This window comes from Paracoccus maritimus (assembly GCF_025195095.1).
Taxonomy (GTDB): domain Bacteria; phylum Pseudomonadota; class Alphaproteobacteria; order Rhodobacterales; family Rhodobacteraceae; genus Paracoccus; species Paracoccus maritimus.
The window spans coordinates 1-48877 of the sequence record NZ_JANAVZ010000014.1 but is presented as its reverse complement, the minus strand read 5'-3'; the positions used below and the strand labels follow the sequence as shown (position 1 = coordinate 48877).

The following is a 48877-nucleotide window of genomic DNA, read 5'->3' as shown; positions in this document are numbered from 1 at the left end:
CACCGGCGATTTTGTATTGGAGGATTTGGGCTTCATCTTCGTTCCTTCGTCACTACGACGAAGCCCAAATCCTCCTTAAATCACAACCTCAAATCTGTGCCATAGGCGCTGATGGGGGACAGGTGGATGACCGGCCAGACAATCCTTGTCAACGGTGGCTACACGACCAAGTAATCACGAAGGCGGCGGAGCATCGGTTCCGCCGCCTTGCTGGATTTCGAAAGACCCATGCACAGAGAGGGGATCTCAAGTGACGGCTTCGGATATCGTCCTCAGGACCAGCCTGAGCGTGCGCAGGAGGCCGCGGCGCATTCTCTCCATCGTCTCGAACACCGCTGATCTGAAGGGGTTTCCCGTCGGCTTCCTCGCCGAGGAGATGACGCCGGTTTTCCTGATGTTTACCGAAGCAGGCCATCGCGTGGACCTCGTTTCTATGAACGGCGGCGAGGGCATGTTCGACACGCATAGCGATCCGCGCAACTCGGACGGCGGCTATACGGACAATCTGATCAGCCTCGGCTTTGTCCAGCATGCGCGATTTAGCGCGATGTTGAAGGATACCCTGCCGAACAGCTCGGTGTCGGCCGATGATTACGACGCCATCTGGGTCGCTGGTGGGGGCGGGCCATTGCTGACCTTCAAAGACGATACCGCGCTGCATGTGTTGATCGCGGCCTTCTACGATAAGGGCAAGATCGTCTCGCTCATTTGCCACGGCTCCTCCCTGCTACTCTGGGCAAGGCTGTCGAACGGAAAGCTGCTGGCCGAGGGCAAGAAATGGACCGGTTTCACCGATGCGGAGGAAGAGGCAGTCAATAGGGCCTTCGGAATGACCCTGAACGACTACACAATCGAGGCCAGCGCAAAGGACATTCCCGGAACGGAGTTTCTGTGCCGAGATGCCAATGAGCCATTCGCCATCCGCGACGGTTGCCTGATCACCGGACAGCAGCGGTACAGCAGAGGTTTGACGGCGGAGCTTATGTTCGAGGCGCTGGAAGAAGCCGCATGAACGACGGCGGCAGGTCCGAACATGGAAATGGCGATATGAGCAATTCGTTTCAGACGATCTTTGACCGCCAGAAGGCGGCCTTCCTCAGCGACCGCACGAGATCGCGCGGCTGGCGATTGGATCAACTCGCCAGAATGGAGCGAATTCTGCTCGACCATCGCGACCGCTGGTGCACGGCGCTGCATCAGGATTTCGGCAAGCCGCCCTTTGAGCAACAGTTCGAGATCACGGTGCCGTTGTCCTTCGGCGGCGGCTGCGTGAACCTGACCAATCTGCATTGCTGGGTCGGGTCGCTGCCCTTTGGCGGGGGTGGTCATTCTGGGATGGGCAAGTATTACGGCAAAGCGGGGTTCGATACGCTCAGCAATGCTAAGTCACTTCTGATCTTGCCCGCCGAGAGGACCGTCGATGTCTATCCGCCCTATGCGGAAAAGGACATCGACGTGATGCTTGCGCCATTTGCCTAACGCCCGGAGGTCTCACATGCATACTGTTCTCGTGATCCTTAGCGGTCTTGTCCTGATGGCAGTCGTCTATGGTGTTGCGCTCTGGCGCGGCACCTCCCTACGCCGCGCTTTTCCCCTTTTTGCCATCCTCTGGGCGGCAGCTGCTGCGATCAATCTCTGGGTCGGCGTGGCCCATGCGGGGTATAGTTTGGCCGAAGAATTGCCGATCTTCGCCGTGGTCTTCGGCGTCCCTTGTCTTGTCGCCTGGCTTCTGGCGCGGCGGTCGGCATGAGGGATCCCCGGATCGGCGAGGTGATCGTCTGGTGGCAAGACGCGGTCGAGGACTGGTTCTCCCAATCGCCCGCCTTCGACGCCGCTTTTCGCACAGGCTTCGCACCTCTACATGAGATGGCCATGGCAGGTGATCTTGCGGCATGGCGAGACACGCCGGAGGGCTGTCTGGCGCTGCTGATCCTGCTCGATCAATATCCACGCAATGCGTTCCGTGGCACCAAGGAGATGTATCGCGCAGACCTGCAAGCCCTGTCGTTGGCGCGTCACGCCCGGAGGCAGGGCTGCATCGACCGAGTGTCGCATGACCTCCGCCTGTTCATGCTCTTGCCTTTCGCACACTCCGAGGTGCTCGAAGATCAGGACCAATCGGTCGCGCTGCATCGCCGCTATCTGCCCTCGGGACTTCACCGGGCCGAGCACCATCGAGACATCGTCGCACGCTTCGGGCGCTTCCCCCACAGACAACCGATCTTCGAACGCGCGCTGACATCCGAGGAACGCCGGTATTTGAACGCAGGTGGGTTTCAAGGATAATCGCAAAAACTCAACAGGAAAAGTATTCATGTCTAACCTATTGCACCGCCTTGTTCCGACCAACGCCCTACGAGCGCTCCGCCCCGAGGACACGCCCCGCGTCACGACGATGGAGCTGTTCTTCGATCTCGTCTATGTCTTCACGATCATCCAGCTTTCCCATTACCTCCTGGAACATGCCAGTTGGCTTGGGGCGCTGGAATATGTGACGCTCTTCGCCGCTGTCTGGTGGGCCTGGAACTACACCGCCTGGGCGGCCAACTGGGTAAACCCCGACCACCCCAGCGGGCGTGGGTTGATGATCGTCCTGATGGGCTGCGCGCTTCTGATGGCCGTGGCGGCGCCGCAGGCTTTCGGCGAACGCGCGGCGCTGTTCGCTTTTGCCTATGTGGCCATGGCACTGATCCGGGCGGGCTACATGGCCTTTGTGTTTCGCGGTCAGGTGATGGGGCGCAACTATACCCAACTCGGTGCGTGGAGTGCGATTTCCGGTCTCTTCTGGATATTGGGGGCCTTCATCGCACCCGCGCGGCTGGAGTTTTGGATCGTCGCCGTTTTGATCGACTATGCTGCGCCCTACGTCGGTTTTTGGCTGCCCGGTAAAGGCGCGACGCCGATGTCGAGCTGGCCATTGAAAGGGCTGCATCTCTTCGAGCGCAACCAATTGATCTTTATCATCGCGCTCGGGGAATCCATCCTGTTGCTTGGGGGCTATCTGGTCAGCCATGAGATCCATCTGGACACGGGTGTCGCCGCACTGATCGGCTTCCTGTTGATCGTGACATTGTGGTGGATCTACTTCGTCGATCTTTCCGAGCCGGGCGAACATCGGTTCGAACATGCGACGGATCACACCAGCCTCGCGCGCGCGGGTCTGGCCTACGCACATGGCGTCGCAGTCTGTGGTGCCATCGTGACCGCCGTCGCCATTGAGATGATCGTGGCCCATCCCCATGACGCGATCCATGCCGAGACCGCGATCATCGCCTTCGCCGGGCCGTCGCTCTTCCTCCTTGGTTGCACGATCTTTCACCGCGTCACGGCGGAACGCCTGCGGGGGCTGTACCTTCTGGCCGTTGCAGCGCTTGCGGCCTGGGGCTGGCTGGCACTGAACCTGCACCTGAACGGGTTGTGGCTCGGGACGGGCGTTCTGTTAATCGTGATGGCCATGGCGGCGCTCGGGCATCGAAAGGCAGATTGAAATGCTGACACTGCCCACGGCCCAGAACAAGGTTGTCGCCAATGCCGGCTTTCTGGCGGCAATCCTGATCCACAACCTGACCTATCCGCTGTCGGCGGCTGGCGGGATTTGGCCCGCGCTGTTCTATTGCTTCTACGCAACGATCTTTGTGGTGGCGACCTGGGCTCTCACGGACAACCAGACCTTGCGTGCCCTTGTTGGAGGCGCAGGGCTTGCCGTGTTTATCGCGGGCCTCTTGAACTCCTATGCCCCTTCGGATGGGGCAGCGCTGGCCGTCTACCTAACCTCCATCGCCTATCACCTCGGCATGGTCGTCGTGTTGGCGCGCTACACCTTCGGGACCAAGACGGTGATGACCGACGTGCTGATCTCCGCGACCTCGCTCTACCTCGTGATCGGATCGGGCTTTGCCGCCGTACTGGCCTTCATCGAATGGTGCGTTCCGGGATCTTTCGTGGCAAGCTCCGGCGCGGCGATCGACTGGCAGCAGATGGTGTACTTCAGCTACGTGACGCTGACGACTCTGGGCTATGGCGACATCACACCGGTCGGCTTTTACGCCCAGTCCTTCGTCGCCTTCGAAGCTATTGGGGGGACGCTCTACACCGTGATGTTGCTGTCGCGCCTGGTCGGACTGCACGCCGGTAGCGGGTAGTTGGGTCGAGTGGCATGCTGATTCTGGCCCGTGCAGCAATGCTCGGCACAAAAAGGCTTGAGCAGTGTCATCAAGCCGCCAGAACAATCGCTCGCTTACTGGGCTGGCATAATGCTGCTGCTACTCGTTCGGCCCAGAGCCGACCTTCAGGCCTAGATCAGAATGCGGCAGCGCAGTCCGTCAAAGCTGCCGTTGGCCGCGCGTGCGAACCCTGGCGTGATCGTAAGGTCGGCTGAGCGGGCGGAGCGGACAATGCTACCCTAAGGCTCTGCACAGACAATCCACGTTGCCGCGCACGGTTGGCCCGATCTCATGTCCCCCTACGCCAAATGCCGAGGGCTGCGCCCAAGACCATGACGGAAGCCACCGTGATTACACCGACGAAGGCTTCGTCGAAGGCGCCACGGGCCAGCAACGTGAGTTGCGAGGCATCGCTGTCGTTCAGGCTCTCGGCAATCAGCAACGCCTGATCGATGCTGTCGGCCACGGTCATGCTGAGACCCGCGGGAACCGTCATGGCACGGGTATAAAGCGCGGTCATGACGCTGCCGAGAATGGCGATGCCGACCGCGCCGCCGAGTTCGAACGAGACCTCCTGCACGGAGGCCGCCATGCCAGCCTGTTCCTCAGGGGCGGACATCATGATCACGCTCGATGCGGCCGTCATCGTGGCCCCGACCCCGAAGCCCATCACCGCCAAGACCGAAAGCCAGACGGCGGTCGGCCCCTGATGCGTCAGCAGGAAGGCGACCAGGGCAAGGCCGGTCAGCGCCAGCGCCGAGGTCAGCACGCGCGCGCCCCCCAGACGCGGCATCGCGAGGCCCGTGACGGGGCCAGCGATGAAAGATGCGGCAGAGATGGGCAGGATCAGCAGGCCCGCCTCGAGTGGCGAGAGGCCGAGAACCAGCTGGAGGCGCTGACTGAACACCAGCTCGACGCCGACCAGGGCTCCGGCCGCCACCAGTCCCGCCACCACTCCCGAGGCAAAGCGCGCCTTGCCGAAGAGCGCGAAGTCGATCAAAGGGTGGGCGCTCGACCGCTGGCGGCGCACGAAGGCCCACATTGCGACGGCTCCGATGACGAGAGCTGTGCCCGCGGCGGCAAAGGACGGGTCTCTCTTGGCGACCTCCTTTATCGCGTAGACCAGACCGACGAGCCCGACCATCACCTGAGCCGAGCCCGCAAGGTCGAAGGGATGCGCCTGCTCGGGCCGCCGGTTGACCAGCATCAGCACGCCGCCGATGAGGGCTGCGAGGACGATCGGCACGTTGATGAGAAAGACCGACCCCCACCAGAACCACTCCAGCAGGAGGCCTCCAAGGACGGGCCCCGCGGCCGCGCCGCCTGAGGCGATAGCCGCCCAGACCCCGATGGCGAAGGCGCGCTCCTTCTCGTCGGTGAAGGTTAGGCGGATCAGCGACAGGGTCGCCGGCATCATCATCGCCGCCCCCACCGCCAGCAACACCCGTGCCGCGATGAGCGCCGCAGGCGTCGGGGAAAAGGCGGCCCCCAACGAGGCGAGGCCGAAGACCGCCAGCCCGGCGAGGAACATGCGCTTGTGGCCGACCCTGTCTCCCAAACCGCCCATGCCCGGCAGAAGGCCCGCCATGACCAGCGGATAGGCGTTCACGATCCACAGCTTCTCGGACGCCGTCGTGGCGAGTTCCTGCGTTAGGCGTGGTAGAGCAGTATAGAGCACCGTGACATCGATGACGATCAGAAACAGGGCGCTCGAAACGATGGCCAGCACGAGCCAACGGTTGCGGGGAAGCATCTGGGTCTCCTTGGGGAGTCGAATTAGGGTTGCATTACATGGCTGCGCGTATAGATACGTTCGTATCGTAATGAAAGGGAGAATATGGCCGGACGTCCTCGCTCAATCGATCGTGACAAGGTTCTGGATGCTGCCGAGGCACTGGTGATCGCCGAAGGCGCCTCCGCGCTCAGTTTCGACGCCGTGGCGAAAGCGGCCGGAATCACAAAGGGCGGTGTGCAATATGCCTTCGGGACGCGCGACAACCTGATCCGGTCAATGATCACCCGCTGGGAAGAGGCCTTCGACGCCGACGTGGCCCGGCGGACCGGGCCCGATCCTTCGACACAGGCGTTGATCCGGGGGCACCTCGCGGCAATGCGGGAAACGGAGGATGCAGACCATTCCCGCGCGGCCGTGGCCGTGACCGCGCTTCTTCAGCATCCTGACCGACTGGCAGAGACGCGCGATTGGTATGCCGCCCGCTTCGACGGACTTGATCTGACGAAGCAGGACGATCTTCGGTTGGCAACGACCTTCCTTGCCGCAGAAGGCGCATTCCTGCTCAAGGCCTTCGGTCTGCTGTCTTTGCCGGATGCGCAGTGGAAGGCGCTCTTCGACGATATGCTCTGCGCGACGGCGACGGGTCCCGGGGGGATGGAGCCAGACAAAGACTGAAGGATTGGACATGATCCTCAGGGCGAATTTAGGGCTCGAAGCTGCCTATTTCTGCACGCGCGCAGTGGTATAATGTTCCGTCGGCGCGGTGCCGAGGACGAGGCGGGCGAGGCGGAACGGAGGACCCGCCATGACCATCGAAAATCTGCCTGCAATACGCGCCTGCCGTCCAGCCTGGAACAAGGGGCGAATAGTAGGACAGAAGCGCCCCCTGCTGCCGAAGCATGTTTGGGCCATCCGCGTCCGCCTTGAAATCGCAAGCAATGTCCGTGACCTCGCACTGTTTAATCTGGCCATCGACAGCAAGTTGAGGGTGTGCGATCTGGTAAAGTTGAAATTCGCCGATGTCTACGCTGCCGGTCAGGTGAAAGAACGCGCCGCGAGTATCCAGAGCAAAACACGGAAGCCGGCTCGCTTCGAGATCACAGAGGGAACCCGGAAATCGATCACGGCGTGGCTCAATAACCCGCTGATGATTGGATCCGAGCATTTTTGGCCCGGTCGATTCCACGAAAGGCTACATATCTCGACCCGGCAATATGCCTGTCGGCTATCAGGAAGCACAAAAGAGGCACCATGTCGCCTTAGGCCAGCGTCCTTTGTGCCTCTGGATCGAAATCGAGGCGATCATAGCCCACAGCGCGCTCAGGAACTGCCTGTCCGAGGGATGTGTGGCAAGCCGTAAGTCGCTCGCCGACGCTAGCCGCACAAGAGTTCCTGATCTGTCGCCTGAAAAAGGTGAGGCTGGACGGGCGCGCGAAATTTCACATTGCGCAGATCCACTACACACTGCCCTGACCGACCAGATCGGTGGTCAGATCCAGCGCGGGGCAACGCATCTGTCGGCAACATCCCGGAACGAAACGGTTATCGTGGCCGTCCGATCAGCGGCACCTGAAGCTCAGAAATCAATCTTCACCTCTGCGGCATCCGGCACCCCCGCGATCGCCTCGTCGAACGCAAGGATCGCGGGCATGTCCAGCAGTTGCATGGCAAAGGACGCGGCGCCGTGATCTGCCGCGCTCTTGGCAGCATAATGCATCATCTGACCGCAGGGTGTTGCCTGTTCGGCATAATCGACGGGAAAGTCCTGAACCGCCTCGTCCCACGCCGCAGGCCGCTGGCTGATATCGAAGGCAGGGTCGCCGATCCCCTCAAGACGCTGCCACTGATTGATCCGCACTGGTGTCGATAACTGTGCCCGGCAGGCGGGCTGCCGGGCGCTCGGCTCGCCAGAATACCAGACCATCGGTGCCATCGCGGCCTCGGGCTGTCCTTCGAACTGCGGAGGGCCGTATTTTTCAAGCAGCGAGGTGCGGATATCGGCGAACGGCAGGTCGCCCCGCGGCAGAAGCATCCGCCGCATGACTGCAAGCACCGGACCATCGGGGGCGGGGCCGGCGATCGTGATCGCTTCGGTTCCATCGCCGAGGATGTAGAGACGCTGGAACTGCACGCTGCGCACCGTGGCGTCGTGAAGGTCGCCGCGCGGGCGCTGAAAGGCCGCAACAATACCGCCACGCTCAAGAACCGCTGCTTCGGCGTCGGCAACGGTCATGCCCGTCCGCAGACCCAGCATGTCCCAGGCACTCGGCATCACGGCGACATCCGGCATGGCAGGCCAATCCTTACCAGTCGCATCCGCGCCGGAACTGGGGGCAGCGGGTTGCGTATCCGCAGAGGTCCGGTCGGCTGTCACCTGGTCGGGCACCGGCGCTGCGGGCGCAGGCCTGTCAGGGGCCGGCAGCAGGATGGTGGCAAGTTCTTCCCCCGGCCGGAAGGATGCAGAAACCGGTATCCGCTGCGAGCGCGATCCGGCAGGGGGAAGCAGCGAAACCTCGCGCAGAAATGCCTGCGGGCTGAGGCCAGAGGCTGCGCGCGGCGGTGCGATGTCGATCCGCGCCCGGAATGGCAACTGTCGGCTGGACCCCCGGAACTTTTCGTTCAATCCCCGTGCATCAGCCTCGGACATCGGAAGAATCAGTCCCGTCCGCTCGATATCAGGCAGAACCCGGCGGGCAATCGCGCTTTCCACGTCGCCGCTGACCGGCAGTTCGATGCCAAGCGAATTGACCGGCCATCCGCCACGCTGCATGTCATAGGCGCCAAGGCTGATCCGCCCGACGATCCAGGGCTGTTCATCCTCTTGTCCGGCGGCTGCCCGCTCTGCCGCAGCAACGGCCTCCTTGACGGCGTCGATGCGGGCGAAGGTATCGCCGCTCATGAGGTTTGCGCGATCAAAGACCGCATTCATATGGGCCTCGATGTCGGTTCCGGTCAGTTCGGCGGCCTTCAGCGCATACCAATAGGCCGAGGGCACGAAGATCCTTTCCATCGGCTCGATTTCCGTTTCCGCCAGCAGCGGGCGCGCGGCAAGACGCATGGCATTGCCGATGCCCGGCTCATGAACCTCGAAGCCGGTCGGACGCACGACCGCGACCAGCGCTTCGCCCGCCATGCCGCTCATTGTCATCGGATGGGACAGCTTCGCCATCAAATATCGCGCACCATGCTTGATCGCGGCGGTTTCAGGATCAAGGGCAGTGCTGCGGATCTGGGAAAAGGGCTGGGGGAAGATCAGCACCAACTCGGTGTCAGGCACGCCCCGATCTTTTGACGGAAGCTGCGTCCAGACGACCTGCTCGGCCGGCAGGCCGGCCATCTGCGCGACCTGTCGCGAGGGGTCTTCGGGCATCGCGAAATCGCTGCTGTGCAGGAAATGCCGGCCCTGATCGTCCTTCCTGATCCGCGCGGGTATCCGAACCATTCTGCCCGATCCGTCCGGCTCGCCAAGTCGCGCCACCGCCTGTTCAAGCGCAGCCGGGTCAAGTTCGGGCGCGTCCCCGGCCAGATCATGAGCCACACGTGCGTTCCAAAGATCCAGCGCCTCCGTTGGCATGCTTTCCGGCGACGCCCCTTCGAAGGTGATGATGTTCTTCAGCGGTTCATGGCTCCAGCGCAGATTGATCGGCCCCGTACGGCTGAGCGTGAATTGTACGGGCGCCAAGCCCAAGGGGCTGTTACCGGCCTCTCCAGTGCGCGCAATCGAGATCTGGCCCTGGAAGACCAGCATCAGCGGCGCAAGACGGGTTTCCAGCCCCAGCCCGCTTGGATCATAGACATGCTGCCGGGCCAGCGCCTCGACCTGATCGGCCGGCATCGCCGTCGCCTCGGGCATGCCGCTTGCCAGATCCAGATCCTCGACCAGCGGGTCGTCGCTCATATAGCCAAATGGTGTGTTCGCGCCTCGACACGAGCCGCTGCCCATCATCTTGCCCCATTCCACCATCCCGTTGTTGAAATCATAGGCCTGATCGATTTGGCCAAGGGTGCAGAACACGGTCACGTCGAGAGGAAGCTCAAGGGCCGACGCTGCGGCATCTCGTGCAATGATCCCGGCCATGCCTTCGCGAAACCGACGACGGTCGAATTCGGTTTCGTGATGCTGCGTTGCGCAGGAAAATTGATCGCGAAGCGGCCGTCGCTGACAGTATTCACGGCTGTTCTGGGCGATGGTCCCCAGGCTCAGCCCAAGCTGCGTGACCTCTGCCTGAGAAGACTCGCGCAGCAGCTTGTAGAAGCTCTGCAGATGAGACCCGGACGGCGCCTGCCCAAGTGCGGCTTCCAGATCATCGGTTTTGGCCAGCCATGCGGCACGCACCAGCCGATGCGCCATTTCCTGCGCATGCGCACCAAGATCGCCGGCGCCCTCGGGCAGCCTGACATAATTCGAGAAATCTCCCCAGACGGGGTGCCCGTCGACGAGAACAAGGCCGTCACGACTGCCAACCTCGGCCGCGTCTGCTGTGCCTCCAGCGGCGGCAGCCGCAGTGTCATCCTGAGCAAGATCGGCAGCACCCATCAGCACCGCAAGTTGATCGCGGGTCAACTCGCCTGTGACAGGGGCGGCGATGCTGTTCTGAAATTCCTCGATTGCGCGACGGGTCCGACTACCCGGCTGGCCATCCTCGGGTCCGGCGTCGAAGCCGCGCGCGTTCAGCGCCGATTGGATGCGCCGCGCATCCTGTGTGATTTCGGCCTGGTTCAGCGGCGCGTCCGCAACCGAGGGATCAGGTGATCCGGCCACATCGACCGTGACATGGCTGGGCGTACCGCCATGCCCGAACACGCTGACCTGCAACGTGACCGGGGCGCCCGAGCGCAGCGCCTGCCGGGCCGACCCGCTGATCGCTCCGCGCGACAAAAGCTGCGGGAATGCGGCCCGCGCCCCACGATCCGAAAACACCCGGTCAACCGTATCCGCGGCCTGTCGGGTGCCGAAGCGGTGCACGTTCGCCCGGTCCTGCGCCAGAATCTGCGCTGGCCGCGACAGTGGCTGGCCCGAGGAATTGACCCGATCCGCGGCGCCGATCTCGGCAGTGTAGCTGTCGATCAAGGATTGCGCCCAGCCATTCCCAGCTATCAGGCATGCCGCAGCGGTCAGGCAGATCAAGTTAGTTGTCTTGCGCATCTTCTCCCTCGTCACTCGCTAGTGTCGCCGTGCATCCTGCTGAAGATGATCAGTTCGGGCCGATACTCGAAATGCATCCCATCGAAGTGATGCCACTTTCCGCCCCAGATGAATCCGTGGTCTTCCATTGCTTCGATCAGGCGCCAGGGAATCTGGTTCTCGTAGGAACCCACCCGGCCTTCGGCGGCACCGGTCCATTTCCAGTACTGACCAAGCTGGGGATTGATATCGATTGCCATGCCGTAGGAATGCGGACTCAGCCGATCGGTCCCGGCGATGCGACGCCAGTTGAAGCCGCCGCCGACCTCATCGAAGAACGGGCCAAGTCCCACGGGATCCTGTTCAAGCTGGGCCAGCGCCCCCTGAAGCTGGCAGGCAACGCCTTGCCTTCCGGTGACATGAAAGCGCGCCGCCCCCAATGCACCGGCAGGGACGGTCACCAGTTCAGCCCGAACGGCCTCGGCGTTGTCGTGGTAAAGCGCATTGAAAAAATTCTGGTTGCGGATGCGTCCAGGATCGTGAAACGGCGTCTGCCGCTCCTCCAGACTGGGCGTCAGGGGATACACCTGCGTGAATTGATCGCCCAGTGTGGGATCATCCAGCATCGCGGCTGGCTGCCGGCCGGTCGGACCTGCCGCCGCGATTTCGCCGCCTTCAGGTGCGATCAGGGTCTGACCATCAGGCCCGGCACGAAGATCGGGATAGGCCAGCAGCACCGCATGATACCAGTCAGGCGTCTCTCTGACTTCGAATTGGATCTCATCGGTGAAACGACGCGGAACGCAGTCCTCGGCCAGAGCCGAGCCGGCACATGGCAACAGAACGGAGGCAAGAACGAGGATATGCGCGACTGTCATGGGCCTGGAGCGTTGGCTGCGCAAACAGCCTAAACCGGAAAGTCGCGAATCGACAACCTCCGCTTGGCGGGATCGGTGATTGCACTGTTCTTGGCTCACACGCCAAACCGGCGGGGCGAAACCGTACCGCAGGGCGTTCCTGGCTGCCGCAAGGTCCACCGACGAAGAAACCTTGATCGGTGTTTTCGTCAGACCGCCCGGCAACTGGCCTTGATCGTATGGCCTACCCGGCATCCGACAGACCACTTCGGATTGAAGGCGCGTTACTTCCCTTCTAAGATCACTTGCGCCTACAACGCCGGTCAACCCGACAATCTTACAAAGCCTAGGAAAGAAGCGGAACGAAGCTCGTGACAATGTCAAAGTGCTGAGGACCAATCCGTCACACGATACGGGCATCTTCGATGCTGACCCCGTCCCCGCAATCTCGGCGATGGCCTGCTTCGGGTGGCGCCCACGGCCGCGGGCATGTTTCGGTATCCGATCTGGTGATTGACCAGCATTTGCGGGGACCTGTCGTCATGGAACGCGGCATCGCGAAAGGTCTTTGGAAAGGAGCTTGCGTTGATCAGTGTCTGGAGCCGGACCTTTCGCATGATGGCAACATCGGTCTTGTCGCTCTCGATCTCGAATTGCGGCTCGTTTTTCGAGGCGGGTCGTCGGTGCCGCTTTTAGGCGCAATCCGCCTGGTGGACCCTCGCGGTTCGGCCTCCAGCGCGGCCGGCCTCCGAATTAGAGCTGACGCGATCGCCTTCTGAATACTTCGCCATTTGCACCACCGCCCCCGGGTTGCCTTTCAACGAAATCTAACCTGCAGCGTTCCGAGCGATCTGTCAAAGCACGGTGCAAAGATGAGTTTTGGGCCGCTCATCCTCCTTTTCTCAGTCTTCGCGGCATCTGCTTCTTTGACAGCCGGCTCGGGGGCGAACGATCGTCTTTTCGACCCTTTGCCATGTTTTCAAAGTGCCCCAGTCCGCGGCATATGGCGGGAACCTCGCCCGGGAGATGGGCGAGCCTACAATCTGGCCCGAGGTTTCGTCGATGCCCGCCTGGCACCATCTCTATCCCGCCTTACCGGCGTTCCGCGGCCGCGAACAGTTGCGTGCTGGCGTCGGGGCCATGCTGGGGATCGGTCTTTGTGCCCTGGTGGTCAGTGCGGGCAGTGCGCTCGATATCTCGTCGCTTTACCTCGTTGCACCTCTCGGCGCGACCGCAGTACTTGTCTTCTGCGTTCCGAACTCGCCGCTGGCCCAGCCTTGGTCAGCGATCGTCGGCAACGGGATCGCGGCTTTCGTGGCGCTGCTGGCTATCCGGATTGTTCCAGACCCCTGGTCGGTCGGCGTTGCAGTCGGGGCGGCGATTGCCGCGATGATGCTTGCCCGCGCGCTGCACCCGCCAGGCGGAGCCGTCGCGCTTCTGACTGCCCTCGACCCGGCGCCCGCTCTGGACACGGGGCCGCTCTTCGCGCTGATGCCCGTGGGAACGACCACGACGGTGCTTGTTTTGGCCGCGGTGCTCTACAACCGTGCTACCGGACGTGCTTACCCATTTCGCCAGCCAGAGACGAAACATGGGGAAGAGGCTGCACCGCGGTTGGGACTGTCTAACGCGCAGCTTGGTGAGTTGCTCAACCGGTTCAACCAGTCGACCAACCTCGGCGTGGCGGACCTCGGACGGTTGCTGGCAGCTGCCGAAGCGGAGGCCGTTCAGCATCGCTTTGATGGGACGACCTGCGCCGACATCATGACCACCGACCTCATCACCGTGCGATCTCACACACCTCTCGCGGAGGCAGCGGGCCTCTTTCGAGGCCACGCCATCAAGAGCCTGCCCGTCATCGACGACGGCATGACCCTGCTTGGTCTCGTGCTGCAAGCCGATCTTCTCGATCAGGTGGCGGCACAAAGCCGTCCCCTGGGCTGGAAGGAACGGTCGCCCCGCCGCACAGCGGCGGATGTAATGCGCCCGACGGACCAAGCGGTCTCTCATGACATGCCGGTTGGCGCGCTCCTCAGCCGCTTGGCGGCGCAAGGAAGCGAAGTTATCCCTGTAAATCGGGGAAATCAGCTTGTCGGAGTCCTGACGCGGTCGGACATCATTCGTCTATTGCTTAGGGGGGCAGAGGAGCGGGCCATTGCATAATGCATTCAGATAGCCCGGATCTTGAAGGGACTGCCGGATAACGTTTGACCCGTGCAGCACCCAACGCGCGCATCCGTTGTCCAAGGGGAGGAAGCGTCGGCGTCGCTCTTCTCGAGATGGTTATAGTCGTATCAGCCGGTCCACTGTGAATCCTTCTGGCAATCAGCCGCGAATATAGGTTTGCCTTCATCAGAACAGGCCGCGGTTTTGGCACGGCATCGTGAACTTACAACTCTTCAACACTGGTAACTGGTTGCGGCATGCGAACGGTCGTGGCTCTCAAGTTGATTGTGCTAACCACCATTGGTGGAGACGCAAAGATCGCAGCGGCCTCCTGCCCGCACATGCAGGCGGTCGGCACAGGCCACGATTCCAGCGAACATGATGAACCGGATCACGCCATCTGTGTCAGTCATATCTGCTGCGCAATCACAGCTATACGGGTGGCGGTCGTCGCATCGCAGGCACGAAACGACAGGATGCATGTTCACAGCCCGAGCAATTCACTCTCAGCGATCCCCAAGCTGGCCTGCCCCTCTCGTGTTGTCTGAACCGCGCCGGATTTGCCGGAGGCTCCAACTCCTGAGTAGGATGGGGCATCATGAGCAAGACGACGAACAAGTTTTCCCCCGAAGTGCGCGAACGGGCCGTTCGCATGGTTCTGGACAATCCCAGGCAGCATGAGAGCCGTTGTTCGGCGATCGTGTCCGTGTACTCGAAGATCGGCTGTGCAGCGCAGACGTTGAATGAGTGGGTCAAGAAGGCCGAGGTCGACAATGGCAAGCGGGCCGGTGTCACGACCGAGATGACCGAGCAGTTGAAGGCGCTGGAGCGGGAGAACCGGGAACTCCGTCAAGCGAACGAGATACTGCGGAAGGCCAGCGCGTATTTTGCTCAGGCGGAGCTCGACCGCCGACCGAAGTCATGATCGCGTTCATTGAAGCGCATCGCGCGGAGCTTGGGGTCGACCCTCGCAGCGCCCCGAACGACACCAGCGCCGCCGGCGGAGGCGCCCAGACCTCCGAGAACGGCAAGACCGACTACCGTCAATGCCGCCACGAACAGCGCGATCGAGAACGACGATCAGCGGAACGACCGCACCGAAGGCGAATGTGAGAGCTGAGACCGGCGCCGCTCGGAGCGGGCGTGCCGTCACGGTCTCGGAGATGCCGAGTTCGTCGCGGGCATGCGATCCGAGCGCGTCTTGTTCGGTCAGCTGGTGGGCCATCTTTTCCGCGAGGTCGCGATCCAGCCCCCGGTCTACGTAGATCCGGGTGAGCTCCTCGAGCTCTGCGTCAGGCGTTTCCGCCAGCTCGCGGGCAAGATCGGCTTGTTCCGCATCAGTCTGGGAACTGACCGAGACTTATTCTGCTGCCTCCATGGACATAGCACCGGCCACGATGCCAGCCAGCCCCGCGACCAGGACCTCTGGCTTTCCCGATCCTGCCGCGGCGACGCCGACCACGAGGCTAGCGGTCGAGACGAGCCCATCGTTGGCGCCGAGAACGGCGGCCCTCAGCCATCCGATGCGATGCACCATGTGGATGTCGGAATGCGAGAGGCGGCTCATGGCGTGGCTCCTTGCGCGATGTCGTCCTGCCCGGAGGAGGCATCCTTTCCCGTCAGAGTGGTGGGTTCATGGGGCGCGATGCGCAGCGCGCGGAGGGCGTTCAGGATCACAGCAACGTCGATGACCTCCTGCAGGAGCGCCCCCTGCACCGGAGTGAGATAGCCCAAAGCCGCCGCGATCATGCCGATGACCGACAGGCCGATCCCTGCGACAACGCTTTCGAAAGCGATGCGGCGCGCACTGCGCGCGATCTCGATCCCCGGCCCGAGTCGGTCGATACGGTCGACGAGCAGCACGACGTCCGCCGCCTCCGCCGAGGCTGCGGCGCCGCGTGCGCCCATCGCAACGCCCACATCGGCCGCAGCGAGTGCAGGCGCGTCGTTGACGCCGTCGCCCACCATCATGACCGGCCCGTGCTTGCGCTCGCTCAGCACGAGCAGGACCTTCTGGTCCGGTGTCAGCCCGGCCCGCAGACCGTCGAGCCCAAGCCCCTCTGTGACACGCTCGGCCACGTCGGCGCGGTCGCCTGTGGCGAGCAGGATACGCGCGATCCCCTCGCGGCGCAGACCGTCGAGCATCGCGCCCGCGCCTTCGCGCAGGGGGTCCGACATGACGAGGTGGCCCGCCATGTGCCCGTCGACGGCGACGGCGACGTGGACCGAGCCGGCGGCAATGACGGAATGATCACCGGGCCGCCGTCCGGCGCGGGACGCGACGAAGGCATCCCCGCCGACGATGACCTTCCGGCCTTCGACATGGCCCACGACTCCTTCGCCCGGGATTTCCGCCACGTCTGACGGAACGGGCAGCGTGAAGCCCCGTGCCTTCGCGGCTGCGACGATGGCCTGCGCAACGGGGTGCTTCGAGGCCTGGTCGAGCGCTGCGGCGAGGCGCAGGATGTCGTCCTCGGCCATTCCGTCGTGACTATCGATCGAAACGATCTGCGGTCGCCCGTCGGTCAGCGTGCCGGTCTTGTCGAGGATCAGCGTTCGGATGCGCGCCATCGTCTCCAGCGGTCCCGCGCCCTTGATGAGCACACCGAAATGCGCGGCGCGAGACAGGCCGGCGACGAGTGCGACCGGCACGGCCAGGATCAACGGACAGGGCGTGGCGACGACGAGCACGGCGACGGTCCTGATCGGGTCGCCGGAGACCCACCAGGCTGCGAAGGCGATGCTGACCGTGACCGCGAGAAATCCGAGCGACCAGCGGTCGGCCAGCCGCGACATCGGCGCCTTGGACGCCTGCGCCTCCTCGACCAGCCGGACGATCCCGGCATAGGTGCTGTCCTTGGCTTCTCTCGTCGCCGTCAGGTCGAAGGCTTCGCCCGCATTGGTCGAGCCACTCATGGCATCGGCGCCGTGGGCGAGGCGCACCGGCAGGGACTCGCCCGTCAGCGCGGAGGTGTCGACGAAGGCCGTCTGCGAGGCCACCATGCCGTCCACCGGCACCACGTCGCCCTGTCGGATCAGGAGACGGTCGCCCGGCGCGATCTCGTTGAGGGGCACCTCCTCCAGCCCGCCGTTGCGGTGCCGGGTCGCGCTTCGGGGCACGCGGGAGAGAAGGTCATGCATTTCGCGCCGCGCGCGGCCTTCGGCGAAGGCTTCTAGGAATGTGCCACCGGAATACATCACCGCGACGACCGCCGCGGCGAGCGTCTCGCCAAAGGCGAGCGCCGCCGACATCGACAGCGCCGCGACGATGTCGAGGCCCACCTCGCCGTCGCGCAGGCTGCGCAGGATCTCGACCACCAGCGCTGAGAGCGCGGGAACGACCCCGGCGATCCAGATCAGGTTCGCTGCTTCGGGTCGGCCGGAAAAATAGAAGGCAAGTCCCGCAATCAGGCCGGTAGCGGCAATGAGCAGGATAGCCGTCTTGAAGCGGTCTGTCCGTGTCGTCTCCATGCGGCCTATCTCCCCTCGGCTGAGGCGATTGCCGCTGGCTCTTCGGAAAATAGTCGTCCGACCCCTACGCCTCGTGCGCTTGCATCATCATCGCGCAAGAGGAACAGGGCGTCGAGCCCGCTTCGTCTTGCGAGCGTCGCGCCCTTGTCCGGCCCAAGCACCATGAGGGCCGTCGCCCACGCATCGGCTTCGGCACAGGTTCGAGCCACGACGGTGACGGAGGCCGGCGACGCGATCAGCGGCGCGCCTCGCCTCGGGTCCATCGTGTGGGACAGGCGTCGCCCCTGCACCTCGACCCAGTGACGGTAGTCGCCCGAGGTCGCGACTGCGGCATCCTGAAGCGCGAGGATCGAATGCGGCGTCCGGCGCTCGGCGTCCGGCGCCTCGACCGCGATGGTCCAGGCCTCGCCGTCCGGCCGGAGGCCCATTGCACGCATCTCGCCATCGATCCCGACGAGGGCGTCAACGATTCCATGGTCGCGCAAGGTCTCGGCGAGCCGGTCGACCCCATAGCCCTTGGCGATGCCGTTGAGGTCGAGCGCGATGGGCGCGACCTTGCGCATTCGGGCATCGTCCATCTCCAGCGCCTCATGTGCCGGGCGGCGCGAGGCGGTCATCGCGGCGCGGATGCCATCCGGCGCGGCGTCCCCGGGCCCGAAGCCCCAGGCCGTCACCGCGTCGCCCATGCCAATGTCGAACGCCCCGCCCGAGGCGCGCCCGATCCCGAGGCCGAGGCGCAGGACTGCAGCCAGTTGCGCGGGCACCGCCACCCATTCTCCCATCGGCGCCGCGTTGAGCCGCATCAGGTCGCTGCCCGCGTTCCAGGTCGACATCTGTCCGTCCACCTCTTCCACGGCCGCCTGCAGCGCCGCACGGATCGGGGCCGGGTCGAAGCCAGGCTCCGCGAAGAACGTGGCCTGCCAGCGCGTGCCCATGGTCGGTCCGTTCACAGCGATGCGGGCGCGCTCAGTAGACATCTTCGACATACCGCCCCTCCGCCTTCAGGACCGCCGGCGTCAGCCCGGCCGGTGCGAGGATCTCGGCCAGCGCCCCGGCCACGCCGGCGGCCATGTCCCGTCCACCGCAGACCATCACGCGCGCCCCATTGCGGATGAGCTCCGCGACCTGAGTGGCCTCGCCGCGCAGCGCGTCCTGGACATAGTGGGGACGCGCCCCGCGCGAGACGGCCGTGACCAGCCGGGTCAGATGCCCATCGTCCTGCCAGCCGTGGAATTGCTCGCCGTAGAAGAAATCGCTGTCGGGATGGCGCATACCGAAGAAGAGGTGGATCGGCCTGCCGCGCGCGTTGCCGCGCACAAAGCCCGCGAACGGCCCGATGCCGGTCCCCGCGCCGATCAGGATCAGCGGTGCCCGGCCCCGCCCCGGTCGGAAACCGGGGTTGGGGCGCAGGAAAGCGCTCACCGTGTCGCCAGGTTCCAGCGCCGTGAGCTGACCCGAGCAAAGGCCGCCGGGATGCTTCTTCACGACAATCTCGACAAAGCCGTCGCGGCGCGCGGAGGCGAGCGAGTAGAGCCGCGGGACGGAGCTTCCCACCGGGAGGATTCCAACCAGGTCGCCGGCCTCGAACCGCGCGAAGCCCGCCCCTCGCAGCCGTTGCCAGAGCGAGGCCTGCGGTACCGCGAAACGAAGGATCGCCGTCGGGGCCTGCACTTCAGCGCCATAGTCGCGCCGCGAGACGAGGGTCAGCGTGGTCGTTTGCGGCAGGACTGGCTGATGCGACAGTTCGAGTTCGATGCCGAGAGCGTCTCCGAGCGCACGACCCCAGCGTGCGAAATCCTGCGGCGATTGCCGGTCGATCGTGTCGAGCGACAGAAGCTCGAGCCAACCCTTCGCCTGCGCCGCTGCCGCGACGTTCCTGGCGAAGGCGCAATAGGCCGGAAAGCCGCGGTCGCCAAAGCCGAGCACGGCCAGAGGAATGGCGGGCGCCCTGTCGGAAGCGTTCAGCCGGTCTAGAAAGCCTTTCGCCGAGGCCGGCGCCGCACCGTCGCCATAGGTCGCGGCGAGCAGGATGATCCGCTGGGCGTTGGTGTAGCGCTCCGGGGCGAAGCCCGACATCGGGCCGACATGGACATTCTGCCCGGCTTGCGTCAGCGCGGCGTGCAGTGTCGCGGCAAAGCCCCAGGTGCTGCCGCCCTCGCTGCCGACGAGCAGGACCGTCTCGGCGCGACCGGCAGGCTGATTGCCCCGGATGCGCGGCCGACCGCGCCGCCCTGCGAGCCAGACCAGGACGCCGGTCGCGCCCATCGCGGGCACGCCGAGCGCCATGAGCCCGAGCATGAGGCCGAGCGTCGCCGCCCCCTGTCCGGTGTGCAGCATGTAGATCGTTTCCGAGACGCGCTCCCATCCCGTGAGGTCGGCCCACGCCAGGAGGGCCCCGTCGCCCTGGTCGAGATATCCGGTTCCCCGGTCCGTCTTGAGCGTGAACATGTCCGTCGCGTCGCCGGGATAGGGAAAGCTCAGCTCGCGCAACTCGGCGACGGGCGTTTGCAGGAGATTGGCCATCTGGCCCGGAGCGAACCCCGTCTCTTCACTTACCTCGGTCGGCATAGCCGGAACGGCGCCCCCATCCGGCAGGAGATCGAAGGTAGATGCAGTCATCCAGAGGGCGGTCGTCGAGGACAGAACGAGGCCAACGACGGCGATCCGGGCGATCTCGACGTGCAGCCTGCCCGCGAGCGGACCACGCAAGCGCGTGAACCAGTGCCGCCAGCCGCCCGCCCGCCGCACGACAAGCGCGGCGCCAGAGAGCGTGAGGACCAGCATGGCGGCAGCCCCTGCAGCCATTGCGATGCGGCCACCATCCCCGAGGAACAGCGACCGGTGCAGGTTGGTCAGCCAGCGTTCGGCATGGTTCGGGTCGGCCGAGGCCACGCCCTCACCCGTCGCCGGGTCGATCACGGCGGCGCCCGGCGCGCCCTGATCGAACCAGTAGGCGGTGATCCGACCGGAGGGCGACCGGCGGATTTGCTCGACGCCCGGATAGACGGCCTGGACGCGGTCCGCGAGAGCGGCGACGGTCAGTCCGGCTTCCGCCTGCGGCGCGGCGATGCGCTCGGCCGCAGGGAAGACCGACAGAACCGCGCCGCTCAGGCTCAGGATGGTGACGAGCGCGAGGGCCAGAAGACCCGGCCAGCGATGGAGTGCACGGATCATGGCCCCGCTCCTCACATGTCGTAGGCGAAGCTGGCGATGTACCGACGCCCGGTCACCGGCGTGCCCGTGCTATCGGTCGCGAGCGGGACGGCCACCTCGTTCGGGCTGTCGCGCATGTCCTCGACGGCCGCATCGATGTGGAGCGTGTACCCCGCGTCGAAGAGTGCGTCGGCGAGGTCGAGTGTAATCTCGAGCGTACGGCCCGCGCCGACGCTGGCGCCGGTGATGCCGTTTACCTGCGCGGTGTCGCCGCCGGTGGCGCGGTACCAGTCGCTCAGGTGCTCGTAGTATTTGGACTTGCCGCCGGCCATCCAGAGACTACCGGCATAGGCGCCCGAGGCGTCGGTGACGTAAAGCGCGAGATAGGCGCCGTCTCCGCCGTAATTGTTGAGTGTCGTGGTCAGGGTCACCGGCCGCGCCGTGGCGAGGCCGGGAAGCGTCAGCGCCGTGGTCAGCGCGAGCGTTGCGAGAAGGGATTTCATCGGGATGATCCTTGTTCGGAGAGGGGCTCGAGAGCGGTTCAGTTCACCTGAACCTGCGGAGGGGCGCCGTTCCCGAAGAGGCCGTTCTGCGGCGGGGCGACCGTGCCGGCGGGCGCGGGATTGCGAGCGCCGCCCCGGCAATCATCGTCATCGTCATCGTCATCGCAGTCATCGTCATCGTCGTCGTCGTGATCACGCCGCGAGCCGTCCCGCCGGTGATCGTCGTCGTCATCGTCGTCGCCGCTTGCGAGAACGAGCGGCATGGCGTGCGTCGCGTCGTCGAAGAGCGCGGCGACGGGCCGAAGGACGTCGGACGGGGCTTGCATAGCGCTCCAGGCGGGGACGCCGATCGCGGCGGTCAGCGCCGTGGAAGCGACCAGAAGTGTCAGGGTCTTCTTCATGGCAGGGTCTCCTTGTCATCTGCTGACAACAATCTGGAGACGCGACCTGAGGGCTTCCTGACGCATCGGCGATTCCCGCTTCAGCTTGCCGTCAGGAAAAGAGCGGCTTCCGAAAGAAAAAGGCCCCGCCCGTGAGGGCGAGGCCAAGGGGGCGCCGCAGGGATGGTCGGCCTTGGGTTTGGGTGCGGTCAGGCGATGTCGCCGGGACCGGGCCCGCGTTTATCGCCTGTCACCATGGCGCGCGCCAGGTTCTCGTGGTGACGGAAGGATGCCAGCACGACGCCGCCCACATGCAGCGCGGCCAGCAGCAGCATCAGGTTGGCGAGCGTCTCGTGGACCTCCTTCAGCGGTCCCTCGACCTCGCCCCGCGCGCCATATTCCCGCTCGTCACCGTCGTCGTCGGCCCAAGCGGGCGCCACGATGGCGGGCATGGACGGAAGCATCGCCAGACGGGCTTCGTCCTCCATGAGCCAGCCGGTGAAAGCTGTCCCCGACAGCGTGACCAGCAGCGCCACGACCATCGCCGCGCCCGCCGGGTTGTGGCCAAGGTAGCGCCGCTCGCGTCCGCTGGTCATGTCCCCGAGATAGGCCAGCGTCTCGCCGGGGCCTTTCAGGAACTGGGCGAAGCGCGCGTAGCGACTGCCGACGAGGCCCCAGACCAGCCGGAAGGCCACAAGTCCGGCGACGGTGTAGCCTGCGAACTCATGGACGGGTTGCAGTTCGTCCGCAGTCAGCCATGCGGTTGCGAAGGCTGCGACCAGGCCCCAATGGAACACGCGGACCAGCGGATCCCAGACACGGACCTTGCTGCTCGGCCCCGTGCCCCTCTCTGGCGACTGGTGCGAGATTGCGTCAGTCATCGTCACCTCCTTCGCGATCCCGGCGGGGGCGATGGTCCTCGTCCTCGTCCTCGTATTCGAACTCGATCACCTGCAGCGTCGCCGGATGAACGGTCACCTCGATCCGGCGACCCTCGGCGTCCCGACCGTCGATCTCGTAGCAGCCGTCGTCGATCTTGATCCGGCGCACCGTCCAGCCGTTCTCCTCGGCCAGCCGGGCGACGGCGTCGCGCGGCTGCCAGTCGGCCATCGGCACGAAGCAGTCGTCGTCCGCCAGCGCGACACCGGCCGGAAAGACCGCGAGAAAGCCGAGAATTGTCAATGTCTTCTTCATGGGCCAAACTCCTCGCTACGGCCATCTTGACGCAATTCATGCGCGGCGAAGCTGACGGCAGCCTGAAGGGACGTGCGCCGCCGCTTCAGCTTCGTGTCAGCCAGACGGATCATGGAGGGTCATCGGAAGAGGAGGGGGACGAGCATGCGCATCCTGCTGATCGAGGACGACACGGTGCTTGGCGCGGCGGTGCGCGACCAGATCGCGGCCGATGGGCAGTCGGTCGATTGGGTAATGCGCCTCGATGCGGCCGGCGACGCGGCGAAATCCACGTCCTACGACCTGATCCTGCTCGACCTGATGCTGCCGGACGGGCGCGGGATCGGCTTCCTGAAGAGCCTGCGCGCGCGCGGAGACGTGACACCGGTCATCATCCTGACCGCGCTTGATCAGGTGTCGGACCGGATCGAGGGGCTGAACGCGGGCGCCGACGATTATCTCGTGAAGCCCTTCGATCTTGCAGAGTTGTCCGCGCGCATTGGATCTGTCGCTCGACGCTACAGCGGCAACCCGAACCCCATCGTCACCCACGGGCCGCTGGAAATCGATCTTGCCGCCCGCAGCGTTCATCGCGACGGAAAGCCGGTGCAACTGACCGCACGGGAATGGGCGCTGTTCGAAGCCTTTCTCGCGCGCCCCGGTCAGCTTTTATCCAAAGCGCAGCTGGAGGAGAAGCTCTACGCCTTCGACGCCGAGGTGGAGAGCAACACCATTGAAGTCCATGTAAGCCGCCTGCGCAAGAAGCTGGGTACGGCGGTCATTGAGACCGAGCGCGGCATGGGCTACAGGCTAGGCCGTCCATGAGATGGCCCGCCAGCCTTCAGGGCAGACTCGGCCTTTCGCTCGGCCTCGCGCTGACGGTGCTGTGGCTGCTGGCGGCGACGGTGACGGCCGTGATCGTCCGGGGCGAGTTGGACGAGGTCTTCGACAGCGCCCTGCGGGAGACTGCGGAACGGATCCTGCCGCTTGCGGTGACCGACATCGTCGGCCGGGAAGATCAGGGCGTGACGCAACGGCTCGCGCCCATCCGGGAGCACGACGAGTTCTTCACCTACCTCGTCCGCGACGCCGAGGGGCGCATCCTGCTGCAATCTCATGCGGCCGACCCCGCCGTGTTCCCGCCCTGGGACGGACCGGGGTTCCGGCAGACCGCCACCCATCGCCTTTATAGTGACGCGGCGCTTCAGGACACGATCCGGATCACCGTGGCCGAGCCGCTGGCCCATCGCGCGTCGGTCGCGCGGGAGATCCAGATGGGGCTCGGCCTGCCGCTGCTGATCGTCCTGCCGGTCGCGCTTGCGGCCATCATCCTGGCCGTCCGCTTCAGCCTGGATCCCCTGCGCCAGTTCCGTGCGCGGCTTGAGGCGCGTGGCGCCCGAGACCTGTCGGAGGTGCCTGCGGGTGATCTGCCGACGGAGATTGGTCCGCTGGCCGAAACCCTGAACGGCCTTCTCAACCGCTTGCGCGCGGCGTTCGAGGCCGAACGCAGCTTTGCCGCGAACGCGGCACACGAGTTGAGAACGCCGCTGGCCGGCGCCATCGCGCAGGCGCAGAGGCTCAGATCGGAAACCGCAGACCGGACGGTTGTCCAGCGCGCAGCCGATATAGAGGAAACTCTGAAACGGCTGACGCGCCGGACAGAACGCCTGATGCAAATGGCGCGGGCCGAAGGCGGACGCCTCCTGTCGGACACGGCTCACGATGCCCGGGCCGCCGTGCGTATCGTCGTCGAGGATATGATGCGCAGCCTTCAGTCGCATGACCTGGCGCTCGACCTTCCCGAGACCCCGGTGCTCTCGACAATCGACCCAGACGCTCTGGGGATCGTCTGTCGGAACCTGGTGGAGAACGCGCTCCGGCATGGAGCAGCATGTGGTGAGGTCAGGGTCTTGCTGACACCTGACGGCAAGCTGATCGTCTCGAACGCGGGTCCCGTGATCGAGCGCGATCGCCTTGCGCGGCTGACGGACCGTTTCCAGAAGGACGCGCAGAAACCTGGCGGCAGCGGGCTCGGTCTCACCATCGTTGCCGCGATCGCCAACCGGACGGGAAGCAGACTGACACTGGCGTCGCCGAGACCCGGAGCGGCAGATGGGTTTCAAGCGCGGTTCCAGTTGCCCTTAGCGGCGGATCAGGCCTGACCGAGCCTCGAGGCGACGTGGTCGGCATTATCGGGCAGGCATCATCCTGCGATCGACACGCCCAAGCGAAGGGATGTAGTGGTCCGTACAGTTTCGAGAGCAAAAACGGAGTTTACGCTCCGCAGCCCGACCGCGGCGGTCAAAGCCTCATAGAACCTGTCGAACGCGGCCATGTCCGCCACGACGATCCGTACCGGCCACGCGTGCCCGTTCGGCCATCCGGCTACAGCTTATGAGCCGCGGACGGCGGGCAATTTCCAAGGCGCACTCCGCAAGGCTTTGCAGAAGATTGTGGGCTTCCCTCGGTCCGTCTCTGATGGCAAGGGCGGCCTAGCCGACGATGGCGCTACGCCACCATGGCCTGTTCATCCTGAGGCCGGCTTTACAACGACGACAGCTTCATGCAATTGGCCGCGCTGCTGACCGCACGGCATGGCAGGGCGCCGCCACGGATCGACATGCACGCCAATTCCGTCGCGGCGCTGAGCAAGTTGTGCGGGGCCGCGACGCGGTCACGATCGAGATCTCGATACTCGCGGATGCTATGCGCGACGAGAACCTCGTGACGCTGCCGCTGGACGAGCCGCTGTGGGACATGCCCGTCAGTCTGTGCTGCCGAGAGATGGTCGCAAGGCGGGCCTTTACCCAGGATTTTACGGCGCGGCTGCGGCGCGCGATCCTCATGGCGACCGATGGCGGTCGGGATCGGTGCTTATCCGGTTGATCCGGCACCCGGCCCCGCTCGGCCGTGTTTGCGTTGCCTGTCCCGGCCGCATTGCAGCGCCGCCTGAATGAACTGCTGGACCAGTGGATTGCTCTCGTGTTCCCGCCACGCCAGCACGACCCGCGCACGGGGATCGTCGGCAGGGTCGATCCGGCGGTAGACCAGCCCTGGGATCGACAGCCCCGTTGCCGATGCGGGAAGGAGGGTATAGCCGAACCCGGCCGCCACAAGGGCGATGATGGCCGGCAACTGTTGGACCTCCTGCGCGATCTCGAACGAGCGGCCCATGCGCGCGAATGGGGGTCAAGCTGCAATTGCGGCGCGAAGACATGCGCGTGCTGGTCGGCTGCGGGGCCGCCGGCGCCATCGCGGCGGCCTTCGGCGCGCCCCTGACGGGTGCCTTCTACGCGTTCGAGCTGATCATCGGCACCTACAGCACCGTCTCGTTGGCGCCGGTGATTGCGGCCGCCATCACCGCGATGCTGGTCTCGCGCGCGCTGACCGGCACGGCCTTCACGATCGAGGTCGGCCCCATCGGGCTGATCAACGCCGCCGATTTCCTGCCCGCTTTGGCAATGGGCGGGATCTGCGCGGGCCTTGGCATTCTGGTAATGATCGGCGTTACCCGGACCGAGCGTCTGGCCAGCCTGGCCCGCATTCCGGTCTGGGCGCGGCCGGCCATCGGCGGGCTGCTGGTGGGCGGCCTTGCGCTGGTCTCGCCGCAGGTGATGTCGGCGGGGCATGGCGCGATGCATCTGAACTTGGAACATGACGTCGCCTGGACCGCGCTGGCGGGGCTGTTCGCCCTAAAGGCGCTGGCGACGGCACTGACCATCGGCTCGGGGTTTCGGGGCGGGCTGTTCTTCGCCTCACTTCTGCTGGGGGCATTGGTGGGCAAGGCGCTATCGGTGCCGCTGGAATGGCTGGCCCCCGGGACGCTGTCCTCTGCCGCGCTGGCGGTCATCGGGATGAGCGCATTCGGCGTCGCCGTGATCGGCGGGCCGCTGGCGATGACGTTCCTCGCGCTAGAAGTGACGGGCGAGTTTCCGATCGCGGTGCTGGTGCTGGCGGCCTCCATCACCTCGTCGCTGGTGGTCCGGCAGGTCTTCGGATATTCCTTTAGCACTTGGCGCTTCCATCTGCGCGGAGAGACGATCCGCAGCGCGCACGATGTCGGCTGGATCCGCAACCTGACCGTGGACCGGCTGATGCGGCGCGACGTGGTGACCGCGCGGGCTGACATGACCCCGGACGAGTTCCGCCAGGCCTTTCCTCTGGGCTCTACGCAGCGGGTGATTGTGGCGGATGCCGGTAACGCCTATGCCGCGATGGTGTTGGTGCCCGAGATCCACGCCGATGCGGATGCGGCCGAGCCAAGCACCAATCTGTCCGACTTCTTCCGTCAGCAGGCCGAGATCCTGTTGCCGGTCATGAACGCTCGCCAGGCCGCCGCCCTGTTCGAGACCAGCCGGACTGAGGCCCTGGCCGTGGTCAGCGACCGGGTCGAGCGGCGTGTCCTGGGCATTCTGACCGAGGCCCACACCCTCCGCCGCTACAGCGAGGAATTGGACAAGCAGCGTCGCGACATCATCGGCGCAGCGGAATAAGGGGCAGGAATGGGGGCGGACATGGCAGAACAACAGTCGGGGGCGGGCTGCTGCGGCGCAAGCCGCAAGAGTGCAGGCGCCGGGCCTGGCGCGGCCTATCTGGACGCTGCCCGCGCCGTCGCGCCCGCCCCTGAGGCTGAGCAGGCTGCCCTGCTCAACGCGCTGGTGCCCATACCCGGCGGCATCTTCGAGATGGGCGCTCGCCGATCGCGCTTTCCGGCCGACCTCGACAGTCCGCGGCGCAAGGTCAGGGTCGCGCCCTTTCTGATCTCGGCCACAGCCGTCACCACCTCGGAATACGCACGCTTTGCTGCCGCCACGGGCTACCGGACCGTCGCCGAGCAGGAGGGTTGGAGCTATGTCTTCCACCTGCTGCTGCCCGATCCCACCGCCTGGCCCCAGCACCCGCCGGGCCTGCCATGGTGGCGCCGCGTCAACGGCGCCTGCTGGTCGGCCCCCGAAGGTCCGGGATCGACATTCGCTGGGCGCGAGGATCACCCCGCCGTCCACATTGCCTGGTACGACGCGGTGGCCTACTGCACCTGGGCGGGCCTTCGCCTGCCGTCCGAGGCGCAATGGGAACGCGCCGCCCGCGGGGGGCTTGCCAAGCGCAAATTCCCTTGGGGCGACGAGATGATGCCGAATGGCGCCCGGGCAATGAATACCTTCCAAGGCCGTTTCCCACATCACGCCGACGCTGGAGCGACCTGGACCGGCAGTCTGCCGGTCGGATCCTTCGCGCCGAACGGCTACGGGCTTTACAACATGACCGGCAATGTCTGGGAATGGACGAATGACAGCTTCGGCCCGCTGCCCGAGCCCGTCCGCCTGCCGCCACGCGATCCCGCCCGAGATCCCCTCGCCGCCGAGCCTGCCGCGCCACGTGTCCAGCGCGGTGGGTCGTATCTGTGCCACGACAGCTATTGCGATCGCTACCATGTCCATTCGCGGACGAGAAACGACCCGGAGAGCTCGACCGGCAATTTGGGATTCAGGGTGGCTGGCTGAGATCAGCAATATCTTCATCAAGGGGGTCTTATCAATGATCCGTCAGAAATGGACCGCGGCGACGACCTTGAAGATGCGGGTGCATGACAGGTTCCTATGCAGCTAAAGCGCAGCGACAGGACCATGGCTCCACGTGGTTATCCATGGTCGGTGAGCGGATCACGATTTCTGTTGCTTCACTACGTCCTTCGTTTCATTTGCGCAGACATGATATTGCCAGCCATGTTGCCCTAACGTAAACTCTCGACGAGCGCGTCATTGTCGGTTCCCTTTTTTGTTGTTTTCGCGCCCGCAGGCAACGGGATGGAGCATGACATGCATGATCAAGCGGTTGCGCCGGTCCGGCTCTATGACGAGGCGGTTGAGGCAATCACAGCTTTCATGTCGGAATCGCCTCACCCGCCGGCCCTGAGCGAAGTCGAGGAACGACTTGAGATTCCGGACGGCGCGCTTTCCGGGCTGTTCGCGGATGATCGACAGCTCTTGGTCGCGATGGCTGAAAGGGCGATTGCGCTGCTGCACGATCAGTGCGTCAGAACTGTCGTAAAGGTCGACCAGCAGGATCCTGTCGCTCAGTTCGAGGCTCTGGCCGACGCCTACATTGAGTGGGCCTATCACTTCCCTCGGGAATTTCGGATCATCGGGTCGATGCCGGCCAGTCAATTTGAGCTTAACGCGCAGCTCATGCAATATGAGAAGGCCTTGCATGAGTTGATGCTGCGGATGCTGGTTCGAGCCCAAGAGTGCGGCGCTCTTGACCCAGACGAAAACCTGCCGCTGATGGTCGCCATGGCTCATGCCTACGCTTATGGCATCGCAAGCAAGATGCTGCTCGGCGACTTGGCCAGGTGGTCCCCGGGCCTGGACGACCTGACCGCGGCACGCGAGGCCCTCTATGCCTTCATCAGAAAGGTTTTCAGGTCCTCAGATCGTCGCGCATCATCATGCATCTGAAACTCTGCGAACCTGCTTTATATGCGCTACGCCGATATCCGTCATGATACGGCCCATCAATTAAGATGCCTTCGAAATTCTTCTTCCAGGTTTGGAGCGAATTCGGGCTGACCCCGAGCCGCCCCGACACTTCCCCGATCGGGCACAGTGTTTGCTGCTATCATGTAACACTCTCTTCCTTATGCTCGCTGTGCCGCAAATGGGCCGACGTCTGTTCGAGACAATGAGGGGAGGCGAGATCGGCCAGCTAGCGAACGTGGTCTGTCCAAACGGTGTTCAGCCCCAGCAGATGGTTGAACGGATTTAGGACGAATCTGTCCGGCTCTGAGCCAGATCTTGCAGATGTATACATAAGGCATGCGGCCCCCCCCCGAGGGTCTTTAGCCGGCCCGCGAAATTGTACGCTGCCATGAAGTCTGCCATATTCCGCCGCCGCTGCCATGCCTGCGTTCTTCACCGCATGGTCGAGTTGATCGAAGCCAGCAGCGACTCCCTGGACGAAGTGATGTCCGGCCTCGGTTGGCCGACACGCAAATTATCCACGACCTGTGAAAATTCGAAACCCTGTTTTGCGAAATCCACATCTTTCGGGTCGCGAGGTCCTAACTGGAAGAGCATCGGGACACACAGCGAGGGCCTACCAGATGGAAGCGAGCCTCTTCTTGCAGGGTATGTCTTCGGTGGCACCGTCCCGAGAACGTGGGGTCAGGTTGGCCCGCGACGTCAGACGTCGCTGGCGCTGAAGCTGTGCCCCATAAGCATTGATGGGCCGCTCATCACCAGCACTTCGATAAGCATCAGTCAGGTTCTCGCCGAGAAAACGAGCGATCTGCAGCAGAGCAGGGCCGGACTTGCTCGGGAAGCGAATGCTGCCGCTACGCCACACAGAATGGCGATGACCCTCGATTCAATGCCGATTGACACGGCAGTTGCCTGAAAACCGGCCGATGCGCCCAGACGGTTGATCTGTCAAGCAAAGCCGCATAGTCAAACCGCGACCCAACGACGAGGACGGCATGGCCGACAAGGATTTCGAAGCCCGCCATCTTGAGACGCTGGACCGCGATCTGGGCCGCTTCTCGAATCTGGAACTCGCGACGGCCTACGTGGCGCGGCCGATGATCGGGCCTGGCATCGCCTTCGTCTTCATCGTTCTGGCCGGCATGGCGGCAGCGCTGTTCCTTGGACAGTCCAGCCAAGGTTTTATCGTCGTTCTGGCCGCCGCCTTTGGCGCCTATATGGCTCTGAACATCGGCGCCAATGATGTCGCAAACAACATGGGCCCCGCAGTGGGCGCCAATGCCCTGACCATGGGCGGCGCGATCGTCATCGCCGCGATCTTTGAAAGCGCCGGCGCGCTGATCGCAGGTGGCGATGTCGTCTCTACCATCGCCACGGGGATCATCGCCCCCGGCACGCTGGAAAGCAGCGAGGTCTTCGTCTGGGCGATGATGGCGTCGCTGCTGTCGTCGGCGCTGTGGGTGAACCTTGCGACCTGGATCGGGGCGCCGGTCTCGACGACCCATTCGGTCGTTGGGGGAGTCATGGGGGCCGGGATTGCCGCAGCCGGTTTCGCCGCGGTCAACTGGGTCAAGATCGGGACTATCGCGGCAAGCTGGGTCGTCTCTCCGCTGCTGGGCGGCATAATCGCGGCCGGTTTCCTGTGGTTCATCGAGGCACGGATCGTGCACCAACCCGACAAGATCGCGGCTGCCCGACGCTGGGTGCCGGGCTTGGTCGGACTTATGGCAGGCACATTTGCCGCCTATCTGTCGCTGAAGGGGCTGAAGCACCTGTTCGACATCTCGCTGGGGCATTCCGTGGTCATTGGCGCTGCGGTCGGACTCTCGATCTGGTTGCTCATGATTCCCGTCATTGCGGCACAGGCGCGCGGGCTGGAAAACCGCAACAAGTCCCTGAAGGTGCTGTTCGCGGTTCCGCTGGTTGCCTCGGCCGCCTTGCTAAGCTTCGCCCATGGTGCCAACGACGTTGCCAATGCGGTCGGTCCGCTTGCCGCCATCGTGCAGACGGTCGCGTCGGGCGATGTGAGCGATTCTGTCAGCATCCCAAGCTGGGTCATGCTGATCGGTGCCTTCGGCATCAGCTTCGGCCTGTTCTTGTTCGGTCCTAAGCTTATCCGAATGGTCGGATCGGAAATCACCAAGCTGAACCCGATGCGCGCCTATTGCGTTGCCCTGTCCGCGGCCATCACGGTCATCGTCGCCAGTTGGCTAGGACTGCCGGTCAGTTCCACCCACATTGCCGTCGGCGCTGTCTTCGGCGTCGGGTTCTTCCGCGAGTGGGATACCGAACGTCGGGCACGAAACGCGCGGCTGGCCGTGGACGCTCCGTTGGTCAATCTCGAAGAAAGACGCCGACGCAAACTTGTGCGCCGTGTCCATGTCATGACGATCGCCGCGGCATGGATTATTACCGTGCCCGCGGCGGCGATTCTGTCGGCGGTGGTCTTCTATGTCCTGCAGGTGATCAACGGCTGAAAATCACTGGGTGCCGCCACCATTCAGGACCAGAAAATCGGTAACCCCGCCACGCCGACAACTGGATCGGCTGCACTCCAGATCCATGCCGCCGTCCTCAACGGCAACACCACGCTCCGCATAGCCGCCGACGCCGCCTACGGTGACGTCGTTGTGAATGCATTCCACAGTCTGGGCAGGTGCCGTCTGGTGCCAGGTTGCCGGAAACAATCCATCCGCCTGAAACACTTCGCTGAACGCTTTGAACCGGAAACTCGCCCCCGGGCGAGCCCTCAGGCATCAACCGAAATCAACACCATCATCATATAGGGGACTGATTGAATCTCCATCTAGCCCGGAATCGGAACCACGATACGGCCTCGCACCTTTCCTGCAAGGAAATCCGGGGCGGTCTCAATCACTTGGTCCATGGGGATTTCGGTGATCATCGTCTCCAGCAGCTCGAGATCCAGCTCTTGGGAAAGCCGGCGCCAGGCAACTTCGCGATCGGCCTTGGGGCACATGACGCTATCGACGCCGAGCAGCCTGACCCCACGCAGAATAAAGGGTGCGACAGAAGACGGCAGGTCCATACCCGCGGCCAGCCCGCAGGCTGCCACGACACCACGATAGGTTATCATAGACAGGAGGTTCGCCAGGACGGCACCACCAGCAACATCCACCCCGCCGGCCCAGCGCTCCTTGCTAAGCGGTCGAAGCTTGCCTTGCAGCTCGGCACGGTCGACAATTGTGGCAGCGCCCAATCGTTTGAGATAGTCGGCTTCACCTGCTCTGCCGGTCACTGCGGCAACGCGATAGCCACGTGCGGCCAACAGCGCAGTGGCGACGCTGCCAACCCCGCCAGTCGCCCCCGTGACGACGATCTCGCCGCGGTCAGGGGTGAAACCCTGCTCCTCAAGTGCCATTACGCACAACATGGCGGTGTAACCGGCGGTGCCGATGGCCATTGACTGCCTCTCGGTAAGAGCCGTGGGGAGGCGAACCAGCCAATCACCGTTGACTTGCGCGCGGGCTGCAAGTCCGCCGTTGTGCTTTTCGCCAACGCCCCAGCCATTCAGGATGACCCGGTCTCCAGGAGTATAATCCGGGTGGCGGCTTTCCGCGACTATCCCGGCAAAGTCAATTCCCGGTACCAACGGGAAGCTGCGCACTACAGGCGCACTGCCAGTGATCGCCAGCGCGTCCTTGTAGTTCAGGGTGGACCAAGTGACATCCACGGTCACGTCGCCCGGCTGCAGGTCGCCGAATCCGATCTGGCGTCTTTCGACCTGTTGACCCGACGCCCCCTGGTCGATCACGATCGCATCGTACATGGGCATGTCCCTCCGTTTGAATGATGCAGAGCGCCCGCAGCGGCTGACCCGCCGCGGGCGCGGTCCATGGGGCCGCGTCAGCTGGGCAGGTATTCCCGACTCCAGCTTTCGCTGACCTGACCGCCCTGGATCATGCGGTCGATCTCTGCTTCGGCATAGCCCAGATCCTGCAGGATGGATCGGGTCGAGGCGCCGAATTTCTCGGCGGGTTCCAGCGCGTAGATCTGGGCATCCACTGGGCGGATCGCGAAGGGGTCCAGCTGGGTGATGACATGGCCACTGGGATGGTCCTCATAGACCGAGAACGCATAGCTGCCATTGTCGATGCCGGGTTTGCCATCGGCCGGGCGACTGTCATAGGAACGGATCGATTCGATGTTCTCGCAGACCGTGGCGCCGATATCGGCGGCCACCAGACGCTCGGTCCAGTCCTCGGCGCGCGCGCTCATGAAGGCGGTCGCCAGGAAGGCCGCGCGCTCGTCCGGTGGAACATCGACGATGCCTTCCAGCCCCTCGACCGCGTTCAGCTTGGTCAGGTCCGCCTCGGTGGCGCACAGCAGGATGAACCGGTCCGAGGCGGTGTAATAGAACCGTTCCAGCGGGCCGAACCCGTTGGCTTCGCGGCCCGAGGGTTCGTCAAACAGCGGGCGGCGTTCGTAGTCGTAGCAAAACGGGATCTGGGCAAGGCCCGACAGTGCCGACAGCGAGGTGCGCGGCCGCCCGATGCGCCCGAACTTGAGCTTCTGGTAAAGCGCCGCGGCTATGCCAAGCGCCGCGCCAAAACCGCACATCACGTCGATCGTTCCGACATGCGCGTGCTCTTCGGGTGTGTCCATGCCGCCGCCGAAGCGCAGCATAATGCCCGTCGTGGCCTGCACCAGATCGTCATAGCCCAGATAGTTCGTGCGTGGCCCGTTGCGCACGCCGCTGAAGCAGTCCAGCTGGCAGAAGATCGCGTCGGGATTCAGCTTTTTGAGGCTCTCGGCGTCCAGGCCTATCGCCTCGACCTGCCGATCCGGCGCGTTCCACACGATGATATCGACCGAAGCCACCAGCTTTTCAAAGACCTCGCGGCCCTCGCTGGACGAGATGTCGGCCAGAATCGAGCGTTTCCCGCGGCCATGCGACAGGCTGAAGATTACCGTGTTCCAGCAGTCGTAATTCGGCTTGGCCGGGTCGATCTTGATGACCTCGGCACCGAAGCGCGACAGGTACGAGGCCGAATGCGGCCCGGCGATCACGTTGCACATGTCCAGGATGCGCACCCCGTCCAGCCATCCGGCCTTGCCGCGGCTGGCGGTGGGGCGGGGCAGCTTGGTGGGCATCCGGCGCAGGGCGCGCAGCGCATCCTCGACGCCGACCCAACGGCGGGGGGTAGGCGCCAGCATCTCTTCGCCGCTTTCGGTCAGCCAGACCATCGGGCCGGGCTGGGTCATGACGCCGTATTCGGCATCGTTGACCTCGATCATCAGCCCCGAGGTCTCGGCGTGGTCGTCGTTGATCCATTCCTGCAGCCAGCGCTGCGGCGCGCCGGGGAACTTGCCGCGCCCAAAGATCTTTTCCCATTCCTTGGCGGTGCGGGTCAGAAAGACCTCTTTCATGCGCGCGGCGATCCTGTCGGCCCACAGCTTGGGCATCGGATAGACCCCCAGTGAAACGTCCGAGCGCCATTCGGACACCGGCAGATAGGTGTCCTCTTCCTCGCTCAGCCCCTCGGCGACCAGATCGTCATAGATGCCCAGCACCTTGAGGCAGCGCTTGGCATGATGCTTGTGGCTGGGGCAGACGACATAGAACATGCGCCCGTCCTTGCACTTGTAGGACCGATAGAACGGGTCGAGGAACTCTTGCAGCTCCTCATAGGTGACGTTCATCGGCAGGCCTTCGGTGCGCCGCCGCTCGATCTCGGATTCGCGTTGGGTCTTGTAGCGCTCGGGATAGCCCTGGATGTGGATCGAGTTGTAGGACAGTCCCTCCATCACCGCCGAGGCCAGCGGCACTTCGATCTCGTCTCCGGTTCCGGTGCTCTCTCGCGCCTGAAGCGCCAGCACGACGGCGGACGCGGCCAGCATGGTGCCATAGGCCGAGGACAGCGGCAGCGGCGAAAAGGACGGGTTCACCCCCATCAGCACACGGTTCAGACCCATGTCGGTGAAGACGCCGGAACTGGCGGCGATGATGCTTTCAAAGGCCCGCCAGTCGCGCCGCAGCGTGTCGTTCGAGGCAACGCCCGGAATCGACAGCGTGACCAGCTCGGGGCGGTCCCTGCGGATCTGGGACCAGTCCAGGCCAAGCCGCTTCATCACGCCGGGGCGGAAGCCGTCGATGACAACATCGGCCTCGGACACCAGATCCATGGCCTGGGCCAGACCTTCGGGTGTCTTCAGGTTGATCGTCACGATCATCTTGTTGCGGTTCAGCGTGGCATTGGCAGGGCTGACCCACATCGGGCCGCCGGGCGGGTCCACATGGACCACCGTCGCGCCCAGATCGCCCAGGATCATCCCCACGGCGGGACCGGCGATATACTGTCCGAAATCGATGACCTTGAGGCCCTTGAGGGGAAGAAGGGAAGGCTGGTTGGTCGACATGGGTGCCTCGGGAAGTAAAAGCGTTGGATGTCTGTCTTGGCGGGATGGGCGCACCGGCGGCGTGGGGCCGCCGGGGCGCGGCTTGTCAGTCGGCGCGTGCGCCGGGCCGCTTCGCGACCAGGTGGCGCAGGTTTTCATCGGCGCCGAAATCCTGCCGCAGCCAGCGTAGCAACGAGATGCACATGATGACCAGCACTGGGATCAGCGGCAGCGCCACGACGATGGTCGAGGTCTGCACCGGTTTCAGCCCGCCCAGCTGGATCAGCACGATCCCGACCGCGGCAAGGATCAGCGCCCAGGCCATGCGCAGGCTGCGCTTGGGTTCCTGATAGCCCGAAAGCTTGCGCGAGGTGACCGAGGCCAGCACATAGGCCGCCGAGTCAAGCGTCGTCGCCAGGAAGATGAAGCACAGCGCGATGAACACCAGAGTCACCAGCCCAGACAGCGGCATCGTGCCCAGGATCGCCTGAACCGTAGCGGGAATGCCCTCGGCCGAAAGGATCGCAGCGACATCCAGCGTGCCCGAGACCTGCAGGTTCAGCGCATAGCCGCCCCAGATCGCGAAGAACACCCAGCAGCCAAGCGAACCCCAGATCAGTTCGGCCACTATCAGTTCACGGATGGTGCGCCCCCGAGAGATGCGCGCCACGAACAGGCCCATCATCGGCGCATAGGCAATCCACCAAGCCCAATAGAACACGGTCCAGTCGCGCCAGAAGGACGAGCCGCCGACCGGATCGGTCCAGGTGCTCATATGGATGAAGCTGGATGTCATCTGCCCGAGGCTGTTCACCCAGCCGTTCACGATGAAGATCTTGGGGCCGATGATGAAGGTGAAGGCCAGCAGCAGGATGGCAAGAACCACGTTCGTGTCCGACAGGATCTTGATGCCCTTGGACAGGCCGAACCAGACCGAGCCGCCGAAGATCGCCGTCCAGATCGCCAGGATGGTCAGATCGAGGCCAAGCGAGGGCTCGATGCCGAACTGCCCGCCGACAAGCCGCGAGACCAGCGGCACGGCCAGGCCGAGCGAGGTGCCGACGCCGCCCACCACGCCGAAGACGACGACCGAATCCAGCAAGACACCGACCCAGCTGTCGACATGCCGGCCCAGCACGCCGCCTGCGGCGACGGACAGGCGCACTCCGGGATTGCGGCGCACGAACATCGAATAGGCGATGGGGATCGAGGGCAGGCAATAGATGGCCCAGGGCGTCAGACCCCAGTGGAACTGGCCATAGGTCAGCGCCCATTCGGCGGCCGCGGGCGACATCGGCTCGACGCCGAACGGGGGGCCCTGCAGGTAATAGATCGGCTCGACCCAGGCCCAGTTGACGATGGCGATGCCGATGCCGCCGCAGAAGATCATCGCCACCCAGCTGAAATAGCTGAACTCGGGCGCATCATCGGGGCCGCCCAGGCGGACATTGCCGAAGCGGCTGCAGGCCAGGCCAATCAGAAAGACAACCGCGCCCAGACCGGCGGCCAGGTACAGCCAGCCAAACTGGCCCGTCGCAAAGGCAAAGGCCGCATTGACGGCTGCCGGTCCCGATTCGGGGAACAGAAACAGCGGCACGATCACCGAGGCGATCACGATGAGTGATGGAAAGAACACACGGCGATCCAGCCGGTCGCCTCCCGGTACGTTTTGATCCATAATCCCCCTCCCAGGGTTCCCGCCCTCCCGGCGCGGTTTTGACTGTCTGCTTCGGCCAGAGACCCGGCCGGGTTCTTGGCAAGCCCTACGATCCGGCCAGGATCCAGCGCGCGGCCTTTTCCGCGATCATCAGCGTCGGCGCATTGGTGTTTCCGCTGACGATCTCGGGCATGACGCTGGCATCGACGACGCGCAGACCCTTGATCCCATGCACCCGCAGATGCGTATCGACGACCGCGCCCGGATCTTCGGCCCGCCCCATCCGGGCGGTGCCCGTCGGGTGAAAGATCGTGTTGGCGATGTCACCTGCCAGCCGGGCCAGATCCTCGTCAGTCTGGAACTGGACGCCCGGTTTCCACTCGGTCGGCTTGAACCGGGCCATGGCGGGCTTGGCCATGATCTCTCGGACCTGCTTGAGGCTTTGCGCGGCGATCAGCCGGTCCTCGTCGGTGGCCAGATAGTTCGGCGCGATCTTGGGCGCGTCCTCCACGCGGTTCGACTTGATGCGCACATGCCCGCGCGAGGTCGGGTTCAGGTTGCACACGCTGGCCGTCATGGCCGGGAACGGGTGCAGATCCTCGCCAAAGGCATCCAGGCTCAGCGGCTGAACATGGTATTCCAGATTCGCATGGGGCCGCGACGGGTCCGAGCGGGTGAAGGCGCCCAACTGGCTGGGGGCCATGCTCATCGGGCCGGATCGTTTCAGGACATATTCCAGACCGATCTTGGCCTTGCCCACAAGCGAGTTCGCCATCGTGTTCATGCTTTTGGCGTTCTCGACCTTGTAGATCGCGCGGATCTGCAGGTGATCCTGCAGGTTCTCGCCGACTCCCGGCATGTCCTTCAAGACCTCGATCCCGTGCGACTTCAGCAATGGCGCGGGGCCGATACCCGACAGCTGCAGGATATGGGGCGATCCGATCGCTCCCGCCGACAGGATCACCTCGCGGCTGGCCCGCACGGTGACGGCATCGCCGCCGCGCCGCACGACCGCGCCGACACAGCGCTTTGTGCCGTCCTCGGCGGTCTCGACCACCAGACGCTCGACATGGCTTTCGGTCCAGACCGTCAGGTTCTTGCGGTCCCTGGCGGGCCGCAGGAAGGCCTTCGAGCTGTTCCAGCGCCAGCCGGATTTCTGCGTGACCTCGAAATATCCGACACCGGCATTGTCACCGCTGTTGAAATCGTCGGTGCTTTCAATTCCGGCCTCGTTGGCGGCCTTGGCGAAGGCTTCCAGCAGATCCCAACGCAGCCGCTGCTTTTCGATCCGCAGCTCGCCATCGCCGCCATGCAGATCCGAGAAGCGGCTATTGTCGCCTATCTTCGGATCGGCGCCCCCATCCAGCTTGTAATGATGTTCGTGCGCCTTGAAGTCCGGCAGGGATTTGTCCCAGGACCAGTCTTCATCCCCGGTCAGCGCGGCCCAGTTGTCATAGTCGCGGGCCTGACCGCGCATGTAGATCATGCCGTTGATCGAGGAACAGCCGCCAAGGGTCTTTCCGCGCGGATAGCGTAGCGATCGGCCGTTCAGGCCAGCTGTGGGCTCGGTCTGAAACATCCAGTCCGTGCGCGGGTTGCCGATGCAGTAAAGATAACCCACCGGGACATGGATCCAGAGGTAGTTATCCTTCTTTCCGGCCTCCAGCAGCAGCACCGATTTCGTCGGATCGGCGCTGAGGCGGTTTGCAAGCAAGCAGCCGGCGGTACCGGCGCCCACGATGATATAGTCGAACGGATCTCTGGGCATCGCTCCTGCTTCCGCTCAGCGAGAGACGGGCATGGCGAACTCGGCACCTTTCGAGATGCTTTCCGGCCAGCGCTGCATGATGGACTTCTGTTTCGTGTAGAAGCGCACTCCCTCTTCGCCATAGGTGTGGGTGTCGCCGAACAGGCTTTTCTTCCAGCCGCCAAAGCCGTGCCAGGCCATCGGGACCGGGATCGGAACGTTCACGCCAACCATCCCGGCCTGGATCTTGCGCCCGAACTCGCGCGCCACATTGCCATCGCGGGTGAACAGGCTCACCCCGTTGCCGTATTCGTGCGCGTTGATCAACGCCAGACCTTCGGCGAAATCGGCAACCCGGACGCATGACAGAACCGGCCCGAAGATTTCCTCGCGGTAGATGGTCATCTCTGGAGAGACGTTGTCGAACAGCGTGCCGCCCATCCAGAAGCCGTTCTCGTGCCCCTCGACGCTGTGGCCCCGCCCGTCAACGACCAGCGTCGCGCCTTCAGTCACACCCTGCTCGATATAGCCGGCGATCCGGTCGCGCGCGGCGGCGGTCACGATCGGGCCCATCTCGGCATCCATCTCGACACCGTTTTTGATCTTCAATTCCCGAGCGCGCTCGGCAAGCATCGGGACGAGACGGTCGCCCACATCGCCGACCAGCGTTGCGACAGAAATCGCCATGCAACGCTCGCCCGCCGAACCGTAGGCGGCGCCCATCAGCGCATCCACCGCCTTTTCGAGGTCGGCGTCGGGCATGACCAGCATGTGGTTCTTTGCCCCACCGAGCGCCTGAACACGCTTACCGTGGCGTGCGCCAGTCTCGTAAATGTAATTCGCGATCGGCGTCGAGCCGACGAAGGAGACAGCACACACATCAGGATGTTCCAACAGTGCATCCACTGCGGACTTGTCGCCTTGTACGACATTGAAGACACCGTCCGGAAAGCCGGCTTCTTTCATAAGTTCCGCATACATCAGAGACGGCGTTGGATCGGTTGGCGAGGGCTTCAGCACGAAAGTGTTGCCGGCCGCGATGGCAACCGGGAACATCCACATCGGCACCATTACCGGGAAGTTGAACGGGGTGATGCCGGCGCACACGCCCAGCGGCTGGCGCAGCGTCCAGTTGTCGATCCCGGTTGAGACCTGATCGGTGAACTGCCCCTTGAGAAGCTGGGGTATACCACAGGCGAACTCTACGATGTCGATGCCGCGCTCAACTTCGCCTCGCGCGTCAGTGAAGACCTTCCCGTGCTCGGCTGTAATGGCGTGTGCCAGCTCGTCCTTGTGCTGATTGAGCAGATTCAGGAAGCGGTTCATCAGCCGGGCGCGCCGGATCGGCGGCATGTCCGCCCATGCCGGAAACGCCGCCTGCGCGGCCGCCACGGCGCGGCCGACCTCGGCTTCATCTGCCAATGCGACGCGTCCGGTGACAGCGCCGGTCGCAGGGTTGTAGACGTCCTGTGCCCGGCCCGACTGCCCGGCGACGCGCTGTCCGGCGATGTAGTGCCCAATGTCGGTAATGGTCATTTTCGTCCTCCCGATACGATCTTGGGTGAGATACCGGGAGTGCTGCACTTATTTCCAATGACTAATCAAACGAGGCATTATAAATTGAGTTAATATGGAGTACCCTATCGATCTTCGGACACTTCAGTCCTTCGTCACGGTCGCACGTGAGGGTAATGTCTCTCGCGCAGCGGACGTTGTTGGCTTGACCCAGCCCGCGATCAGCCTGCAACTGAAACGCCTGTCAGAAGCGACGGGACTGACTTTGTTCACCCGAACTGCGAAGGGGGTCGATCTCACCAAAGATGGCGCCGCGCTTCTTGTGAAGGCCGAACACGTCCTCGGGGCGCTGGATGATCTCCGCCTGACCGCGCGCCGGATGAATGGTACGGTTCGAGGCACTCTGCGCCTCGGCACCGTGATCGACCCGGATTTCATCCGCTTGGGGCAGTTCTTGCGCGCCATAATCGCTGCGGCACCTGACCTGCGGACCCACCTGACACATGGTATGAGCGGCGACGTTCCAGTGCGCCTTTTGCGGGATGAAATCGATGCCGGTTATTTCCTTGGGGATCCCGCTGATGGGCCATGGACGTCCGGACACGAGGCCGAGCGCAACAGTTCCCCATTCCACCACTCAGTTCTAACCCGATTCAATTATCGTGTTGTAGCGCCTGCAGGTTGGAAGAACCGGACGGCACAGCTTGACTGGAAGGAGTTGGCGGGTCTGCCCTGGATCGGCACACCAAAGGCATCTGTGCATCGGCGCCTGCTGGATCGACACTTCGCTACGCTTGGCATCAAGCAGAACGAGGTCGCGGTGGTAGATCAAGAGGCGTCAATGCTTGCAATGGTGCGTTCCGGCGTAGGCTTGTGCCTATGCCGGGAATCCGTGGCCTTGAATGAGCAGCAGGTTCACGGTTTGGTTGTGGTGGATCACGCCGCAGTTGAGACAACGCTTGGCTTTCTTTCGCTTGCAAATCGCCGGAGAGAACCAAGCATCGAATTGGCTTTGGAACTCGTCGCACAGATCTGGAGCCTTTGAAAGGTCGGCTGGGCGTTCTGGTCCTGCGCGACATCCGCAGTCTGGAACTGGGCGTCGGGCTGCTGTCCGGGCCTGGTATCGTGCTGCTTGCGATCATCCTCGACCGGGTCACGAAGGCTGCGCTTGCGCGGATCAACGTGGAGCAGAAATCATGAGCGACGATATCAAGATCTCGGTGCGCAACCTGTACAAGATCTTCGGGAAGGACCCGAGGACCGCGCTGAAAAAGATGCGCGACGGCATGGGCAAGGCCGAACTGCAGCGCGAGACCGGCCATGTGATCGGGCTGAACGACATCAATATCGACATGCCGACGGGCAAGACCACCGTCATCATGGGACTGTCGGGGTCAGGGAAATCCACCCTGATCCGGCATCTCAACCGGCTGATCGAGCCTACGGGCGGCGAGGCGATCGTGAACGGCGACAACATTCTCAACTACAGCGAGCGCCGCCTGCGGCGGCTTCGGCAGAACGACATGTCGATTGTGTTCCAGAAATTTGCCCTACTGCCCCACCGTACGGTCATGCAGAACAGCGGCATGTCTTGGACGATCGCGGGGAAAAGCCAGCGGCAATACGCCGACGAGGCGTTGAAGGCTGAATCGCGTCGGTCTGGAGGGTCAGGGGGCGCAGTATCCCGCACAGCTTTCAGGCGGCATGCAGCAGCGGGTCGGGATCGCCCGGGCCGTGACCTCGAATTCCGACATTATGCTGATGGACGAGGCACTCTCGGCCCTCGATCCGTACGGATATGCAGGGCCTGCTGATCGAGTTGCAGGCCGAACTGTCCAAGACAGTTGTGTTCATCACTCACGACTTGGACGAGGCCCTGAAGCTGGCCGACCACCTGGTGATCCTGAAGGAGGGCTTCGTGGTACAGCAGGGCGAGCCGCAGAACATCTTTCTCTACCCGAACGATCCCTATTTCGAGGCCTTCGTCAGTGACATCAACCGGGCACGGGTGCTGCGGGTTCGTTTCATCATGGAAAAGACGACCCATATGCCGGATGAGATCACCGGCGAAGCCGATTTCAACGACACGCTGGAATCGGTGATCGCGCTGTCACAGGGCGCTACCACGAACCACCACCGGGTGATGCAGGACGGTCAGCAGGTCGGCGTCCTGAGAATGCGCGATCTTGTCCGGGCCCTAGTCCCACGCAAGGCCGACAAGGAGGTTGCAGAACGCCCCAACCCGATCTGGAAGTCGATGGCAAGATCCAGTTCGACGCCGCGCTGGACGACGCCATCCGGGGGGAAAGGGCCCCGGCAGCGGGCTGACCGGGCGCCCCAATGTCTTCATCTTTCCCAACCTGGCCTCGGGCAATATCGGCTGCAAGATCACCCAACGCCTCGCCGGCCTCACCGCCATCGGCCCCATCTTGCAGGGCCTCGCAAAACCTGCAAACGACCTGTTGCGCGGATGCACAACAAAAGACATCATCAACGCAGCAGTCATAACCGCTATACAGACAACAAAAGAATAAACCGAAAACAATTACGACCAAAAACGGCAAACACATAATCGTGCCGAAAGACCTTGCACGCCGTCGAAGCCTTGGCCTAACTGTTGGACGATACGCTGTCGGGCATGTCTCGGGCAATTCACGATGGGCAACCATGAGGGTTGAATGCAAGATCCGCTGTCACGTCTGGCCATTCTTTACGGAACCGACAAATTTGGTTTTCACGACTATACGCCCGCCTACCACAAGCTTTTGAACGAATGGAAAGATCGCCCCCTGCGAATGCTCGAGATCGGGGTGGGCGGCTATGGCGATGAGGATCGTGGAGGCGAATCCCTTGAAGTCTGGCGCGACTATTTCCCGAACGGCGAGATCACCGGGATAGACATCCAGCGAAAGTCGATGGATCTGGGACCGCGCGTCAGGATCCTGCAGGGCAGTCAGGTCGACCCAGATTTTCTGACCGGCACCGTCGCGGATCACGGCCCCTACGACATCATTCTCGATGATGGCAGTCACCGCAACGAACATGTCGTCGAAAGCTTCGGCTTGCTGTTCCCCACGCTTGAGCCCGGCGGGTTCTATATCATCGAGGACGTCCAGACCGCGTTCTTTCCGCGCTTTGGCGGCTCGCTTGAGCTGGAAGATCCGAACAGCGTCGGGATGGTGGGAAAGCTGTTTCTGGCGATGCCGGAGAGCGGCATTTCGGCGGGCGTGGCCGCGATCGAACGATTTCACAACATCCTTGCGCTTCGAAAGCATGATCCGGCGGGTCCGGCCCTCGGCGTGGCCGACCATCGTGCGATGGCCTTGGGAACGGGTCGCATTGCCGCCCAAACACTGCCGGGACATCAGGCGAACGACCCCGACATCCTGTCAGGGGCGATCTTGCAGGCGGGAACGGGCGGCATCGTGGTCATCGAAGGCTGGCCCGAGGATCGCAGCCTGATCCATGACGTGTTCGTGCAGATGGACCACCGCGAGATCGCCATCCATTTCCCGGATGCTCCGATCCGCGACATCGCGAAGAAGGTGCTGTCTCTTGCGGCATATCCGGACGGGTTGGTGCTGGAGATCGGCGACAACGATTATCCGTCGAACTTCGCCTTCGACCAGTCCCACCCTCAGGTGGTGGAGGCGACTCGATTGATGGCCGACATCTTGCGCGCACCCGAGGCGCGTCCGAACGGTCTGCTGCAATACGCGCAGATGCTGCAGCGGCAACATGGGCACGAGGCGACCTTCGACATCCTTGACCGTCTGGCAGGCATGGGATGCACCGAGCGGCGCTATTTCCAGATGGCGCTGGCCCGCGCCAAGCGGCAACGGAACTGGGACGATCTTGTCGCGCTGTCAGAACAGGCTTTGCAGCACTTTCCCGACAATCCCGAGTTTCTGGCGGATCTGGCCGACGGCCTCAATCGCCTTGGCAGGTCTGATGAGGCGCTTATGATGCTGCGCCAGGCCTACAAGGCCAATCCAAGGGGCCGCGCGCTCGTGCTGGGACTGGCCAGGCTGGAGCAGTTGGCGGGCGACTACGACACCGCCATCCGTCTTTTCGAACGTTCGATCAACATGTTTCCAAGACAGGCAAGGCCCGCGCGACTGCGTCAGCTTGCAAGGCTGTGCATCCGGCTTGACAGACCTGTTGAGGCAGCCCGCGCCTGCACGCGATGGCTGGAGGTCGAACCCGACAGTGCCGAGGCGGCCGAGATCATGGCGGAAATTGATTGAGAAGACCGCAGCCGCCGTTCATCCGGGCGTCGGCTGGACGGATTCTGCCTTGATCAATATGATCCTGCGACGGTGATGACGGACGAAAGGAAGAATGTGACAGGCGACGAGAACACAGCGCAGATCAGACGCAGCGGCGACAGAATCCGGACCATCGTCTGCACGGTGAAGAACGAGGCGCCGTTCTTTCTGGAATGGCTCGCATATCATCGCTTGGTCGGCTTCAATCGCTTCGTCATCTTCTCGAACGACTGCACAGACGGAACACATGAAATCCTGCAAGCGCTGGACGCGGCTGGATTGATCAATCACTTTGACAACACCGAAGTACCGGAGGATCTGCCCCCAGATCCTCAGATGCGAGCTTATACCCGCGCAAACGCTATGGACTTGGTGCGGGAGTCCGACTGGATACTAGTTATCGATGGGGACGAGTTTCTTGAAATCCACACTGGCGAGGCTACGCTTGAATCTCTGTTCGCGGCGCTGCCTGACAGAACCGATGCCATAGGCGTGCAATGGAGAGTGTTCGGTTCTGGTGGGATCGTGGATTTTGACGACACGCTACAGATCGACGCGTTCCGATTTGCGGCGCCGAAGGACTTTGCCTGCAGTCCCAATCATCTGGCGATAAAGACGCTGTTTCGCCCCGATCTTGTGCAGCGCTTCGGCATTCATCGGCCCGTTTACAAAGGCACGTCAGGAAACGATCGAAACCCTGTCCTTTTTGTTAACGGTGGGGGAACGGACGTCACCAAGGATTTCTTGCGTGGCCGTTGGTGCATGCCGCCGCAGTTAGTCAGCTATGACCTCGCTCAGGTCAATCATTACATGATCCGTTCGCACGAGGTCTTTCTGATGAAGCGGTGGCGCGGCACCGCCAACAGTTCGAACGCCGAACGGATCAATCTGGACTACTTCGACAAATACAACAGCAATTTCGAACGCGACGACGGCATGGCGCCCTGGGTCCAGCCGGTTCAGGCCGAGATCGCGCGACTGGAAGCGCAGGTTTCCGGCCTGTCGCAGATGGTTCGGACCGCGCGCAAGGTGTATTCAGACCAGATCGCGCAGTTGACGCAGCGTTTGCGGACGGAAGCGCCCGAAGACTACAGGCGCCTGTTCGACCCGCAAATCGTCCAGGCCGAGATCCAGGCTCAGCAGGATCGTTTGGCGGCCTTGCGCAAGAAGCCGGGACAGACCGGCCAACTGCGCATGATGCCGCCCGAACGAAAGGCGCCGGCACCCCCACCTCCTCGGATGGCAGAGCGCGCCAAGAACGCCGACGAAGAGGCCTTGACGGATGGCCCCGAAGATCAGGCGATCTCGGTGCAGGCTGCGCCAAGCTGGCTCGTCGACCTGCGTGCCGGCCCGTCGCATCGGGGGTTCTTTCAATCCTTCGATCAGACGGGGCTGCATTTCGTTGATCGCGGGTCGCGCGATCTGGTGATCAGTTTCGACAACCTGTCTGCAGCGAATATCGATCAGGTTGATCGCGAAAGCTGGGGCTACGGGTTCATCCGCAAGAACGGCTGGTCACATCTGGGCGTATTCGCCTATGCGCCGAACTGGTTCCGCGAGCGTGCGATGCTGGAGCATCTGCAGCGGCTTGCGAAGGACGGGTTCTTCCGTGATTTCGACAGGGTGACGATGATCGGCACGTCGATGGGGGCCTATGCGGCGACGGCACTTGCCCCGCTTGCCCCTGGATGCACGGTCGTCGCGTTCTCGCCGCAATCGACGCTGAAGAAGAAGCTGGTGCCGTGGGAAAAGCGTTTTGCCGCTGGCCGCAAGGCAGACTGGACTGGCCCGTTTCACGACGGAGCCGAAGGCGCGAAGGCGGCAGGAAAGGTCTGGCTGATCTACGATCCCGCGATGGAGGCGGATCTGCAGCACGCAAACCGGTTCGAGGGCGAGAATATCCGTCACCTGCGCGCCCGATATGCCGATCACAAGACCGCACTGTTCCTGCGCCGGGCCGACATGCTGAGTACCGTTGTGCGCGAGGCGGTTGAGGATAAACTGACTGAAGCCGGATTTTACCGTCATTATCGGCAGGGCAGGAATATCCCGTGGTACCTGAACGGGGTCGCCCTGCGCATCGCCGGCTCGCGTCACCCCGAGCGGCTGCGCAGATTCGAGGCCTATCTGAAGACCGCGAACAGGCCGCAGATCGCCCGCAGCCTGCATCTTCGTTTTCCCGAGATCATGTCGAGCGCGTCCTGACAGGCCGCGCGGAGCCAATCAGAGAGCCCTGCGCAGACATCATGCAGCCGTCACACCGCGTGCCCGATCGGTCACTTCTGCTTCTTACCTACGGACAGTCGAATGCCGATGGCTTCATCGCCGGTCCTCGGCCCGATGCGGCCTTGCTGGCCGACAGGCGCGTTCTGACCACCACGCGGGGCACCGGCCTGCGAGGCCCTGCCTATCTGCCCGATGGAAGTGTCAAAGATGCCGTCGGAATGTTTCACCGGGACGGGAAACGGCTTTCGGCGGCCGATCTGGGAACCTTCCACCCGCTGGCCGAACACGATCATCGCAACTGCTCGCTTCTACATGTTGCCGGAAGCATCTTGCTGGATCGGTTGAGCTATGATCGGGTCTATGCCCGTGTATTTGCGCGCGGTGGGGCCAGGCTGGTCGGGAAGCCGGCTCCCAACGGTGTGGTGACAGGGATCTACAGGCTGGCGGACGGAAGTCTGTCGCCAATTCTCGAGGATCTCTGCGCCAGCGCGCAGGAAATGGCATCTCATGCCCGCGCAGACGGATACATCGCCGAAGACGCCTATATCCTTTTCATCCATGGCGAGGCTGACCGGACGACCCCGAGACAGGATTACCTGGCCGCGTTCTTCGAGGCCAAGTCTTATGTCGATGACCGCCTTGCCGCTTGCGGATTGCGGCCGAAATGGTTGCTCACGCAGTCAGCAGGGACCGGGGCCGAAGCCAATGGGAATGATTGGCTCTCCAGGCAGGCCTGTCTGGATATCGCCGGTGCAGCAGCCGACAATCTTGAATTTCTGGGGCCATTGTATCCCTATCCCCTGATAGATTCGGTCCATCACGATGCTGCGGCAAAGATGTTGATCGGCGAACTTGCCGCACATGCGATCGAATCGCTGGAAAGCGGGCTTGGATGGAATCCGCCGATGCCGATGCGGTGGTGGTGCGCGACGGAATCGGAAGTCATGATCGAGGTCGGCTGCGACGATCCGCTTGCCATTCATCCCCATGCTGACAAATTCGAGAATCTCGGGTTCTCGCTGCACTCTCGCGAGAAGAACCGGATACTCGGCGTGGAGTTGGCGGGAGACAGGGTCATCAAGGTCGCGCTGGAAGGTCCGATCAAGGGACCGTTGCGGCTGGACTATGCCTTTCGGAGGCGCGAGGCTGGCATGCGCGACATCTCGAGCGGATTTCCATTCGGGGGCGGTTCGATACGCACCACCTGGGCGGCAGACTCGGTGCTTTTGCCGGGTCAGAGGATGTTCATGTGGTTGCCGGGGTTCAGGATCGAAATCGCGAATGGCCAAACCAGCGGAACCATCGTCGAGCCGTGAACGGCTTCGCGGCCTGAACAAGTGTCTGGCCCGTCAGTCGGATCTTGTCAGGCGCTGTTCCCCAACCTGCGCCAGACATGCAGGGCGGACGGCTTTTCGCCTGTCCCGACTGGTCAGAACTAGCGAACGGCGGGCAGAAAGCGGCGCGCGGCATTGCCCCAGCAGATATCGCGAACAAGTCGGTTCTGGGCGGGAAGCGGTGTGCCCATCACACTTGACCACCAAGACGAGGGTTCGTTCTAAAGACCGTCCTTCAGACCCAAGGGGCCTTGTTTCACAAATCGTTCGACGGATTCCCTACATGAATCCAGCATGATAGCTGGGAGGCACGAGCAGTTGGGCCCCAACGAGGTATAGGACCACGAACTGGTCGGCTTACAATGAGGCGCTGAGGCGGCGCGGGTCGCTGACGGTGTGGTTTGATCCTGACATGGTGTGGAGACCACCTCCGACCGGAAAGCGTGGGCGGCAGCCGAGCTTCAGCGATGCGGCGATTCAGACGTGCCTGACGATGAAGGTGCTGTTCGGCATGCCATTGCGACAGACGACTGGATTCGTCGAAAGTCTCCTTCGGCTGGCGGGGCTG

Annotated in this window: 39 protein-coding genes, 6 pseudogenes and 1 other annotated feature; of the genes and pseudogenes, 27 read left to right on the top strand and 18 right to left on the bottom strand. The window is 63.5% G+C overall.

Annotation, left to right across the window (positions count from 1 at the left end; all coding sequences use genetic code 11):
- The first annotated feature begins 250 nt into the window (after nt 1-250).
- Genes MU516_RS17260 through MU516_RS17235 form a run of 6 tightly spaced genes read left to right on the top strand, consistent with a single transcriptional unit; the run spans nt 251 to nt 4142 of the window.
- A complete protein-coding gene (locus MU516_RS17260; protein WP_260278500.1) occupies nt 251-1012 on the top strand; it encodes a type 1 glutamine amidotransferase domain-containing protein in 762 nt (253 codons plus the stop codon).
- Entirely contained in the window at nt 1009-1479 is a 471-nt protein-coding gene (locus MU516_RS17255) for a hypothetical protein (protein ID WP_260278499.1), read from the top strand. The genes MU516_RS17260 and MU516_RS17255 overlap by 4 nt, the downstream gene beginning before the upstream one ends.
- A gap of 55 nt (nt 1480-1534) precedes the next feature.
- On the top strand, nt 1535-1750 hold the full coding sequence (locus tag MU516_RS17250) for a hypothetical protein (protein ID WP_260278498.1): 216 nt from the start codon (nt 1535-1537) through the stop codon (nt 1748-1750).
- Entirely contained in the window at nt 1747-2286 is a 540-nt protein-coding gene (locus MU516_RS17245; RefSeq protein ID WP_260278497.1) for a DUF924 family protein, read from the top strand. Before MU516_RS17250 ends, MU516_RS17245 begins: the two co-directional genes overlap by 4 nt.
- Complete coding sequence (locus MU516_RS17240) at nt 2270-3487, top strand: low temperature requirement protein A (protein ID WP_260278496.1); 1218 nt, start codon at nt 2270-2272, stop codon at nt 3485-3487. The genes MU516_RS17245 and MU516_RS17240 overlap by 17 nt, the downstream gene beginning before the upstream one ends.
- A 1-nt stretch (nt 3488) precedes the next feature.
- A complete protein-coding gene (locus MU516_RS17235) occupies nt 3489-4142 on the top strand; it encodes a potassium channel family protein (protein WP_260278495.1) in 654 nt (217 codons plus the stop codon).
- Between the two features lie 310 nt (nt 4143-4452).
- Here the strand turns inward: MU516_RS17235 and MU516_RS17230 are convergent, their stop codons facing one another.
- Nucleotides 4453-5916, bottom strand: coding sequence for an MFS transporter (locus MU516_RS17230; protein WP_260278494.1), 1464 nt, complete (start codon nt 5914-5916; stop codon nt 4453-4455).
- Nucleotides 5917-6000: 84 nt separating this feature from the next.
- Between MU516_RS17230 and MU516_RS17225 the strand changes: the two genes are divergently transcribed.
- Together MU516_RS17225 and MU516_RS17220 are read left to right on the top strand one after the other, a co-directional pair.
- Entirely contained in the window at nt 6001-6573 is a 573-nt protein-coding gene (locus MU516_RS17225) for a TetR/AcrR family transcriptional regulator (RefSeq protein WP_260278493.1), read from the top strand.
- A gap of 130 nt (nt 6574-6703) precedes the next feature.
- Nucleotides 6704-7258, top strand: coding sequence for a site-specific integrase (locus MU516_RS17220; RefSeq protein ID WP_260278492.1), 555 nt, complete (start codon nt 6704-6706; stop codon nt 7256-7258).
- Nucleotides 7259-7474: 216 nt separating this feature from the next.
- Here the strand turns inward: MU516_RS17220 and MU516_RS17215 are convergent, their stop codons facing one another.
- Nucleotides 7475-11044: a peptidoglycan-binding domain-containing protein gene (locus MU516_RS17215; RefSeq protein ID WP_260278491.1), complete on the bottom strand. Its 3570-nt coding sequence runs from the start codon at nt 11042-11044 to the stop codon at nt 7475-7477.
- A gap of 11 nt (nt 11045-11055) precedes the next feature.
- Nucleotides 11056-11901, bottom strand: a complete 846-nt coding sequence (locus MU516_RS17210; RefSeq protein WP_260278490.1) for a M15 family metallopeptidase — start codon at nt 11899-11901, stop codon at nt 11056-11058.
- Nucleotides 11902-12422: 521 nt separating this feature from the next.
- Between MU516_RS17210 and MU516_RS17205 the strand changes: the two genes are divergently transcribed.
- The 3 genes and pseudogenes from MU516_RS17205 to MU516_RS17195 all read left to right on the top strand — a co-directional run.
- Complete coding sequence (locus tag MU516_RS17205) at nt 12423-12659, top strand: hypothetical protein (protein ID WP_260278489.1); 237 nt, start codon at nt 12423-12425, stop codon at nt 12657-12659.
- A 283-nt stretch (nt 12660-12942) separates the two neighbouring features.
- Nucleotides 12943-14043, top strand: a complete 1101-nt coding sequence (locus tag MU516_RS17200; protein ID WP_260278488.1) for an HPP family protein — start codon at nt 12943-12945, stop codon at nt 14041-14043.
- Between the two features lie 601 nt (nt 14044-14644).
- Nucleotides 14645-15015 (top strand): annotated as a pseudogene (locus MU516_RS17195) (transposase); the annotation flags it as partial.
- Nucleotides 14926-15027 (top strand) — a sequence feature (AL1L pseudoknot). (Overlaps the previous pseudogene by 90 nt.)
- Here MU516_RS17195 and MU516_RS17190 read toward each other — a convergent pair.
- From MU516_RS17190 to MU516_RS17155, 8 genes and pseudogenes are all read right to left on the bottom strand, one after another.
- A pseudogene (locus tag MU516_RS17190) lies at nt 14978-15583 on the bottom strand (VIT1/CCC1 transporter family protein). Its footprint overlaps the feature before it by 50 nt. The pseudogenes MU516_RS17195 and MU516_RS17190 sit on opposite strands and share 38 nt — an antisense overlap.
- A 26-nt stretch (nt 15584-15609) precedes the next feature.
- Nucleotides 15610-17517 (bottom strand): heavy metal translocating P-type ATPase, encoded by a 1908-nt coding sequence (locus MU516_RS17185; RefSeq protein WP_260278487.1) that lies wholly within the window; start codon nt 17515-17517, stop codon nt 15610-15612.
- Nucleotides 17518-17522: 5 nt separating this feature from the next.
- Nucleotides 17523-18503, bottom strand: coding sequence for an FAD:protein FMN transferase (locus MU516_RS17180; RefSeq protein ID WP_260278486.1), 981 nt, complete (start codon nt 18501-18503; stop codon nt 17523-17525).
- A complete protein-coding gene (locus tag MU516_RS17175; RefSeq protein ID WP_260278485.1) occupies nt 18484-20691 on the bottom strand; it encodes a PepSY domain-containing protein in 2208 nt (735 codons plus the stop codon). The genes MU516_RS17180 and MU516_RS17175 overlap by 20 nt, the downstream gene beginning before the upstream one ends.
- A gap of 11 nt (nt 20692-20702) precedes the next feature.
- On the bottom strand, nt 20703-21173 hold the full coding sequence (locus MU516_RS17170) for a DUF2271 domain-containing protein (RefSeq protein ID WP_260278484.1): 471 nt from the start codon (nt 21171-21173) through the stop codon (nt 20703-20705).
- A gap of 38 nt (nt 21174-21211) precedes the next feature.
- Nucleotides 21212-21574: a hypothetical protein gene (locus tag MU516_RS17165; protein ID WP_260278483.1), complete on the bottom strand. Its 363-nt coding sequence runs from the start codon at nt 21572-21574 to the stop codon at nt 21212-21214.
- A 188-nt stretch (nt 21575-21762) separates the two neighbouring features.
- Complete coding sequence (locus MU516_RS17160; protein WP_260278482.1) at nt 21763-22434, bottom strand: cytochrome b/b6 domain-containing protein; 672 nt, start codon at nt 22432-22434, stop codon at nt 21763-21765.
- Nucleotides 22427-22747 (bottom strand): PepSY domain-containing protein, encoded by a 321-nt coding sequence (locus MU516_RS17155; protein WP_260278481.1) that lies wholly within the window; start codon nt 22745-22747, stop codon nt 22427-22429. The genes MU516_RS17160 and MU516_RS17155 overlap by 8 nt, the downstream gene beginning before the upstream one ends.
- Before the next feature lie 144 nt (nt 22748-22891).
- Between MU516_RS17155 and MU516_RS17150 the strand changes: the two genes are divergently transcribed.
- The 3 genes from MU516_RS17150 (at nt 22892) to MU516_RS17140 (ending at nt 25612) form a co-directional block, all read left to right on the top strand.
- Entirely contained in the window at nt 22892-23551 is a 660-nt protein-coding gene (locus MU516_RS17150) for a response regulator transcription factor (protein WP_260278480.1), read from the top strand.
- Nucleotides 23548-24888, top strand: a complete 1341-nt coding sequence (locus MU516_RS17145; RefSeq protein ID WP_260278479.1) for an ATP-binding protein — start codon at nt 23548-23550, stop codon at nt 24886-24888. Before MU516_RS17150 ends, MU516_RS17145 begins: the two co-directional genes overlap by 4 nt.
- 544 nt (nt 24889-25432) lie before the next feature.
- Nucleotides 25433-25612 (top strand): hypothetical protein, encoded by a 180-nt coding sequence (locus MU516_RS17140; RefSeq protein ID WP_260278478.1) that lies wholly within the window; start codon nt 25433-25435, stop codon nt 25610-25612.
- Here the strand turns inward: MU516_RS17140 and MU516_RS17135 are convergent.
- Complete coding sequence (locus MU516_RS17135) at nt 25601-25861, bottom strand: LysR substrate-binding domain-containing protein (protein ID WP_260278477.1); 261 nt, start codon at nt 25859-25861, stop codon at nt 25601-25603. The two genes, MU516_RS17140 and MU516_RS17135, sit on opposite strands and share 12 nt — an antisense overlap.
- Nucleotides 25862-25908: 47 nt before the next feature.
- Here MU516_RS17135 and MU516_RS17130 point away from each other — a divergent pair, with 47 nt between their 5' ends.
- The 4 genes from MU516_RS17130 (at nt 25909) to MU516_RS17115 (ending at nt 31679) form a co-directional block, all read left to right on the top strand.
- Entirely contained in the window at nt 25909-27219 is a 1311-nt protein-coding gene (locus MU516_RS17130) for a chloride channel protein (protein WP_260278476.1), read from the top strand.
- A 21-nt stretch (nt 27220-27240) separates the two neighbouring features.
- Nucleotides 27241-28227, top strand: a complete 987-nt coding sequence (locus MU516_RS17125) for a formylglycine-generating enzyme family protein (RefSeq protein WP_260278475.1) — start codon at nt 27241-27243, stop codon at nt 28225-28227.
- Between the two features lie 315 nt (nt 28228-28542).
- Entirely contained in the window at nt 28543-29181 is a 639-nt protein-coding gene (locus MU516_RS17120; RefSeq protein ID WP_260278474.1) for a WHG domain-containing protein, read from the top strand.
- 1016 nt (nt 29182-30197) lie between these two features.
- Nucleotides 30198-31679, top strand: coding sequence for an inorganic phosphate transporter (locus tag MU516_RS17115; RefSeq protein ID WP_260278473.1), 1482 nt, complete (start codon nt 30198-30200; stop codon nt 31677-31679).
- Between the two features lie 3 nt (nt 31680-31682).
- On the opposite strand, the gene MU516_RS17110 is transcribed toward MU516_RS17115, so the two are convergent.
- The 6 genes from MU516_RS17110 to MU516_RS17085 form a co-directional block, all read right to left on the bottom strand.
- Nucleotides 31683-31889: a hypothetical protein gene (locus MU516_RS17110; RefSeq protein ID WP_260278472.1), complete on the bottom strand. Its 207-nt coding sequence runs from the start codon at nt 31887-31889 to the stop codon at nt 31683-31685.
- 119 nt (nt 31890-32008) lie between these two features.
- The gene (gene acuI, locus MU516_RS17105; protein ID WP_260278471.1) at nt 32009-32992 is read right to left on the bottom strand and encodes an acrylyl-CoA reductase (NADPH); all 984 of its coding nucleotides are present in this window, start codon (nt 32990-32992) and stop codon (nt 32009-32011) included.
- Nucleotides 32993-33069: 77 nt separating this feature from the next.
- Complete coding sequence (locus MU516_RS17100) at nt 33070-35583, bottom strand: CoA transferase (protein WP_260278470.1); 2514 nt, start codon at nt 35581-35583, stop codon at nt 33070-33072.
- An 85-nt stretch (nt 35584-35668) separates the two neighbouring features.
- Nucleotides 35669-37240 carry a BCCT family transporter gene (locus MU516_RS17095; RefSeq protein WP_260278469.1) on the bottom strand — a complete coding sequence of 524 codons (1572 nt, stop codon included), beginning with the start codon at nt 37238-37240 and terminating at the stop codon, nt 35669-35671.
- An 85-nt stretch (nt 37241-37325) separates the two neighbouring features.
- A complete protein-coding gene (locus MU516_RS17090; RefSeq protein ID WP_260278468.1) occupies nt 37326-38987 on the bottom strand; it encodes a GMC family oxidoreductase in 1662 nt (553 codons plus the stop codon).
- Nucleotides 38988-39002: 15 nt separating this feature from the next.
- Nucleotides 39003-40502 (bottom strand): CoA-acylating methylmalonate-semialdehyde dehydrogenase, encoded by a 1500-nt coding sequence (locus MU516_RS17085; RefSeq protein ID WP_425606882.1) that lies wholly within the window; start codon nt 40500-40502, stop codon nt 39003-39005.
- Nucleotides 40503-40596: 94 nt separating this feature from the next.
- On the opposite strand from MU516_RS17085, the gene MU516_RS17080 reads away from it, so the two are divergent.
- The 9 genes and pseudogenes from MU516_RS17080 to MU516_RS17050 form a co-directional block, all read left to right on the top strand.
- Entirely contained in the window at nt 40597-41526 is a 930-nt protein-coding gene (locus MU516_RS17080; RefSeq protein ID WP_425606881.1) for a LysR family transcriptional regulator, read from the top strand.
- Nucleotides 41527-41534: 8 nt separating this feature from the next.
- Nucleotides 41535-41681, top strand: a pseudogene (locus MU516_RS19515) (glycine/betaine ABC transporter permease); the annotation flags it as partial.
- A pseudogene (locus MU516_RS17075) lies at nt 41678-42699 on the top strand (ATP-binding cassette domain-containing protein); the annotation flags it as partial. The pseudogenes MU516_RS19515 and MU516_RS17075, both read left to right, overlap by 4 nt.
- Nucleotides 42700-42710: 11 nt before the next feature.
- Nucleotides 42711-43015: pseudogene (locus MU516_RS17070) on the top strand (phosphate acyltransferase); the annotation flags it as partial.
- 144 nt (nt 43016-43159) lie between these two features.
- On the top strand, nt 43160-44728 hold the full coding sequence (locus MU516_RS17065; protein WP_260278467.1) for a tetratricopeptide repeat protein: 1569 nt from the start codon (nt 43160-43162) through the stop codon (nt 44726-44728).
- 75 nt (nt 44729-44803) lie between these two features.
- Nucleotides 44804-45400 (top strand): annotated as a pseudogene (locus tag MU516_RS19510) (glycosyltransferase family 2 protein); the annotation flags it as partial.
- Between the two features lie 111 nt (nt 45401-45511).
- On the top strand, nt 45512-46954 hold the full coding sequence (locus MU516_RS17060) for a hypothetical protein (protein WP_260278466.1): 1443 nt from the start codon (nt 45512-45514) through the stop codon (nt 46952-46954).
- 41 nt (nt 46955-46995) lie between these two features.
- On the top strand, nt 46996-48291 hold the full coding sequence (locus MU516_RS17055; protein WP_260278465.1) for a hypothetical protein: 1296 nt from the start codon (nt 46996-46998) through the stop codon (nt 48289-48291).
- 319 nt (nt 48292-48610) lie between these two features.
- The coding region (locus tag MU516_RS17050; RefSeq protein WP_260278501.1) for a transposase at nt 48611-48877 on the top strand (267 nt) is incomplete at its 3' end.

Coding starts and splice junctions, on each gene's coding strand:
- MU516_RS17255 (WP_260278499.1), top strand. CDS start 1,009: ATGAACGACGGCGGCAGGTCCGAACATGGAAATGGCGATATGAGCAAT.
- MU516_RS17250 (WP_260278498.1), top strand. CDS start 1,535: ATGGCAGTCGTCTATGGTGTTGCGCTCTGGCGCGGCACCTCCCTACGC.
- MU516_RS17245 (WP_260278497.1), top strand. CDS start 1,747: ATGAGGGATCCCCGGATCGGCGAGGTGATCGTCTGGTGGCAAGACGCG.
- MU516_RS17235 (WP_260278495.1), top strand. CDS start 3,489: ATGCTGACACTGCCCACGGCCCAGAACAAGGTTGTCGCCAATGCCGGC.
- MU516_RS17230 (WP_260278494.1), bottom strand. CDS start 5,916: ATGCTTCCCCGCAACCGTTGGCTCGTGCTGGCCATCGTTTCGAGCGCC.
- MU516_RS17225 (WP_260278493.1), top strand. CDS start 6,001: ATGGCCGGACGTCCTCGCTCAATCGATCGTGACAAGGTTCTGGATGCT.
- MU516_RS17220 (WP_260278492.1), top strand. CDS start 6,704: ATGACCATCGAAAATCTGCCTGCAATACGCGCCTGCCGTCCAGCCTGG.
- MU516_RS17215 (WP_260278491.1), bottom strand. CDS start 11,044: ATGCGCAAGACAACTAACTTGATCTGCCTGACCGCTGCGGCATGCCTG.
- MU516_RS17210 (WP_260278490.1), bottom strand. CDS start 11,901: ATGACAGTCGCGCATATCCTCGTTCTTGCCTCCGTTCTGTTGCCATGT.
- MU516_RS17205 (WP_260278489.1), top strand. CDS start 12,423: ATGGAACGCGGCATCGCGAAAGGTCTTTGGAAAGGAGCTTGCGTTGAT.
- MU516_RS17200 (WP_260278488.1), top strand. CDS start 12,943: ATGCCCGCCTGGCACCATCTCTATCCCGCCTTACCGGCGTTCCGCGGC.
- MU516_RS17185 (WP_260278487.1), bottom strand. CDS start 17,517: ATGGAGACGACACGGACAGACCGCTTCAAGACGGCTATCCTGCTCATT.
- MU516_RS17180 (WP_260278486.1), bottom strand. CDS start 18,503: ATGTCGAAGATGTCTACTGAGCGCGCCCGCATCGCTGTGAACGGACCG.
- MU516_RS17175 (WP_260278485.1), bottom strand. CDS start 20,691: ATGATCCGTGCACTCCATCGCTGGCCGGGTCTTCTGGCCCTCGCGCTC.
- MU516_RS17170 (WP_260278484.1), bottom strand. CDS start 21,173: ATGAAATCCCTTCTCGCAACGCTCGCGCTGACCACGGCGCTGACGCTT.
- MU516_RS17165 (WP_260278483.1), bottom strand. CDS start 21,574: ATGAAGAAGACCCTGACACTTCTGGTCGCTTCCACGGCGCTGACCGCC.
- MU516_RS17160 (WP_260278482.1), bottom strand. CDS start 22,434: ATGACTGACGCAATCTCGCACCAGTCGCCAGAGAGGGGCACGGGGCCG.
- MU516_RS17155 (WP_260278481.1), bottom strand. CDS start 22,747: ATGAAGAAGACATTGACAATTCTCGGCTTTCTCGCGGTCTTTCCGGCC.
- MU516_RS17150 (WP_260278480.1), top strand. CDS start 22,892: ATGCGCATCCTGCTGATCGAGGACGACACGGTGCTTGGCGCGGCGGTG.
- MU516_RS17145 (WP_260278479.1), top strand. CDS start 23,548: ATGAGATGGCCCGCCAGCCTTCAGGGCAGACTCGGCCTTTCGCTCGGC.
- MU516_RS17140 (WP_260278478.1), top strand. CDS start 25,433: ATGCGCGACGAGAACCTCGTGACGCTGCCGCTGGACGAGCCGCTGTGG.
- MU516_RS17130 (WP_260278476.1), top strand. CDS start 25,909: ATGGGGGTCAAGCTGCAATTGCGGCGCGAAGACATGCGCGTGCTGGTC.
- MU516_RS17125 (WP_260278475.1), top strand. CDS start 27,241: ATGGCAGAACAACAGTCGGGGGCGGGCTGCTGCGGCGCAAGCCGCAAG.
- MU516_RS17120 (WP_260278474.1), top strand. CDS start 28,543: ATGCATGATCAAGCGGTTGCGCCGGTCCGGCTCTATGACGAGGCGGTT.
- MU516_RS17115 (WP_260278473.1), top strand. CDS start 30,198: ATGGCCGACAAGGATTTCGAAGCCCGCCATCTTGAGACGCTGGACCGC.
- acuI (WP_260278471.1), bottom strand. CDS start 32,992: ATGTACGATGCGATCGTGATCGACCAGGGGGCGTCGGGTCAACAGGTC.
- MU516_RS17100 (WP_260278470.1), bottom strand. CDS start 35,583: ATGTCGACCAACCAGCCTTCCCTTCTTCCCCTCAAGGGCCTCAAGGTC.
- MU516_RS17095 (WP_260278469.1), bottom strand. CDS start 37,240: ATGGATCAAAACGTACCGGGAGGCGACCGGCTGGATCGCCGTGTGTTC.
- MU516_RS17090 (WP_260278468.1), bottom strand. CDS start 38,987: ATGCCCAGAGATCCGTTCGACTATATCATCGTGGGCGCCGGTACCGCC.
- MU516_RS17085 (WP_425606882.1), bottom strand. CDS start 40,502: ATGACCATTACCGACATTGGGCACTACATCGCCGGACAGCGCGTCGCC.
- MU516_RS17080 (WP_425606881.1), top strand. CDS start 40,597: ATGGAGTACCCTATCGATCTTCGGACACTTCAGTCCTTCGTCACGGTC.
- MU516_RS17065 (WP_260278467.1), top strand. CDS start 43,160: ATGCAAGATCCGCTGTCACGTCTGGCCATTCTTTACGGAACCGACAAA.
- MU516_RS17060 (WP_260278466.1), top strand. CDS start 45,512: ATGCCGCCGCAGTTAGTCAGCTATGACCTCGCTCAGGTCAATCATTAC.
- MU516_RS17055 (WP_260278465.1), top strand. CDS start 46,996: ATGCAGCCGTCACACCGCGTGCCCGATCGGTCACTTCTGCTTCTTACC.